A 57671-nucleotide genomic window follows, 5' to 3' on the forward strand; every position below is an offset into this window, starting at 1 on the left:
CCGGCCTGTCCGACCATTCCCGTTCGTCTGCCGCGCGACACCATGCACCCACTCTCGCCGCACCGGCCCCGGACCCGAGTACGCCCAGTACGCGGGCCTCGGGCCAGCACGCCGAGAGCACGCGCCTGACGCCGCGCGGCCGCCCTTCGGGCAACGACGCGAATGGTCGGACAGGCCCTGAGGCCCGCCGGGAGGCCGTCGGGTCACTGGCGGACAGCGGTTCCGGCAGGCGCCTGCTCGGGGGACTGGTCGGGGTGATTCCCGAACGATCAGACGCCGACAGGTGTCGGGGAGGGGTGCGTTCTGTCCTCTTCCGCGGTTGTGGCGGTGCTGGTGCGCTGGATCCGTTCGACGGCCTGGCCCCAGTACGTCCCGGCGACCATGAGCACAGCGCCTAGGGAGGCCCACGCGGTGAGCCGTTCGCCGTCGAGACCGACCCCGATCGCGACGGCCCAGACCGGTTCGGTGCCCAGCAGCAGGCTGGCCCGGCTGGCGGAGGTGCGCTGTACGGCCCAGGTCTGGGCGAGGAAGGCCAACACGCTGCAGAACAGGGCGAGATAGATCAGCTGCGACCAGGTGGTGACGCTGCTGTGGGCCAGGCCGGGCAGGTGATCGAGGGCGGGTGCCAGGAACAGCGCCGAGCCGACGACGGTCTGCACGGTCGTCAGGTGCAGCGGGTCCACAGGGCGGCGGGCGGTGAGCCGTCCGACGAGCGCGACGTGCCCGGCCCGTACGACCGCGGCGGCGAGCACCAGGGCATCACCGAGCCGTAGGGCGTGCAGTCCGGTACCGGAGGTGAGCAGCCCGACGGCGAGCACGCACAGGCCGGCGGCGGCGAAGAACGTCCAGGGCAGTCTGCGGCTTCTCGCGGTCCGGTCCAGCAGCGGCGTCAGCACGATGGTCAGACTGATGATCAACCCGGCGTTCGCGGCGCTGGTGTACGCGACCCCGTAGGTCTCCAGTACCAGAACGGCTGCCTGCGTGACCCCCAGCAGTGACCCCGCGCGGACCTCAGCGCGACTCCAGCCGGGCGCCCGGCGGCGGGAAGCGACCAGCACCCCGCACGCGAGAGCGGAGATCACGTACCGGGCGAACAGCACGGTGGTGACCGGGAGCGCCCCGGTCGCCGTCTTGGCCGCCAGGTAGCTGGAACCCCAGACCAGCGCGATCAGGAAAAGTACGGCATCGGTGCGGCGTTCGACAGGCATGGCCCCACGCTGCACCATCAGGATCTTGAAGACCATCACCAGCTTCTAAAACAAGGCTGTAGCACTCCTACACTGTCCGCATGGACGAGCGGCAGCTTCGCATCCTGCGGGAGCTGGGAGAGCTGGGCAGTGTCAGTGCCGTCGCACAGGCACTGCACGTGACGCCTTCCGCGATCTCCCAGCAGCTGCGCCTGTTGCAGCGCTCCGTTCCCGTCCCGCTCACCGAGCGTGCCGGGCGCCGGGTGGTGCTGACCGAAGCCGGGCAGACCCTGGCACGGGCGGCCATCGAGGTGGAGACGGCTCTGGCCCGGGCACGGCGCACCATCAACGACTTCACCGAGCAGCCCGACGGCGACATGTCGCTGGCGGCGTTCCACAGTGCGGCCTCCGCCTTCTTCCCCTTGCTGCTGCGCAGCCTGAGCGGACCGGGCCACCCACGGCTCGCTCTCGCCGACGAGGATGTCGCCCAGGACCGCTTCCCCGCCCTCACCCGTGACCACGACCTCGTTCTCGCCCACCGCCTCGACCACAGCCCGCCCTGGCCCCGCTCCGTCACCACCAGCACCCTGCTGCGGGAGCCGCTCGATGTCGCCGTGCCGACCGGCCACCCGCTGGCCTCCAAGACGGTGCTCCTGCCGCGCGACGTGGCCGACCAGCCCTGGATCACCGTCCACGACGGCTTCCCGCTCATGTCCACCGTCGAAGCCATCGCCGGTGTCGCCAACCGCCGCCTCCACATCGCCCACCGCATCAACGAATTCGCCGTGGCCGCCGAGGTCGTGGCCGCGGGCGGCGGCCTGGCGCTGATGCCACGATGGACGGCACGCGAGCACCCGGACATCGTCCTGCGACCGCTGGCCGAGGTCCACGCCCGACGCGACATCGACGTCCTCCACCGGCCGGAACACACCGCGCGACGGGCCGTCCGAACCATCCTCGCCGAGTTGCACCGCGCCGCCGCGGAGATCCGGAGCCAGGACAGCCAGGACACCTCTTCCCCGATGCCGGCACCTCGGCGACGGTACGGGCGGGGTCGGGACGGCCGTCGCGCGGGTGACGCGGAGAGCTTCCGAGAAGCGTGGGCTCGGACACGGCGCCGGCGTCAGCCGCGGTGCGGGGCGCCCGTCACCGCCTGGATCTGCCGTGCCGCATTGAAATGGCAGGACGCGCCCGACGGCCGGCCGCAGGATCCGGCCCACAGCAGGTGGGGTTCCCCCGAAGACATCGCGGCGCTCCACGGCCCGGGACGGTCCGCGTAGTACTGCTGCCGTCCGGAAAGGACCTCGGCCCGCGGCCCTTTCCGCGGTTTCCGGCGGCATCGGTCAGGTCGCCCTCCCGAGCCGTCTTCCGGTGCGGCCCGGCTCACACGGGCTCGGGTTGCGGTTCCGGCCTCAGTGCGGGCGCGGTGTCCGGCTCCCACACTCTGGTCGTGCGTATGTAGCCGTGGATCACCGAGGCCATCGTCAGCAGGAGAAGTGGCCCGAACGCCCACGGGTGTCCGGCCATCTCCATGGGCAGATAGCGATAGGTCACGAGGAGTACGGCGAAAACCAGTGCGCCGTGAGCGACCAGCAGGATTCCCGACCGGTCCCAGCCGCGTTCGAGCGAGCGCAGGGCCGCCTCGATGGTGAGCGCGAAGACCACGCCGGCGACGAGATCCGCGCCGTAGTGGTAACCGAATCCCAGCGTCGCGGCGAGCGTGGCGATCAGCCAGAACGTGCCCGCGAAACGCAGGATCCGCGGGCCCTTGCGGGAATGAACGAATATCGCCGTGGCCCACGCCGTGTGCAGGCTGGGCATGCAGTTGCGCGGGGTGATCTCGTCGAACGCCATCGGGTGCGGGGTGTGGACCGGCGGCGGAGTGTGGGGCCACAGGTCGGCCAGCGCCCAGTGCCCGCCGTCGGAGCCGTAGGCGAAGACCGGTCCGACCACCGGGAAGACCATGTAGACGGCCGGCCCCAGGAGACCGATGACCAGAAAGGTGCGCACCAGATGGTGGCGCGGGAAGCGGCGCTCGACTGCCACACGGCGCAGCTGGTACATCGCTACGACCGCCGCGGCCACGGCGAGCTGAATGTAGACGTAGTCGAGCACATGGGCGCCGATCGGGCCGGTGGCCGCGACGATCCGGCCGGCCGTCCAGGACGGGTTGCCGAGGGCGTGATCGACGGTTGCCACGTACTGGTCCAGCACCGTCGGGCGCGTCTTCGACGTGATGAGGAGCCAGGTGTCGCCGGCCTTGCGGCCGGTCACCAGCAGCAGGCCCAGCCCGACGCCCTTGAGCAGCAGGGCGCGTTCCACACCCGTGCGGCGCGTGACAGCGATGACCGCACAGCCCAGCATCACCCACAACGCGCCGTTGCCGAAGGGATGGCCGTCGGTGACGGTGAAGCCCACCGCCCGTCGCACCAGAAAGAAGACGACATCGACACCGATCGCGGCTCCGGCCGCGACGAATCGTTCCCGCCAGGTGAGCACCACCATCATCAACGCCATACTGGCGTACAACAGGAATCCCGACTTCGGAGGCAGTATCACCTCTTTCGCCTGGTTGGTGACCGGCCCCGGGAAGCCGTAGTGACGCGCGGCGATCTCCAGCGTGACGAGGAATCCGAGGGTCACCACGACTGCCGCGGCCCGCAGCATCACCCGTGGTCGACGCCACGCGGCGACCTGATTTCTGCCGTTCGTTCGCGACATCACGCGCGATGCTCTAGGTATCAATTGTCCGGCCGATGCGGTTAGGTGTTGTCCAAACAGGTCACCCCTTCACGCCGGTTCGCATGGATTTCCATGTGCCGGGCGAGCGATGAGGGCGCTGGTCATGAGTTCGATCATGTTACCGGAGCGGAACGGGTGGATTTCGCTGGCTGCGGTTTCCGGGCCGCCGGCGACCGAGGAGGCCGAACGGGGCCCGCAGGGAGACCGCGTGCACCGTCGGGAGTTCCGCGGGACGGGAGCGCTCGTCGAGCCCTGGAGTCCTTCGTACGGCATGAAGAGAACGCCCCTCGGGTGATGAGAACCCTCACACTCGTGCCGGCGTTCGCCCTCAGCGCTGTACCGGTCGCGTCGATCGGCTTCGGAGGGCCTGGATGGCCGGGACGCACCGGCGACCTGCCGCTCTGGCAGGCTTACGCACTTCGTTGTGTCCTGGCCGTCGTCCGCGCGGGCTTCTCGGAAGACGATGACCGACGGATGCCACAGCAGTTCAACCTGCACGTCTTCGAGCAGATCCGCGCGCCCATGCACGGAGTGCAACCGAAGGCGCTCCTCCTCATCGCGGGGCCGGTCCTCGCGTGGGCCCTCATGTTGGGCACGTACGCAGTGACACTGCTCGGGGCCGCCGGCGCTTCTCCTTGACGGTGGACACCGGGGCAGCTGAAGCCCGGGCGCGGGGCCGCTCCGCCGGATCCGCGACGGCGTCGGTCCGTTCAGGCGCGGAGGCGTCGGGTGGCGAGTGCCGCCGAGCCGGCCACGGCCGGCACCGCGCCGAGGGTGAGAGCGAGCCAACGCTGCTCGATCAGGTTCCACGCGTTCCAGCGGAGCACACCGGCCGCCTGCGCGTCGTCCGGGTTCGCGGGGTCGTAGACCACCGTGGTGCGGATGTGGCCCTCGGCGTCCCTCGGGCCGCTCGGTACGTAGAGGGAGTGGGCCAGGCGCGGCTCGATGGCGAACCGGGACAGCCCCTCGGCGTCGTGGAAGCTGAGCCACACCGCGCTCGCGGAGCACCCGGCGCCGCGACCGGACGAGCACGCGTGCTGGACGTAGGCGTCGCCGAGGACCCGGCGTCCATGTGCACGCAGCGCGGAAATCCGGTGATCTCCCTGAACCACGTCGACGATGTTCGCGGCCAGGATGCCCACCCCGAGCAGCGCCACCACCAGGGCGACGACGGGGCGAGTCCAAGTTCTCGTACGCGTGCTCAGCTCCACGTGGTCACGCTATCCGGCGGCAGCCGCAGGAGCCGCACCCGGCCTCCGCGGCTCCGCGGCGCGCGTCGGAACCGCCCGTGCACCGGAACCGCCCGTGTACGTCCGGGGCCGCTCCGGAAGGAGCGGCCCGGCCCAGGCGTCACCGGATGGCCCTCTCCTCCCAGGAGAACACTCCGCATGCGCGGACTCCTCGCCTGCCTGGGCGGCGGGCGCGCACAGGCTCCGCCCATGAGGAGCGAGGCGATCGACGCGCATGCCCAGGCACCGACCTGGAGCCTCCCCTCGAAGCGAGTGGCACATCGAGCAGCCGACAATCATTATTATCTTGACAGTTTTTTTTGTCGGTAGCAGGCTGTGGCTGAGCGAAACCGTCCCGATGTGACAGGAGCCACCATGCGTACTTTGATCAGCACCGCCTTCGTCTCGCTCGACGGAGTCGTCGAGGCCCCGGGCGGCGAGTCCGGCTACCGCAACGCGGGCTGGACGTTCAAGGACGTCGACTTCCTTCCCGAGGCCTACGAGATCAAGGGCCGGGAGCGGAAGGAAGCCGCCGCGATGCTGCTGGGACGGGTCAGCTACCAGGCGTTCAGTCCCGTATGGCCCGACCTGGAGGAATTCGCCGACTACAAGTCGATGCCCAAGTACGTCGTCTCCACCACCCTCACCGACGACGACCTGGTGCCGAACTGGGGCGAGACCACCCTCCTGCGCTCCCTCGAGGACGTGGCCGCGCTCAAGCGGACCGAGGGCGGCCCGATCATCGTCCACGGCAGCGCCTCCCTGAACCACGGCCTCTCCGACGCCGGTCTCGTGGACCGCTACCGCCTCCTCGTCTTCCCCCTCCTACTCGGCGCGGGCAAGCGCCTGTTCAGCGGCACCGACAAGGACGCCCAGAAGCTGAGGCTGACCGAACACGAGGTCTACGCCAACGGGCTGCAGAAGCAGGTTTTCGACGTGCTCCACTGACCGGGTCGTGGCCCCGCCCGCAGGGCGTACGCGCCGACGAGGTGGCCGCGAAAACCGGGTGCGCCCGGTCACGGCGCCTTGGGAACATGCCGGAATGGTCCACCCCCTGGAATCCCTGGTCGTCCGCCACACCCACCGCCTCCCCGCGCCCGTGGGCCCCGTCGGGCAAGGCGCCGTCGCTGCACGGCAGTTCGACGCCGCGTTGATGTCCATGGGATTCAAGCTCTCGGCCGAGCTGCTCGAGCATCTGTCGCGGCTGTCCGCGCCGGCGGTGACCGACACCGCCGTGGCGACGCTGGGCACCGTGCGGGAGCTGGTCGGCGACCATGTCCGGCACAACGTGTACTTCATCGACTTCCCGGCCAACGTGCCCGACACCTTCGACTTCTGGATGACCTGCATCGCCGGGGCCCTCGCCGACGACCGGACACGCGCGGGCACGCTGGAGCAGCTCAGCACCGGGCTGGTCGACCTGCTCACGCTCCCCTCGTACGGCACCTACCGGCACACCTACGCCGAGATGCTGGCCCGGCACGACGAGCTGATCGCCGCCGCCGGGGACCGCCTGACGGTCCTGCACCTCGTCGACAGCGTGGAGGTCGAACTCACCGAGCTGTACCTGGCGTTGGCGGGCAGCAGCACGCCGCTGGGCGAGGACGCCCTGCGGGATCTGCACGACCTCGCCGGTCACTGCGTGACCGGGCCGCAGCCCGACCGGATCCCGGTACGGGAGACGCGAGCCGTGCTCAACCGGGCCCGGCTCACGGCCGGTTCGGACCTGCTGCTGGACACCGTCACCGACGTGCTCCGGCTGGCCTGCGCACTCTCGGTCGGTGACGTCACCCTCCAGGAACCGACTCGGCTGCGGACCCTGTCCCGCCCGGTGCGCCGCACGCTGCTCGCGGGCCTGGACGCGGTCGTGGCCGCGGAGCCGGCCAAGCTCGCCGACGTGCACGCGCACCGCGAGATGTGGAAGCGGCTCGGCGAGCGGCTGCATCCCCACGAGTACCCGCAGTGGCCGCACGCCGCCGACGTGTTCGCCGTCGCCCGCGGCGAGAAGACGGCGCGCGCCCTGGACAGCCGCGTGGAGGAACTGCTCGGTGCGGGGGACACGACCGGCGCGGCCGAACTGCTCACGTCCGCCCCGGGCAAGCTGTTCCGTGCCCTGGACCGGCTGCTGCGCACCGCCCGCACCCAGGACGAGCGCGACGCCGTCGTGGCCGCCGCCGAGCATGCCGCGCCCGAGGTCGCCGGCCGGGTGCTGCTGTCGGTGCGCGAGCACCTGCACAACCGCGGTCGGGAGACCGGCGCGCGGCGGGTGTTCGTCAATCGCCTGGGCCGGGCCTGGGTCACCGACGACACCCGTCCGCCGGTGCCCGCGCCCGAGCGCGAGCGGCTGGTCGCCGTGCTCGACGCGGAGCTGCGCCGCCGACTTCCGGTGGTGGACCACATGGTGCTCGACCCGGACGTCCTGGACGTGGCACTGCCCCTGAGCGGCAAGGCCACCGCCGCCGGGCTCGGTGTGCTGCCGCGCGGCTCGGTGTCCCCCGTCGACGGTGAACTGCTGCGCTTCTTCGTCCACTGGAAGCAGACCGAGCGCAGCACCGACTTCGACCTGTCGGCACTGCTGCTCGACGCCGAGTACGCGACGGTCTCCTGGCTGTCGTACACCAACCTGCGGGACGTCGAGGGCGAGCACTCCGGCGACATCACCGACGCGCCCGAAGGGGCTTCGGAATTCATCGACCTGCGGCTGGGCGCGGTGCGGGGCGACTGCGTCGTGCCGCAGGTCGACATCTTCTCGGGGGAGGGCTTCGAGGAGGTCGAAGAGTCGTTCTTCGGGTTCATGCTGCGCGAGTCCGCGCAGCAGGGCCGGCCGTTCGAGCCGCGCACCGTGCGCATGAAGTCCGAGCTGCGCGGTCCGGGCCGGGTCGCGCTGCCGCTGGCGTTTCTGCGGGGGCCGGACGGCCGGTGGCGTGCCAGGTGGCTGCACCTGTATCTGAAGGGGATGCCGACGTCCAACCGGGTCGAGAGCAACCGGGTGACGGTCGCGACGCTGCTGCGCGCCGTCGTCGAGCGCGAACAGCTCACCGTCCGCCACCTGGTCGACCTGATGGCCGACGGGGGGACCACCGTCGCCGTGTGGGACGGGAAGACGCTCCCGGCAGGTCCGGTCACCTACCTCGGTCTGGACCGCCCCGAGGGGCTGCACCCGAAGTCCCGGGTCATCACGCCGGAAAATCTGCGCGACCTGATCCCCGCCTGACTGCTAACGTCGGTCGCGGCGAGGCCATGAAGGGGCTTCCTTCTCACCACTCCTTGAATCCAGCCTCTTCGCTCTCCTCGCCGCATGCTTGTGGCCTCCAGCGGTCCCGCACCAGCCGGGGCTGCCGGAGGTCGACAGCGCTCTCCCACGCCGGACCTCGGTGCGCCATCGCTGCCCGTGCCGCAGGGGCCGCCCCGCCCACAGGGCACACGGTGAGCGGAATCCCTCCGTCGGCGAGTCCGGCATAAGTAGGGTGAGCACATGAAGGCACTTTTGTTGTCTGGTGGGTCAGGTACCCGTTTGCGCCCCATAACCCATACCTCGGCGAAACAACTGGTACCGGTCGCGAACAAACCGGTGCTGTTCTACGGTCTCGAGGCGATCGCCGAGGCGGGCATCGCCGAGGTCGGGGTCATCGTGGGGGACACCGCCGAGGAGATCCGCGAGGCGGTCGGCGACGGCTCCCGGTTCGGCCTCGACGTCACCTACATTCCCCAGGAGGCACCGCTGGGGCTGGCCCACGCGGTGCTGATCGCCCGCGAGTACCTGAGTGAGGACGACTTCGTGATGTACCTCGGCGACAACTTCGTCGTCGGTGGCATCACGGAGCTGGTGGAGTCCTTCCGCGCCGAGCGGCCCGATGCACAGATCCTGCTCACGAAGGTGCCGAATCCCACCGAGTTCGGAGTGGCCGAGCTGGACGCGGCCGGTCAGGTGATCGCCCTGGAGGAGAAGCCCCGGCACCCCAAGAGCGAACTCGCGCTGGTCGGCGTGTACCTCTTCTCCCCCGCGGTGCACGAGGCCGTACGCGCCATCGAGCCGTCGGCACGCGGCGAGCTGGAGATCACCGACGCGATCCAGTGGCTGATCGACGCCGGACGCGATGTGCGCTCCACGACGATCTCCGGGTACTGGAAGGACACGGGCAACGTCACCGACATGCTCGAGGTCAACCGCTCGGTGCTGGAGACCCTGGAGCGCCGGATCGACGGGACGGTCGACGACGACAGCGAGATCATCGGCCGGGTGCGGATCGAGGCCGGGGCGAAGGTCACCGGCAGCCGGATCGTGGGTCCGGTGGTCGTCGGCGCGAACACCGTGGTCACCGACTCGTACGTCGGTCCCTTCACCTCGATAGCCGGTGGCTGCCGGATCGAGGACAGCGAGATCGAGTACTCGATCGTGCTGCGCGACTCCTCGGTGAGCGGCGTCCGGCGGGTGGAGGCCTCCCTCATCGGCCGTAACGTCGAGGTCACTCCCGCGCCCCGCAAACCCGCCGCCCACCGTCTCGTCCTCGGCGACCACAGCAAGGTGCAGATCGCGTCATGACGACCGCGTCCACCCGAATTCTGGTCACCGGCGGTGCCGGCTTCATCGGCTCGCACTACGTCCGCACGCTCCTCGGCCCCTGGGGCCCGGGCGATGTGGCGGTGACGGTGCTGGACAAGCTCACCTACGCGGGCAACCCGGCCAACCTCGAAGAGGCGCGCGACCATCCGGGGTTCGCCTTCGTCCAGGGTGACATCTGCGACGCCACCCTGGTCGACGAGCTGCTCGCCGAGCACGACCAGGTGGTCCACTTCGCCGCCGAGTCGCATGTGGACCGCTCGATCCTGGGCGCCGCCGAGTTCGTCCGCACCAACGTCCTGGGCACCCAGACCCTGCTGGACGCGGCTCTCCGGCACGGCACCGGCCCGTTCGTGCACATCTCCACCGACGAGGTGTACGGCTCCCTCGACTGCGGATCCTGGCCCGAGACGGACCCCCTGCGGCCCAACTCCCCGTACGCCGCCTCCAAGGCGTCGAGCGACCTGATCGCCCTCGCCCACCACCGGACCCACGGCCTCGACGTACGGGTGACCCGCTGCTCCAACAACTACGGGCACCACCACTTCCCCGAGAAGGTCGTCCCGCTGTTCATCACCCACCTGCTGGACGGCAGGAAGGTCCCGCTGTACGGCGACGGCGGAAACGTCCGCGACTGGCTGCACATCGACGACCACGTCCAGGGCATCGAACTGGTGCGTACCAAGGGCCGCGCCGGTGAGGTCTACAACATCGGCGGCGGCACCGAGCTGTCCAACAAGGAGCTGACCGCCCTGCTGCTTCGGGCGTGCGGGGCCGACTGGGACACCAGCGTCGAGTACGTCGCCGACCGCAAGGGCCACGACCGCCGTTACTCCGTGGACTGCACGAAGATCCGCGAGGAGCTGGGTTACGCACCCCGCAGGGACTTCGCCACCGGCCTTGCGGAGACGGTGCGTTGGTACCGGGAGCACCGCGCCTGGTGGGAGCCGCTGAAGGCACGCGCGGCGCTGTAGCGCAGCCCCCTTTCCGACGACGAACAGGGAACGGAATGCTCGGACAGGACGTCGTGGAGCGGCTCGGCAGGCACGGTGACACGGCCGTCGGCCTGGATCGCGGCGGTCTCGGCACCCTGGACGCGGCAGTCGTGCACGGCGCCCTCGCGGCGCACCGGCCGCGGATCGTGGTCGACTGCGCCGCGTGGAGGGCCGTGGACGGCGCCGAGGCGCGTGAGGCGCAGGCGCTGCCGGTCAACGGCGACGGGCCCCGCCACCTCGACGAGGCGTGTGCGCGCACGGACGTCGGGCTGATCCAGGTCTCGACGGACCACGTGCTCGCGGGTGACGGCACCCGTCCGTACCCCGAGGACGCCCCGGCCGCGCCGCGCGGTGCGCACGGACGGACCGAGCCGGTGGTGGCACAGGCGGTGCCGGCGACGCTGCCCGACGCCGGGTACGTCGTAGGCACGGCGTGGCTGTGCGGGGCGGGCGGCGGCAACTTCGCCGACGCGATGATCAGGCCGACGTCCGCCCGTGACGCCGTCGACGTGGTCGACGACCAGCGCGGGCGGCCCATCCGGACGGCGGACCTCGCGGACCGGCTGGTACGGGCCGCCCCAGGGGGTTCCGTTCGGATCGGCCGGGATTTGCGACGCCCGGCACGGCACCTCGCCGCGGTCTCGGTCCCCCCGAGGACGCCCGGTACGCGGGTGATCCTCCGCCGTGCGACGCACCGCATCGGACGCCGCGGCCCGGCCGACCTGATCCGAACGAAACCCCCTGGCCGGAACCGCGCCCGCCGGGGTCTGCCACGGCACCGGCGGCGGCAGGACGATCTGACTCGGCCTGGGCCGGGAGATCTGCTCGGCGCGGACCGGGGACGCGTCCGGCCGACCACCGGCTCCGCCTCGGCCCGGCCCGCTCCCCACCCCCCGTACAGCGTGCTGGGGCACGGCCGCCGGCGCCGGGCGGGGATCGCGCCGATCCGTCCCTGGCGCGAGGCACTGCGGACGGCGTTTCCGGCTCTGCTCGACGAGAAGAAGGGTTCAGCGCGGTGAACTTCAGGATCCAGCCGACCGCTCAGGTCGACGAGACGGCCACGATCGGTGCCGGCACGACGGTCTGGGACCTGGCCCAGATACGGGAGGACGCCCGGCTGGGCAGCGGATGCATCGTGGGCCGGGGAGCGTACGTCGGCCCGGGCGTGCGGATCGGCGACAACGTCAAGCTTCAGAACTACGCACTGGTGTACGAACCCGCCGTACTCGGTGACGGGGCCTTCGTCGGCCCGGCGGCGGTGCTCACCAACGACCACTTCCCCCGCTCGGTGGACCCGGAGGGAAGACTGAAGCGTGGGGGCGACTGGGAACCCGTCGCGGTGGTCGTGGGCGAGGGGGCGTCGCTGGGCGCCCGTTCGGTGTGCGTGGCTCCCGTACGGATCGGGCACTGGGCACTGGTCGCGGCGGGTGCGGTGGTGACCCGGGACGTGCCGGACTTCGGGCTCGTGGCGGGCGTCCCGGCGCGCCGGATCGGCTGGGTGGGCCGGGCCGGCGTACGGCTGGTCGAGCGGGAGGGAGAGCCGGGCCGTTGGGAGTGTCCGGAGACGGGGGCCCGGTACGACGAGAAGGACGGCGAGCTCGTCGAGCGCCCCTGAGCGCACAGCGCATGAGTACGACTTTCCGATTCTCCCAAAACACCGCGCCTCGAACACGTGCAGGCATAACATGTGTGCGAACTGTGCAGACCAGGCACAGTGAGCGCACAAAACCAGTGCCCAGGGGGGGTTTCCGGGTGAAGACACCTGTGTCCGAAGCGAGGAGTGACGACCGCTCGGACGGCTGACGGCTGACGTTCGACGTTCTCCCTCCGCCGCGTCGCCTTCCGCGACGCGGCGATCACAAGCCTGCGCAAAAAGAGGACCCACAGGGGGGTCGGTGTGTCCAGAAGATGACCATCACACGTCTGGCGGCGCTCGGTCGTGAGGAACCGCCGTTGCTCGCGCTCGCCCAACGCCTGCTCTCCGTCGCCGAGTCGGGGCTTCCGTCGATGCTGCTCCCCGGCTCGGAGACCTTCGCGTTCACCATGGCCGGGCGGCGGGCACCGGACGGGTCCTGGGTCCTGGAGCGGCGTGGCACCAGCACCCGGTACGCGGCCATCACCGTACTGGGGGCCCGGTTCCTGCCCGAGGACCGCCAGCGGGCGGTGCTCGGGGGCCGCACCGCCGAGGAGTTCACGGGTCTGCTGGTCGAGTCCCTGCCCGCGGTGACCAACCTCGGTGACGCGGCGCTGATCTCATGGGCCGCCGCCGAGACCGGGCACCCCAAACTGTCCGACGCCCTCGCCCGGGTCGATGCCCTGGACGAAGCGGGACGGCCCCAGTACACCGTCGAGGCCGCCTGGGTGCTGTCCGCGCTCGCGGCGGCTCGCGACACGGTCGACGTGGAGAGCCGCCTCACCGCGGCCCGTGACCGTCTGCTGCGGTGCCGGATCGGGGACAGCCCGCTGTTCCCGCACGCCACGGCCCCCGGACTGGTGCCCTGGTACCGGGCGCACGTGAGTTGCTTCGCCGACCAGACGTACCCGTTGCAGGCGCTGGCCCGCGCACACGCCGGCGCTGACGCGGGCGGCGATCCGCAGGCGCTGGCCGCGGCCGAGGCGTGTGCGGCGCGGATCTGCGCGGTGCAGGGCGAGGGCGGTCAGTGGTGGTGGCACTACGACGCGCGCACCGGCGGCGTGATCGAGGGCTACCCGGTCTACAGCGTCCACCAGCACGCGATGGCGCCGACCGCGCTGTTCGACCTCGCCGACGCCGGCGGCACCGACTTCGGCGCGGCGGTCCGCAAGGGCCTGCGCTGGATGACGGACGTGCCCGAACTCGCCGAACGCCCCGAGCACCACGAGCCGTTGATCCTCGACACGCTCGGCGTCACCTGGCGCAAGGTCCACCGGGGCGATCCCAGGAAGGCGGTGCGCGCCGCACGGGGGCTGGGCACCCGGGTCGCTCCCGGCCTGCGGCTGAAGACCCTCGACCGGATGTACCGGCCCCTGTCCGTGGACCACGAATGCCGGCCGTACGAGTTCGGCTGGATGCTCCACGCCTGGCAGGGGGGCCGCATATGAGGCGGCGTCAGACACTGTTCGGCATCCAGCTGGACCCGCTGACCATGGACGAGACGGTACAGCGGTGTCTGCAAGCGGTGCGGGAGGACCGGCAGTTGGAGATCGGGGTGGTCAACGCCGCGAAGCTGGTGAACATGCGGCGGGATCCCCGGCTCGCCCGTGCCGTGTCCGGCTGTGATCTCGTCCTCGCCGACGGGCAGGCCGTGGTCTGGGCCGGCCGGATACTGCGCGCCCCACTGCCGGAACGGGTGGCCGGTATCGATCTGTTCCTACGGCTGCTCGCCGAGGCGGAGTCGGCGGGCATGCCGGTGTACTTCCTCGGCGCCAGGCAGGAGGTGCTGGAGGAGATGCTGCGCCGGGTGGCCGAGCGCTTCCCCCGGCTGAGGGTGGCCGGCAGCCGGAACGGCTACTTCGAGGACTCCGAGCAGGAGGAGGTCGCGGACGCGGTCGCCCGCAGCGGGGCCCGGATGCTGTTCCTCGGCATGACCTCGCCGAAGAAGGAGATCTTCACCGCCGGCTACGGCGCGCGCACCGGGGCCCGCGTCGTCCACGGGGTCGGCGGCTCCTTCGACATCCTGGCCGGCGTCACCAGGCGCGCCCCCCGGTCCTGGCAGCGCTGGGGTCTGGAGTGGCTGTACCGCGCGCTGCAGGAGCCGCGCCGCCTGGGCCGGCGCTATCTCACCACCAACGCCGCCTTCGTCCTCATGACGGCGCGTGAGTTCATCCGGCTCACTCCGTCGCCCGCTCCAGCGAACAGGAGTCACTGATGCGCGTCGTCGTGGTCGGACAGGGATACGTCGGCCTGCCGCTGGCCATCCGCGCGGCCGAGGTCGGACACGAGGTGATCGGCTACGACGTCGACGCGCGGCGGGTCAAGAGCCTTGCCGCCGGTGAGTCGTTCGTCGAGGACGTGTCCTCCGAGCGGATCCGCGCGGCGCTGGACGCCGGCACCTACCGCGCGACCGACGCGGCCCGCGACTGCGGCGGTTTCGACGTCGCCGTCGTGACCGTGCCGACCCCGCTGCACGAGGGCACTCCCGACCTGCGGTACATCAAGGAATCGGCGGTCGCCCTGGCCCGCTATCTGCGGCCCGGCGCCACCGTCGTACTGGAGTCGACCACCTATCCCGGCACCACCCAGGAGCTGTTCGCGCCGATCCTCGAGGACGGCTCGGGGCTCACCGCCGGCACCGACTTCCACCTCGGCTACAGCCCCGAGCGGATCGACCCCGGAAACACCGTCTGGGGTTTCGAGAAGACCCCGAAGGTCGTCTCCGGCGTCGACGCGGCCTCGCTCAGCGCCGTTCAGGACTTCTACGCCGGACTCGTCGACACCACCGTGCCGGTGCGCTCGCCCAAGGAGGCGGAACTCGCCAAGCTGCTGGAGAACACCTTCCGCCATGTGAACATCGCGCTGGTCAACGAGATCGCGATGTTCGCCCACCACCTGGGCATCGACGTCTGGCAGGCCGTCGACGCCGCCTCCACCAAGCCCTTCGGCTTCATGAAGTTCACACCCGGCCCGGGAGTCGGCGGCCACTGCCTGCCGATCGACCCGTCGTACCTGTCCTGGCGGGTGCAGCGCGAACTGGGCCAGAGCTTCCGGTTCGTGGAGCTGGCCAACGACATCAACAACCACATGCCCGAGTACGTGGCCCGTCGCATCGGCGAGCTGTTCAACGCGCGACGCCGTTCCGTGAACGGCTCGCACGTCCTGCTGCTCGGCCTGGCGTACAAGAAGAACACCGGCGACGCCCGCGAGTCGCCCGCCCTGCGCATCTCCCAGTTGCTGCTCGACATGGGGGCGCAGGTCAAGGCGGCCGACCCGCATGTCGTGGAGAGCCTGCCGGTGGACACCCGGCTGGTGCGGGTCGACCCGACGCCCCAGGAGCTGGCGGCCGCCGACGTCGTGGTGCTGCTCACCGACCACGACAGCTTCGACTACGAACTCATCGCCGAGCACGCCCCGTTCGTCCTCGACTGCCGTCGGCGGCTGGCGTCCGGACCCACCATCGAGGTGCTCTGAAACCATGCCACGGATCATCTGTGTCGCAGGCGCGCGCCCCAACTACATGAAGATCAAACCGGTGATGGACGCCCTGGAGCGCCGGGGTGCCGAGGTGCTGCTCGTCCACACGGGCCAGCACTACGACCCGGCCATGAACGACATGTTCTTCGCCGACCTCGGCATCCGTCCCCCGGACCGCTTCCTCGGCGTCGGCTCCGGCACCCACGCCGAGCAGACCGGCCGGGTGATGACCGCGTTCGAGCCCCTGCTCGCCGAGGTGTCCCCGGACATCGTCGTCGTGGTCGGCGACATCAACTCCACCCTGGCCTGCGCCCTGGTCACGGCCAAGGCCGGGCCGTTGCTCGCCCATGTCGAGGCGGGCCTGCGCAGCCGCGACTGGAGCATGCCCGAGGAGGTCAACCGCGTGGCCACCGACCGCGTCAGCGACCATCTGCTGGCCCCTTCCCCCGACGCCGTGGAGAACCTGCGCGCCGAAGGTCACCGGGAGGACCAGATCCACCTCGTCGGCAACGTCATGATCGACACGCTGCTGGCCAACCTGGACCGGGCCAGGGCCTCCGGCATCCTCGACCGCTACGGCCTGACCAGGGGGGAGTACGGCCTGGTGACCCTGCACCGGCCCGCCAACGTGGACGATCCGGAGGTCCTCGCCGGGCTGCTGAAGGCCCTCGGCGAGATCGCCGGCCGCTGCCCGCTGTTGCTGCCGGTGCACCCGCGCGCGTCCCGGCGGCTGGCCGACATCGGCGTCCCCGCAGGTGTACGGCTCGTCCCGCCCGCCGGATACCTCGACTTCATCGCCCTGCAGGACTCCGCTCGTCTGGTGCTGACCGACTCGGGCGGCGTACAGGAGGAGACCACCGCGCTCGGCGTGCCGTGCGTGACCCTCCGGGACAACACCGAGCGGCCCGTCACCGTGGAGCAGGGCACCAACGTGCTGGCCGGCCGGGATCCCGCACGCGTCGTGGCCACGGTGAACCGGGTGCTGGACGATCCGCCCGCGCCGCGCCGGCCGGGCCTGTGGGACGGTCGGGCGAGCGACCGTATCGCCGGGGTGCTGCTGGAGGGAGGCACGGCGAGCACGCGTCCCAGGCCCACCGCCCAAACGCTCCCCATATGATCCGCTTGCAACATATGCTCGTCGAACGTCAGGTCGCTTGGGGGGGCCACCATGGATCTCGCTGAGATCTTCCGTGTCATGCGCAGGCGCTGGTACGTCCTGCTGCCCGCACTGCTGCTGGCCGCGGGACTGGTCGTCGGCGTGACGGTGACGGTTCCGGTCGCCTACCGGTCGCAGAGCACGGTGGTACTGCTGAACTCCCAGAAGGCCACCGTCGCCTACGACGGCAACCCCTTCCTCAGCACCCAGACCTCGCTCACCGGCATGGCCGACAGCCTGGCCCGCAACCTCAACTCCGACGACTCGATCCGGGACCTGAAGTCCCGTGGTGCCACGGGCACGTTCACGGCCAAGCTCGCCGACAACGCTCAGGGGCCGCTGCTCTGGCTCACCGTCACCGGCACCGACAAGGCGGCGGTCCTGGCCTCGGACAGGATTCTGACCGCCTATGCCAAGGAGCGGCTGGACCAGTTCCAGAAACAGCAGTCGGTCGCCCCGAAGGCCATGATCCGCATGACGACCGTCGTGCCCCCGCAGAACCCGGTGGCGCAGACCAAGACCCGGATCGAGTACCTCGTCATGGCCGGGTGCCTGGGTCTGGTGCTGAGCCTGGTCGCCGTGTTCTACGTGGAGGCGCGCCGACGGCCGCACAGGCCCGTTGCGGAGCAGGAGACGTCCGTCCCCGTCCCCTCGGCCGGGCAGTCGGCGGTGGACGAGACGCTCGCCATCCGGCGGCAGCCGAGCTGGTCCCGGTCCGCCGAGGACGGGCCGGCCGCCGCAGAGCCCCCTGCGCCCCGGCACGCCATGGCCGTGGCGTCCGCCGCCGAGCCGCTCGACGAGGAGTCGACTCATGGACACCGCCCGCGCACCGGAGAGCGAGACCGGTGAGACGAGCGGTGCCCCCGCTCCTCCCGCTCCCGCACCCGCCGCTCCCGACTCCCTCGGCAGGAAGGTCCGATCGGCGGCCCGGTGGAGCCTGATCAACACCGTCGTCCTGCGCCTGGGCAACTTCGCGACGGGCATCGTACTGGCCCGCTTCGCGCTGGGCCCCGCGGCCTGGGGCGTGTACGGCGTCGCCCAGACCGTGCTGCTGGTCCTGCTGTCCGCGAACGAGCTGGGCGTGGGCCTGGCCATCGTGCGCTGGGAGGGGGACGCGCGGCGGTTCGCGCCGACCGTCCTGACCCTCAGCACTCTCTCCAGCGGTCTGCTGTACGCGGCCCTGTTCGCGGCGGCGCCGGCGGTGGCCGGCCTGCTCGGCTCGCCGGACGCCTCGGGTGTGCTGCGGGTGATGTGCCTGTGCGTGGTGATCGACGGAGTGGCGCAGGTGCCCGGGGGCTTCCTCACCCGTGAGTTCGCCCAGGGCAGACGCGTGATCATCGACGGACTCAACTTCGCGCTCGGCACGGCGGTGACGCTGCTGCTGGCCTTCGAGGGCCGGGGCGCGATGAGCTTCGCCGTCGGAGCCGTGGTGGGCAACGTCGTCACGCTGATCGGCTGCTGTCTCGCGGCACCGGGCACCCTGCGATACGGCTGGGACTCCCGACAGGCCCGGGAACTGCTGAGGTTCGGGCTTCCGCTCGCGGGGGCGAGTCTGCTGGCCCTGGCGGTGGTCAACGTCGACACCATGGTGGTGGGCGCCACGCTGGGCAATGTGTCCCTGGGGTTCTATGTGCTCGCCTTCAACATCTCCGGCTGGCCGGTGCGGATCGTCTCCGAGGCGGCCCGCCGCGTCTCCTTCGCCGGGTTCTCCCGCCTGGCCGGCTCACCGCAGGCGCTCGCCCGGGGTTTCAGCCGTGCCCTGGGCGTGCTGATCACCGGCACCGTCCCGCTGTGCGTGCTGCCGGCCGCCCTGGCGGAGCCGGTCATCCGGCTGATCTACGGCAGCCAGTGGGCCCCCGCCGCCGCCGCGCTGCCCTGGCTGATGGCCCTCGGCCTGATCCGCATCGGCAGCGAACTCGCCTATGACTGCCTGGTCGCGGTCGGACAGCGTCGCGCGCTCTTCCTGGTGCAGGGTCTGTGGCTGGTGGCCCTGGTCCCGGCGCTGCTGGTCGCCGCCCGCCTGAACGGCATCGTCGGCGTCTCGCAGGGCCATGTGCTGGTCGCCGGCGGCCTGGTGGTGCCCGTGTTCCTGATCGCCCTCGGCCGGGGCGGCATCGGCCTCGGCCGGATCGCCAGGGCCTGCGCGTGGCCCTTCCTCGGCGGGGCCGTGATGACCGCGATCATCCTGGGTCTGGAGCGCCCGTTCGGCGACGGCCGGCTCGCGCTCCTCGCCCTCGGCACGCTCGCCCTGGCCGGCTACACGGTGTGCGTCCTGCCCAGCCGGGACTTCCTGCGCGGGACCGCCCGCGCCGACCGGCCCCACCGCGGCCGGCACCGGTCGTCCGCACCGGTCGCATCCCACGACAGGACATGAGGTGAGCCTGATGCCACGACGTACCAGCCGCAGCCCGATCGCGGGGCTGCTGCTCGCCGTCTTACTCGCGGTTCTCGGCGTGGCCTGCTCGGGAACGCACCCGAGCGCCCGTCCCTCGCCCGTGGACGGCAAGGCGTCGGCACGCCCGGCCGCATCGCCGTCCGCGCCGGGACAGCCCTCCGCGACGTCCGGCACGGACGGCGCCTCCCCAGGCGCCGCGGCCGGGACCGCATGCGCGTCTGCGGGCGCCTGCGGCTTCCCCGACGCCCGTACGACCGGTCCCCGCGTGCCTCTCAAGCCCCACAAGACCGGCTACCTGGCCGTCCGTACCGACGGGCTCGTCATCCGGGGCTGGGACATCACCGGCTCCCTCGACATCTACGCCAACGACGTCACCGTCATCGACTCGAGGATCACGTCGGACAACTGGTGGGGTGTCAACCTGCGCCCCGGCTACCACGGCCTGCGGGTGCTGCACTCCACCATCACCGCCGTGCCCGGCAAGGGGCCCGACAACGGCGGCGTGGACTACGCGGTGTCCAACATGGGAGGCAGTTCCATCGAGGTCGGCTGGTGCGACGTCTCGGTGTTCGGCGACGCCCTGTCCATGGGGCAGGGTCATCTGCACGACAACTACGTCCACGACATCGTCCCGTTCGTCAACCAGGGCGGTGAGTGGCAGCACACGAACGCCGTGATCAGCGGCGGCGGCAACACCGGGCAGCTGATCATCCGCCACAACACCCTGCTGAACCCGACCGGCCTCAAGCAGGGGGCCTCGGGAAGCATCGGGCTGTTCGCGGACACCGGGGTGGTCCGCAACGTCACCGTCGACCACAACTGGATCGCCGGCGGCGCCTACGCGCTCTACGGCGGCGACAAGGGCGCCACCGGGATCAAGGTCACCGGCAACATCTTCTCGGCGCAGTACCACCCCGCCTCCGGCGGCTACGGCGTGGTCGGCCACTGGAACGCGGGCGGCGCCGGAAACGTGTGGCGGAACAACCGGATGTCCGACGGCCGGCTCGTCGCCCCGGAGCCGGCCTCGTGAGCCGGGCCCTGACGCGCCGGGTCGCACGGGCGCCCTGGACGCTGCTCAAGGCGGCGTTCGGCTGGCTGGTGCTCTTCGAGGCCAGGAACAAGGTCCTGCTCGCGCCCTCCGCGGTGCGGCTGCGCCGCGTCGAGGACGCCGAGGCCCGACGGCTGGCCGCCGGCCTGCCGTCACCGCCCTCGGCGCTGGTCGCCACGGTGATCGCCACCCACCGGCGCCCCGAGGCGCTGCGCGCCGCGGTGCGCTCGGCGCTGGACCAGACGGTGCGCGACCAGGTCGTCATCGTGGTCGACGACGGCGCCGGGCTGCCCGAACTCCCGGACGATCCACGGCTGTTCGCCGTGTCCCTGGCGCGCAACACCGCTGTGGCGGGCGTCGTGCGCAACGTGGGGATCCGCCTCACCCGCTCGCGGTACGTGGCGTTCCTGGACGACGACAACCTCTGGGAGCCCGACCATCTGGAACGGGCACTGGCGGTCCTGGAGTCCCCCGGCGGTCCCGACGGCGTCTACACGGCGCTGCGCCGCGTCCTGCCCGACGGAAGCGAGAAGGACGTCCTGTCGGTGCCCTTCGACCGGCGCCGGGCCGGGCGCGAGGCCTTCCTGGACACCAACGCCTTCGTCGCCCGTCGCACCCGCTCCCTGCGCTTCAGCCGCCTGCGCCGGACACCCGAGGTGCTGCCCCGGGAGGACTGGGAGCTGATCCGACGCTACGGCCGCGGCCACCGGGTGCTGCACGTGCCGCACCCCACCGTCCGGTACCTGGTGAACCCGGCCAGTTTCTACACGGACTGGTGACAGCCCGTGCACTCCACATCTCTTCCGCTCCGACGTCAGGTGGTCGATCCCATGCCCCGCTCCCGCGCTCTCAGGAACAGATTCGTCGACGCACCCGGCTCACTGGGCGAACGACTCCGCATCGCCCGCTGGGAGCGGTTCCGACGCTGCTTCCCCGGCGTCGAGAGCATGCGCGTCGTGGACCTCGGCGGGACGGCCGACATGTGGCTGCGGGCACCGGTGCGCGCCAAGCACGTCCACCTGATCAACCTGGAGGAGCACCCCGGCGAGCTGCCCGACTGGATCACCGTGGAGGTCGCCGACGTCACCGATCCGGCGGTCGCCGCCGAACTGGGCGGTACCGGCGGCTACGACCTGGTGTTCTCCAACTCGACCATCGAGCACGTGGGCGGCCCCAGCCAGCGCCAAAGGTTCGTCGCGGCCGTCGAGCAACTGGCGCCGCTGCACTGGATCCAGACGCCGTACCGCTACTTCCCCGTCGAACCGCACTTCGTGGCACCCGGCTTCCAGTTCCTGCCCCTGGCCGCGAGGGCACGCCTGGTGCGGCACTGGCCGCTCGTCCACAGCCGCCCCGACAGCCCGGAGTCGGCGATGAACGCCGTGATCAACATCGAACTGCTCACCCGCGCCGAGATGCGCTACCTGTTCCCACGATCGGCGCTGCTCAGCGAGCGGGTGCTCGGCGCGACGAAGTCGCTCATCGCCGTGCGAAGGGGTCCGGGATGCTGAACAACCTGGTCAACAGGCATGACGCGGACCGACTGCTGCGCAAGGTGCGGAAGCTGGAAGTCGACCGTGTCCTGGCCAAGCTGCGGGTGCGCGGCGGGGCGCGCGTGGTCCAGCACTGGTCCCAGGTCGACCCCTCACTCACCGAGTGGTGGGCGATACCGGCGGTGATCAGGCGGTGGAACCTGCTGATGACCGGGGACGCGGACACGTCGTTCCCCGAGTACGTCGCCGCCGAGCACTTCGCGCCGCGTACCGGTCTGCGCGGCCTTTCGCTGGGGTGCGGCACCGGCGGGAACGAGCTGCTGTGGGCGAAGACCGGCGCGTTCTCCCTTCTTGAGGGCGTGGACGTGGCACAGCAGCGGATCGACTTCGCCACCCGCGCCGCCGCCGAGAACGGTCTCGCGGACGTCCTGCGCTTCCGGGTCACCGACGTCAACCGGATGACCGCCGACGGCGAGCGCTTCGACGTGCTGCTGGGCCTCCAGTCGCTGCACCACTTCGACCACCTCGGCGAGACCCTGCCGCGCCTGGCCGGACTGATCGAGCCGGACGGGCTGTTCGTGGTCGACGAGTTCGTCGGCCCCACCCGTTTCCAGTGGACCGACGCCCAACTGGACGCCGCGAACGCCCTGCTGGCCCAGCTCCCCGAAGAACGACGCCGGCTGCCCGACGGCCGGATCAAGCGCCGCGTCGTACGGCCCAGCAGGCTGTCGATGGTCCTGGACGACCCCTCGGAGGCGGTCGACGCGGCCTGCCTGCTGCCGGGTCTGCGACGCCATTTCGAGGTCGTCGAGGAACGGCCGTACGGCGGCACGGTGCTGCACATCGCGTTCTCCGGGATCGCGCACCACTTCCGTGACCAGGAACCGGAGACGCTGACGCTGCTGGAACGATGCTTCGCGGTGGAGGACGCCGCGTTGGCGGAGGTGGGGCACGACTTCGTTGCGATGGTGTGCCGACGCCGGAGCGCGAGCTGAAGACAAGCCCCGCCGCCTCTTGGGGGGCTTCACGGGCCCGGCGTCGCGTGCAGAGCGCCTGGCCTGAGGAGAGCGGTCGCTGCCGCCCGGCTCGCCGGCCGGCCCAGCGCTGCACGGGAGGCCTCCCTCAGCAGCACGGCTGCACGGAAGGCGGCTGTGGCCAGGGGGCCGTGGCGGCGACGGTAGAGGCGGACGCGGTTGAGGGTGAGCAGGGTCCACAGGCGGGGTGACACCTGGGAGTCCCCGCCCAGGTGAACGGCCTCGGCGCTCGGCTCCAGTTGTGTGGCATGGCCCAGGTCCCGCGCCCGCAGGCAGTACTCCGTCTCCTCGGAATAGAGGAAGAAGGACTCGTCCCACGGTCCGCACGCGGCCAGGCACTGGGCCGAGATGGCCATGAGCGCGCCGGTCGCCCAGTCCGCGCGGGTGGGACGCCGATACGCGGCGGGATCGGTGACCAGCTCGCTCAGGCGTGGGAAACGGCCGGCCCGGGTGTTGCCGATGACGGCCTCGCCGAGGGCACGCAGGACGCTCGACTCGCGCCGCAGGGAGTAGTGGGGCGTGTCCCGGCCTTCCTCGTAGAGAAGGGGTACGGCGATCCCCACACCGTCCCCCAGCCGGTCGACGAGACGTTTGGCGCAGCCCTGCCGCATGCGGATGTCCGGGTTGCAGACGAGAGCGGCGCCGTACTCACCGGCCGCGCGAAGCGCCGCGTTGACACCGGCCGCGTACCCGGCGTTGCGGCCGGTCTGGACGACCGTCGCTTCGGGGGCCAGTCTCCGGAGCACCTCGACGGTGTGATCGCGGGAGGCGTTGTCGGCGACGACGAGCCGCCAGTCGAGGCCGGCCATGCCGTCGGGCAGCGCGGCGAGGAACCCGGGGAGCACCAAGGCGCTGTTCCAGGTGACGACGAGGACGGCGACGGGGCTCATCGGGACTCCGCGAGGTGGGGGAGCTGGGCTTCGGATGCCTTGTGTAGTGCGGGTTCTGCGGCGGCGGCCGCCTCTCGGCGGATGAAGCCGAGGTAGCTGCCGCCCGCGCCGAGCGTCAGGAAGAACATGCCGGCGTACATGGGAAAGCTGAGAGCGTCGAAGGTGGCGCTGATGACCAGGGCGACCAGGGCCGATGCGAGAAAGGCCTGCCCGAGTTCCCGGTCGGACTCGGTGCGGGCCAGCCGGCGGACGGCGCCGCCGGTGTGGATCCCGGTGACGAACAGGACGAGCAGCGCGACCAGCCCCACGACGCCCGTCTCGGCCAGGGTCAGCATGTACTGGTTGTCCGTGAAGAAGTACAGGTCGGGCGTGAAGGTGCCGAAACCCCGTCCGAACCAGGGGCGTTCGCTGAGGTAGGGGACGATGGCGCTGTACTTCACGGTGCGCGCCTGCGTACTGCTGTCGGAGTTGGACAGGAAGCTGGCGAAGAGGTTGGTGATGGTTCCGATCAGACCCGGAATGATCACCTTGAAGCCGGCCACCGAGCCCAGGATCAGCCCGATCGCGGCCCAGCGGCGCTGCGGCCTCCAGCGGGGCACCATCACGAGGATCACGACGAAGACGCCGATGATGGACGTCCGGGACACCGTCAGCGGCAGCGCACCCGCCATGATCGCCACCGGGGCCCAGCGGCGCAGCGCGCCGGCGTGCCGCCGTACCGGGTCGAACGCCTGGTGGACGGCGAAGGGGACCAGGATGGCCAGCATTCCCCCGAACTCCAGCGGATGAGCGGTCGTGGAGCGCGGCCGGGTGAACGAGCCGCGGTCCATCGCGCTGATCCCGGCGGTGCTCGAGTGCAGTCCGGGGATGTGGATGGAGTCGGCGATGTTGGTCGCGGCGAAGAAGTCGTAGTAGCCGATCAGGGCGACCACCGTGCCCAGGACGACGAGCCGGCGCATCAGCGTCTCCAGCCGGCTGCGCTCCTGGATGCCGGCCGAGGCCAGCACCACCAGCGCCACCCACACTGCGAGCCCGATGAGTCCGCGGTCGGCTCCGAGGACCTCCTCGTGCGAGCTGTCGCGTGTGGCGTCCGCGAGGTACGACAGCAGCACCGCGGCGGCGAGCACGCACATCGCCACGCGCGGCAGCCTGGTGCCCGGCGCCGGGAGAATGCGGCCGCCGAGCCAGGTGGCGAGATACCAGAGGAGTCCCAGCAGGGCGAAGACGTTGGCCGGGGTGCCGACGCCGCCCAGTGCGGGCAGGGTGAGGTTCGAGGGCACGAAGAAGGCCAGCGCCAGATAGCCGGTGAGGATCGTCGTGGCGTCCAGCCTCCGCACCAGCAGGCCCGTGGGCCGTTCGGGCGACCGGGCACGGTACCGCCGGGCCACGTACGGGGGCCGGGGGCGTCCCCGGCGGCGGACCACCGCGACGCCCTCGGCCAGGATGGACAGCAGGAACGCGCTGACGACGCCGACGATGACGACCGCGGCGATGTCCTGGTACCGGCTCTTCGACTGTGACACCGGTGTCTGCGGCAGCACGACCGGCGCGGTCTGCACCAGGTACACCGCGGGCACCTTGGCGGCGGCCTGCAGGGCCTTCATCTGCTCCCCGGCGTAGCTGGTGAGGGTGGTGCTCTCCCGGAGCACCTTCGCCCGGTCGGTTCCGGTGACGCTCAGGGTCAGCAGCGGACTGTCGGCGTCCGGCGCGAAACCGACCGTGTACCGGTCCGTGACACCCCGGGAGTGCAGTTCCTTCGCCGAGTCGCCGGACTGGAGCGTCCTGATGAGCACGTCGGCGGTGACGACCAGTGAACCGCCGGCGTTGGACAGGGGGTTGCCGAAGGTCGGCGCGAGGTCGGCGACGGCCCGCGAGTCGAGCAGGGTGACGGAGCTCCGCGACTCGTACGACACCGGGATGGTCCGGTAGAAGTACCCGCCGGCGAGCAGGCTGAGCAGGGTGAGGGGCACCATGAAGTACCAGCGCCTGCGCATGATCGCCCAGATGTCGGCAAGGCTCATGAGAACTCCCCCCGGCCCGGTGCCACGAGAGGGGACGTCCGGGCCGGTGTCCGGCCCAGGCTGCGTGATCCGGTGGCGGCGGACCTGCGCGCCTGCGAGGATCGGTGGCGACGGAAGGACTCCCTGTGTCGCCTCGTGATGTCGCCGAAGCGCTGCTCCGCCGCTGGTACGTGCTGGTGCTGGCACTCCTCGTGACGGCCGCCGGAGCCTACCGGGTGGTGCACCCCGCCCCGCGGTACCTCGCCTCGGCGGTGGTCGTCCTGAAACCGCCGGTGACGGGGAACCAACCGAACCAGCTGACGAACCTTCAACCGCCGCTCGCCCTCCTCTCGTACGGGGTCATCCAGCAACTGGAGTCGCCATCCGGGCACCAGGAGCTGGACGCCGCCGGTGTGCACGGGCCGTACCAGTTGGTCCCGCGCAACAGCGGAACCAGCGCGACACCGCGCTATCTGATCCCCTCGGTGCAGGTGCAGGCGCAGCGCAGTGACGCCGTGGAGGCCGACACGGCGGTCCAGCGGGTCATCGAGGTCTACTCCCGGCATGTGGCGGATCTTCAGAAGGCCCAGGGGATCGCGCCCGCTGCGCGGATCAGCGCATTCGTCCTGGTGGCGCCGAGCGCCGCCCCGGTGCAGGGGACCAAGACCCGTGCGCTGGCCGGTACGGCACTGCTGGGCGCGACCGGCGGGATCCTGGGCGCGCTCTGGTGCGACCGGTACGCGCTGCGGCGCAGGGACGGGAAGCCGGGCTCCCCTCAGGCGCGCCGCCACGGCGACGGGGTTGCCCTCGCGGGCTGAGTTCCTCGTGTGCATCAGATACCACGGCGCTTCCACGACTCCCACCACAGCCACTCCCGCCCGCGGTCGGTCACGGCCGACCACACCAGCGGCTGCAGATACGGCATCGCCCTGGGGCCGATCCGCCGTCTGAGCCGCAGCGCGCGGTACTCGGGCAGTGCCCGGTACGCGGGCAGACACTGCTCCGCGAAGGCCACGCAGTCGTCGACCGGGACGACGTCCGTCCGCCCGCGGTCGTAGGCCCGGTAGGCCCGGCGCAGCGCGTGGCGGGCGAGCCGGGTGTGGACCTGCTCGGCGAGCCGGTCGGCCCGGGGCAGCCGGTCGGCACATTTGGCGAGCACCGAGTCGAAGGCCACCAGGCGCTGGCGCAGGTCGTCCAGTTGACCACCGAAGTCCGTGGTGGACATGTTCTTGCCGTGGACGCGGTAGAAGGCCTGGTCGGCCCCGCGGATGTAGCCGACGTCGGCGTGTGCGGCGAGCCGCATCCACATCTCGATGTCGCCGGCGTGGGGCAGTTTCGGGTCGTACCCGCCGACCGTGCGCTGGAGGCTGGTGCGGACGACGACCTCCGGTGAGGTGATGCAGCCGGTGCCCTCGCGGAAGCGGCGTTCCAGCCACCACTGTCCGGGGTAGACGACCGAACCGGTGCTGCGGGTGCGGGCCTTGGGCAGCGGGCCGCTGTGCCCGAAGCGCAGGGGGCGCCCGTAGGCGAACCCTGCCTCGGGATGGGCGTCGAGGAGCGTGGCGGCCCGGACCAGCGCGCCCGGAACCAGCCGGTCGTCGGCCGAGAGGAGGGCGACGTAGTCGCCGTCGGCCCACTCCAGCAGCCCCTCGTTGTAGGTGGCGATGTGGCCCTTGTTGGTCTCGTGGACCCGGACCTCGATCCTCGGGTCGGCGGCGGCCAGTTTGTGCGCGGTCTCCGCCGAGTCGTCGGGCGAGGCGTCGTCGACGATGAGCACCCGGACGTCGACGCCGTCCTGCTCGTCCAGGACGCTGCTGACGCAGTCGGCGAGGAAATGGCCGTACTTGTAGCAGGGGATCACAACACTGACGGTGCTCATCGGTGGCGAAGCCAATCCCCGGTGCCGGCCTTCGCGTTCGGCGAAGGCCGCCACCGGTGCGCTCTGGTCGGTCAGTTCTTCTTCTTGCGGACGGTCTTGCCGGTCAGCGTCCAGCTGTGGGACTTCAGCAGGTGCCGGTGCCTGTCCCGGGCCGCGACCGTGATCGTGAACCGGGTGCCGTCCGGCAGCGGGGCGGACAGGTGGACGGACACCTCGTGGGTGGCCCGGTCGTAGGAGACGACGGCCGTGACGTGGAGTCCCTTCGCGGCCTTCGAGCCGTTCAGGACGGTCACGGTCGCCCTGACGGACGACACCGCCGCCTTGTCCGGCAGGGCCATGACGAGGGCGCTCGCCGCGTCGGCGGTGTGCGTCACCGAGGACGCGGTCACCTCCGAGGCGGTGGCCGTCGACAGGGACGCGCTCGGGTTGTCGGCGGTGAAGACGGGGCCCACCCAGTAGTTGGCGGAGCCGTAGGAACCGGTGGGGAAGGACGAGTCGGTGCCGTACTTGTAGAGCCCGTCGTGGTGGGTGGTGGTGTCGGCCGTGGCGGTGAGCGGATAGGACTGGTGGGCCGCCGCGAAGTAGCCGCCGTCGACCGCGTAGTTGCCGTTCGGCGCGTGGTAGGAGACCACGTACGGGGTGCCGACGGTGACGGCCACCGGCGTGGCGAAGGTCAGCGTCTGCCAGCCGGAGGCCGTCTCGTTGGTGAAGGTGCCGCTGGCGAGCAGCGTGCCGTCGTCGGTCCACAGGCTTCCGGTGTGGGTGCCCGTGTTGCCGGTGCCCTTGTAGAAGGTGACGCCGGTGACCCAGCCGTCCGCCGAGGACGTGAACCGGGTGCCCAGCTCCACGGAGTTGGGGTCGTCGGTCATGTCGGTGGTCGCGGGTACCGTGCCGGAGTTCCACAGGGTGCAGGGGCAGGTCACCGCGGGCGGGGTGGAGCTGGTGGTGAAGGTCCACGTCACCGGGTCCGCCATGGCGTTGCCCCACAGGTCGGTGGCCTGGACGGAGGCGGTGTACGTGCTGTTCAGGTCCAGCTCCGTCGACGGCGTGAAGGTCGCCTTGTTCGACACCGGAAGCGTCGTGCTGCCCGGAACGGTGCTGCCGTCCGGGCCCTTCAGGGTGAACGTCAGGGTGTCGGCGTCGACGGCCGAGCTGAAGGTGGCCGACACCGGTGACGTGATCGACACGCCGGTCGCCCCGGACGTCGGTGAGGTCGAGGTGACGGTGGGCGGGGCCGTACTGGCCGTCGAGGTGTCGAGTACCACGTCGACCCAGTAGTTGCTGCCGGAGGACTGCGAGGAAGGGAAGGCGCTGGTGGAACCGTAGTGGTACACGCCGTTGCCGCCGTCGGTGCCGGACCTCAGGGCCGTGAGCGGGGCCAGGCCGGCGTCGCTGTCGGCGAAGTAGCCGCCGTCGTAGGAGTATCCGCCGTTGGGCGCGAAGTACGAGGCGACATAGGTGGTGTTGGCCTTCACGGGCACCGGCGAGGCGAAGTTCAGCTGCTGCCAGCCGGAGGAGGTCTCGTTGGTGAAGGTGCCCGTCGCCAGGCGGGTGCCGGAGGCGGTCCACAGGCTGCCGATGTGGGTGCCGGTGTTGGCGGGCGACTTGTAGAAGCGGACACCGGTGATCGAACCGGCGACCGTGGTACGGAACTTGACACCGAGTTCGACCGAGCCGCCGTCGCCCGCGTTGACGGTGCCGGGTACCGCGGAGGCCGGCCAGACGGTGCACGGGCAGGCCTGGGGGCCGACGGTCAACGGGACGGTGGTGACGGCACCGATGTTGACACTGTCGTCGACCGCGCGGACCTTGATCGATGCCGGGCCCGGCGTGGTCGGGGTCCAGCTGTAGCTCCAGGAGGTCAGGCCGGTGGCGGCCTTCCAGGTCGTTCCGCCGTCCGTGGACACCTCGACGCGGGCCACCACGCCGCCGCCGGAGTCGGTGGCGGTGCCCTTGACGGTGACCGGCTTCAGTGCCGGGACGGTCACCCCGGAGGCCGGGGCGGTCACGGTGACGGCCGGTCCTGCGGTGTCGGTGGAGGCGGTGGCGGCGACGAGGTTGCTCTGTCGGGTCACCGGCTGGATGCCCATGTCGGCGAGGATGTTCATCGTCGCCTGCTGCATCCGGGAGTCCTCGGTGACCACCGTGCCGGCGGGGTCGCTCGTGGGCACGTTGGTCAGGCCCCACGACCACTGCACGGTCCCCGACCCGAAGACCAGGGCCCCGGAGTCCTGGTCGCGGAACTCGACGAGGTTGTGGGTCGCCGTGCCGTTGCCGTAGACGTTGCCCCAGTCCATGCGGAGCTTGCCGTCGTTGATGTCCACGGTGGTGGACGACACGTCGATCGCCCCGGCGGGCCGGGTGCTGTTGTCGATGTCGCTGTCCCACTCGTAGCCGAGGGTGCCCGTCGGGAACGTGGCGGTCTGGCCCGCGGTGAGGCCGGCGATGGAGGTGTTGCGCCAGATCCGGTTCCTGCCGTACGAGCCGGGAACGGTGATGGCGTCGCTGCGGTAGCCGTTCACCTGGAACATCGAGCCGGTGAGGATGTTCGGCGGTTGGTAGGTCTGGCCGTACTGGGTGCTGGCCGGGTCCATCCAGGTACCGGTCCAGACGCCGCTGGGGTCGGCGATGCCGTTGTTCTGGGCCATCTTGGTCATCTTGTAGCAGACCAGGGTCCGGTCCGCCGTGTTCGTACCGTCGATGCTCGGGGCCAGCCGTGTCTTCCAGAACACCTCGTTGCCGCTGAAGAAGGCCTCCCGCACGCCGGCCTTCCGGGCCGCGAGGACGTTGGAGTACTGGCTCTGCGTCCAGTACTCGTCATGGCCGGAGGACATGTACACCTTGTGTCTCTCCAACAGGGCGGCGCCGTTCGTCGCGGACACGTCCACGCCGGACAGGTAGCTGACGTCGTAGCCGTTGCGTTCCAGCCAGGACAGCATCATGTACTCGGAGCCGTAGATGCCGTTGTCGCCACCGATGTCCAGGGGCCGGTTGTAGCTGACCTCGTAGGCGCGGCCGTCCGGTGCGGGGCCGCCGCCTCCGTACAGGTCCTGGCCGCCGTAGTCGTTGTAGGCCTGCCAGGTCTGGTCGCTGGTCTGCACGACCAGGTCGGAGGTGCTGGAGTCGTTGCGGACGACGAACGGGTACGGCATCACTCCGTCGTTGTCGTTCTGCGTCAGGTTGGCGATGTAGAGGCCGGACACGGCGTCGCTGGGCACCGTCCAGGTCGCGGTCACGGGCCAGTTGCCGCAGTCGACCAGCCCCGTGCTGCTCTTGACGCTGCAACTCGTGGCTTTGGTGGTGTAGTTGGCCGGGTAGGTGACCGCCGCCTGTGCAGCGGTCGAGATCTCGCGCGCGCCGTCACCGCCGTACCAGCCCAGCCGGTAGATCTCGATGTGGTACGCGACCGGCGACTGGACCTTGAACTGGACGGTGTCCCCGGCCTGGACGCTCTCCTTAGTCGAGAAGCCCTTGATGTCCCCGTAGGCGTTGGGAGCGAACCAGTCGGACATGGGGCTGCCCGGCTTGGAGTTCTCGCAGACGACGGGGTTCGAGCCCGCTCCGCACGGGTCGGAGGCCGCGTGGGCGGTCACGGCCTGCGGGAGCACCGCCCATACGAGTGCTGCCACGACGGCGAGGCGCAGGCCCCGGATCCGTCTGCTCCATCTGTTCATGTGTACCTCTCAGCGGTGCTGTGCAGGACCGGCCCGTGAGGCGCCGGATGAAGCGTGGAGAGCGGGGCCGGTCAGCCGGTGAGCGCGTCGGTGAGCGAGTCCACGACGTGCTGCTGCTGGTCGGGGGTGATCTGCGGGTACAGCGGCAGGGACAGGATCCGTCCGGCCGCCTTCTCGGCGTTCGGGAAGTCCCCCGGGCCGTACCCGAGACGGCGGTACGCGGGCGTGAGGTGGACCGGCGCGGGGTAGTGCACCCCCGCGCCGATGCCCTCCGCGTTGAGCTTGCCGACGACGTCGTCGCGGTCCGCACCGACGACCTGGACGACGTACAGGTGCCACACGTGGCGGTTGCCCGGCGCGGTCGACGGGAGAGTGACCCGGCTGGCCGCCGACAGCTCCGCGAGCAGTGCGTCGTAGCGGGCCGCCGCCGCGCGCCGGGCCCCGTTGCCGGCCGCGAGCCGTGCGAGCTTCGCCCGCAGGACGACGGCCTGCAGCCCGTCCAGACGGCTGTTGAAGCCGGGCACGTCGTGGCGGTACTTGGTGACGCCGCCGTGGTTGGCGATCGCGCGCACCAGGCCGGCCCGTTCCTCGTCGTCGGTCAGCACCGCGCCCGCGTCGCCATAGGCGCCCAGGTTCTTGCCCGGGTAGAAGCTGGTGGCCGCGATCCCTCCGCTGCCCGGTGTCCGGCCGTGGCGGGTGGCGCCCTGGCACTGGGCAGCGTCCTCCACGATCCTCACGTGACTGGGGAGTTGCGCGGTCAGTGCCGTGACGTCGGCCATCTGCCCGTAGAGATGGACGGGTACGACGGCTCGGGTGGCCGGACCGACCGCGTCCAGGGCGGCCTGCGGGTCGAGGAGACAGGTGTCGGGCAGGCAGTCCGCGAGAACCGGGCGGGCGCCGATCCTGGCCACCGCGCCGGCGGTGGCGATGAAGGTGTTGGCCGGCAGGACGACCTCGTCGCCGGGGCCCACCCCGCTCGCGCGCAGCGCGAGTTCGACGGCGTCGGTGCCGTTGGCGACGCCCACGCAGTGCGCGACGCCGCCGAAGTCCGCGTACTCGCGCTCGAACCGGCGGACCTCGTCGCCGCCGACGAACGCGGTGCCCGCCAGCACGCGTTCGAATCCGGCGCGTACCTCGTCGGCGACCTCCTCGTGGGCCGCCTTGAGGTCCACAAGCGGAATCTGGTTCATGTCAGCGGTCCCCCCACTGGTCGCGGCGCGAGTCCTGTACGGCTCGCGCATTCGTCGAGCGCGGGCGCGTCCGCCGCGCGCAGCCGCCGGGCCGGGCTCCCCACCCACACCTCGCCCGGCGGCACGTCATCGAGCACGCTGCTGCCCATCCCGATCAGCGACCAGGCGCCAACCGTCGTACCCTCCCGGATCAGGGCGCCGGAGCCGACGTAGGCGCCCTCCTCCAGGCGCACTCCCCCGCCCAGGCGGATGCCGGAGGCGAGCGTGGCGTAGTCCTCGACCACGTCGTCATGGGTGAGGACGACGTGCGGCATGACGGCGACATGGGCGCCCACCCGTACGGCGGCGGTCAGGGCGCAGTGCGCGAGCAGCACGGAGCCGGGCCCGATCTCGGAGCTCGCCGCCGGCACCGCCGCCGTCGGGTGGATCACGGTGGCATAGCGGTCCTCGGGCAGTCCGAGCCGACGGACCAGCCGGGCGCGCGCCGCGTAGTCCCGGGGGTTGCCCACGCAGACCACCACGTGGACGTCGGACAGTTCGTGGACCAGTTCGCTGCCGCCGAGGACGGGCACTCCGTCCACCTCGGTGCCGTGCAGGGCGGGATCGTCGTCGAGGTGTCCGAGCAGCTCGTACCCGCCCGCTTCGTCCACGGCCGCCGCGGTCTCCCGGGCGAACCCGCCCGCGCCGACGATCAGCAGCCCGCTCATCTTCCGGCCTGTTCGCGCAGTACGGCCACGACGCGGTCCTGCTGAACCTCGGTCATGGTGTGGAACAGCGGCAGGATCAGCGAGTCGCCGGTGAGCCGCTCGGTGACCGGGAGCGGAGCACAGGGACGGCCGGCGTAGGCGGGTTCGAGGTGCGCGGCCATGATGCCGCGCCGGGCGGAGACACCGGCCGCGGCGAGCGCGCCGAGCAGGTCGTCCCGGTTGACGGGGAAGTCCTCGTCCAGCAGCACCCAGTAGGACTGGAAGTTGCTCTGCCCGTGCGCGGGGTCCCGTACGGGGCTGAGGCCGGGGATGTCGTCCAGCAGCGTGGCGTAGCGGGCCGCGAGCTCGCGGCGGCGGGCGATCATCGTGTCGAGCTTGCCGAGCTGGACCAGACCGATCGCGGCCTGCACGTCCGTCATCCGGTAGTTGAAGCCGACCTCCAGGTATCTCTCCAGGACCGGCTTGTCGCTCGCGTGACGGTCCGCCGCCGAGGCGTTCATGCCGTGTTCGCGCAGCCGGCGCAGGCGGGCCGCCCACTCGGCGTCGTCGGTGGTGATCATGCCGCCCTCGCCCGTGGTGACGAGCTTGCGCGGGTGGAAGGACCAGGCGGCGAGCAGCGCGCCGTGGCCGACGGGCTTGCCGCCGACGGTCGAGCCGATGGCACAGGCCGCGTCCTCGACCAGGGGCAGGTCCCAGTCGGCGCAGGCGGCGCGCAGGGCGTGCACGTCGGCCGGTACGCCGCCCTGATGGACGGCGAGGACGGCCCTGGTGCGCGGGGTGCGGACGGTGTCCACGGTGGCGGTGGTCAGGTTGCCGGTGGCGAGGTCGACGTCCGCGAAGACGGGCTCGGCCCCGACGTACCGGACGGCATTGGCGGTGGCGACGAAGGACAGGGAGGGCACCACGACCTCGTCGCCTGGCCCGAGTCCCAGCGCGACCAGGGACAGGTGCAGGGCGGTGGTGCAGGAGCTGAGGGCGACGGCGTGCCCGGCGCCCACCCGCTCGGCGAAGGCCCGCTCGAAGGCTGCGACGCGGGGGCCCTGGGCCACCCACCCGGACAGCACGGCGTCGGAGGCGGCCTCGGCCTCCTCCTCGCCGAGCCAGGGGATCATCACCGGAACGCGGTCGGTGCTCACTTGGCCGCCTCCCGCTCCGCACGCCACCACTTCACCAGGTCCTCGAGCCCCGTACGCAGGTCGATCCGCGCCGTGAATCCGAGCCGTTCGGCGGCCTGGGTGGTGTCGGCGAGGCGCCGGGTCACCCCGTTCACCGCGCGGGCGGGCCCGTGCACCGGCTCCAGGCCCGTCGCGCCCATCGCCTCCAGCAGGCCCTCGGCGAGCTGCTTCAGCGACGTCTCGGTGCCGCTGGCGATGTTGAACACCTCGTCGGTGAGGTCCGACTCGGCCGCCAGCACATTGGCGCGGGCGATGTCCCGGACGTCGACGAAGTCCATGGTCTGCGTGCCGTCGCCGAGGATCAGCGGCGGCTCGCCCGCCTCGATGCGCTCCATCCAGCGGATGAGCACCTCGGTGTACAGCCCGTGGATGTCCATCCGGGGGCCGTAGACGTTGAAGTAGCGCAGCGCCACGTAGTCCAGGCCGTACATGGCGTGGAAGCTGCGCAGCATGCCCTCGTTGAAGGCCTTGGCCGCGCCGTAGAAGGTGTCGTTGTTGTAGGGGTGGTGCCGCTCGATCGTCGGGAAGGTCTCGGCCGTGCCGTAGACGGATGCCGAGGACGAGGCGATCACCTTGGCCACCCCGGCGTCGGCCGCCGCCTCCACGACGTTGAAGGTGCCGTCGACCAGGACCTCGTTGGCGAGCCGGGGTTCCTCCGCGCACTGGGTGATGCGGATCGCGGCGAGGTGGAACACCAGGTCGGCGCCCTCGGTGACCTTCCGCACGGTGGCGGCGTCCCGGACGTCGCCCTCGACGACCTCCACGACGCCGCTGGGCAGAGCCTGGGCGAGATTGGCCCGCCGACCGCGCACGAAGTTGTCGAGTACGACGATCTCGCGGGCGCCGCCCTCGGCCAGGAGGTCGACGAGGTTGGAGCCGATGGTGCCCGCTCCCCCGGTGACCAGGATCTTCTTACCTCGTACGCTGCTCAACTGACGTGCCCTCTCAGTGATGTGGGGTCGCTCAACGTCCGGCGCGCAGGCCCACGACCGCGCCCTTGAACTCGAGGCTGCGGGAGGCCGCTTCGAGGATGTCCAGTACGCGCAGGCCCGCCCGGCCGTCGGTGAGCGGCGCCCGGCCCGCCCTGACCGCGTCGCCGAACTCGTCGACCATGCTGCGCAGCGCTTCCTTCTCGCCGATCGCGGGCGCGATCATGTCGCCGGTGCGGTACGAGACGAGCATCTCCCGGCGCTCGTCGGCGCCGATCTCCTGCGGTGCCGCCATGTCGACGCCCCGGTCGTAGACGGCCACCCGCTGAAGGGGGTTGAGGTCGTCCCAGAGCAGGGTGCGTTTGGAGCCGCCCACCATGGTGGTGCGCACCTTGGTCGGGGAGAGCCAGTTGATGTGCACGTGGGCGATGGCGCCCGTGTTGAGCTGCAGCGTCAGATAGGCGACGCAGGCCTGTCCCGCGCCGATCGGGTCGGCCCCGTGGGCGGCGACGGCGACCGGCTCGACGCCCGCGGGGAGGATGAAGTCCAGGATCGACAGATCGTGCGGGGCGAGGTCCCACAGCACGTCGATGTCCTTCTGGACGAGACCGAGGTTGATGCGGACCGAGTCGACGAAGTGGATCTCGCCGAGTTCGCCGGAGCGGACCATCTCCCGGATACGGCCCGCCGCGGGCGTGTAGCAGTAGGTGTGGTCGCACATCAGGGTGAGCCCGCGTTCCTCCGCCTCGGCGACCAGGCGCATCCCGTCGGCGTAGGTCGCGGCGAGCGGCTTCTCCACGAGGACGTGCTTGCCGGCGCGCAGCGCGGCGAGGGCGATGTCGAGGTGGGTTCCGGCGGGCGTGGCCACGGCCACGGCGGTCACGGAGGGGTCGGCGAGGACGGCCGCGTAGTCGGCGGTGGCCTGGACCGTGGAGTAGCCGCCGAGGACCCGCCGGGCCCGGTCCACGTCGAGGTCGCACAGCCAGCGCAGCCGGAACCGCTCGCTGGCCTGGAAGTTGCGGACGAGGTTGGGACCCCAGTAGCCGGCCCCGACGACCGCGATCCCCAACGGCTCCGTGCGCTGCGTCACTTGCTTCCTCTTTCCTCGGTCCATCAGTACGCCCCCGTTCCTCGCACCACGGCGGACCCGGTGCGCAGCAGGATCGACAGGTCGAGGCCCATCGACCAGTTGTCCACGTACCCGAGATCGAGCCGGACCGCCTCGTCCCAGGGCAGGTCGGAGCGGCCGCTCACCTGCCACAGTCCGGTCAGGCCGGGCTTCACGAGCAGTCGGCGCCTGACGTCCGGCGGGTAGGCCTCCACCTCTTCGGGCAGCGGCGGTCGCGGACCGACGAGGGACATGTGGCCCCTGACGACGTTGAGGAGTTGCGGCAGTTCGTCGAGCGAGCTGCGGCGCAGGAACGAGCCGACCCGGGTGATCCGAGGATCCTTGCGCACCTTGAACAGCAGGCCGTCGCTGTTCTGGTTGAGATGCGCGAGGTCCGCCTTCAAGGCCTCCGAATCCGGCCGCATGGTGCGGAACTTCAGCATGGTGAAGTGATCGCCGTACCGGCCCACCCGCTGTTGTCTGAACAGTGCCGGTCCGGAACTGTCCAGCCGGACGATCAGGGCGATCAGCAGCATGGGCGGTGCGAGGAACAGCAGGAGTGCAGCGGCGAGCGCCCGGTCCAGCAGTTCCTTGGGCATCCGGGACAGCGGTGAGAGCTTCGGGGCCTGTATCCGCACCAGCGGCACCCCGTTGGTGGGCCGTACCGCGAGGCGGGAGGCGGACACGTCGGCGAGCACGGGAGCGAGCAGGAAGTCGACGCCCTGCGCGGCCGCCGTCCAGGACATCCGGCGCAGGACGGCGGCGTCGAACTCGGGCGCCGGCAACACCACCACGGTGCTGATGCCCAGGGCCCGGATGACGTCGTTCATGTCGTCGACGCCGCCCACCAGGGGCAGACCCAGTCTGCGGACCTCGGCCGCGTTCTGCGGATCGCTCAGGAACACTCCGGCGACGTGTAAGTCGGGGGCTCCGGCAGCGCGCCGCAGTACGGCGACCAACTCCACGATGCTGTGCGCCGGTCCGACCAGGAGGGTCGCGCTGCGGCCCCGGCCCCGGGCCCACCGCCGGTGCAGCCGGCGGCGGAGCGTGTAGCGCACGGGCAGGGCGATGGCGACGGCCGGAAACGCTGCCATGATCATGTCATGAAGGAGTCCGGAATCGTGCGTGAACAGCCAGTGCACGCACGCGGCCGGCGCCGGCAGCGCGACGGCGCCACGCAGGACGCGCACGTATTCCTCGGTTCCGAGACCGAGGGCACTGCGATCGTAGGAACGGTGGGCCAGCATGGCCAGGATCCACATCGGTGGCAGCACCAGGGCCACCGTCCAGCGGCCGTACACCCCGTGGATCACCAGGGCGGCGGCAACGGCCGTGAGGCCGTCCGCCATCAGCAGGATCGACCGGTACGTGCGTTCCCAGCGTCTTCGGCGAGCTTCTGGGCGTCTGTGTTCCACCACCAGTTGCTCATGCGTGACCTCAATGGTCATGGACCCCCCACCACATGCTCGGCCACACCCCTGACCGAGAAACCGGGCATGCGGCCATGTGGCCGCAGCCAGGGCTGAATCAGCGCCGATGTGTCTCCTCAGCACAGCGGCACCGTGAAACAAGGGTCTTCAGCGGTTCCCCAACCGCCTCATGTCCCCAGCTTGCTCGTCACTGCCCGTGTCGCATCCGGTTCACGGCGACGTCCGTTGACGTGCCGACAAGAGCGAGTCCCCCTCCCAAACCGGTCCGGCGGACCTCAATCTAGACCACTGGACGCAGTCACGGGAACAGTTGGACGAAACACGCAGCGCAACGGCGACTTCGAGGCCATACTGCCCGGGTGACGAGCATCGTGATCCCGGCCCACAACGAGGCACCCGTCATCGGCCGGCTCCTCGATTCGCTGTTGGACGGTCCCTGCGAGGACGAGACCGACATCGTCGTCGTGTGCAACGGCTGTACCGACGACACCGCGCGGATCGCGGCGGCCCGCGGCCCTCGCGTCCGGGTGATCGAGATCCCGGTCCCTTCCAAGCACGCCGCCCTGCGGGCGGGCGACGGCCACGCGCGCGGCTTCCCCCGTCTCTATGTGGACGCCGACGTCGTGATCACGGGCGCCGACGTACGGGCGCTGACCGAGCCCCTGCACGACGACGCCTCGGGCGTCCTCGCCACCGCTCCCGAACGGCACGTTCCGCTGGCCGGCTGCGTCTGGCGGGTACGGGCCTACTACCAGGTGTGGCAGCGGCTGCCCGCCGTACGCGAGGGGCTGTTCGGACGGGGCGTCATCGCGGTGTCCAGGGCCGGGCACGCCCGGATCGCCGCGCTGCCGCCGCTGATGGCGGACGATCTGGCCGCGTCCCTGGCGTTCACCCCGCGGGAGCGGCTCGTGGTCGGCTCGGCCCGGGTCGTGATCCAACCGCCGCGGACCTGGCCCGACTTGATCAAACGTCGGGTCCGGGCAGCGGTGTCCACCGCCCAGGTCGAACAGCATCAAAGCCCCAAAGAGGCTTCCGCCCGCACCCGCAGGGCGGATCTCACCGCCGTGCTCCGCGCCGAGCCGAGGCTCCTGCCCGGCATGGTGGTCTTCGTCGCCGCCGCGGTCGTCGGCCGGAGCAGGGCCCGAAAGGCCCTCCGGGCCCGGGACTTCGCCACCTGGCTGCGGGACGAGAGCAGCCGGGCGAACTGACCGCACCGCATCTGGAGCCCTGCCTTGTATCTCACCGACCGTTCCGCGCCGCCCGAGGCGGACTCCGCCCGGCGCCGAAGACGCGGCAGGACGCCGAGAGTCGCTCCGGTCGTGCTCGTACTGGGCACGGTAAGCCTGATCACGGACGTCTCCTCGGAGATGGTCACCGCCGTCCTGCCGCTCTATCTCGTCACCACCCTCGGTTTCAGCCCGCTCGGATTCGGCACCCTCGACGGCGTCTACAACGGCGTCAGTGCGCTGGTCCAGCTCACCGGCGGCCATCTCGCCGACCGGGTACGCAACCACAAGCTGCTGGCCGGGCTGGGCTACGGCCTGTCCGCTCTGTGCAAGCCGCTGCTGCTGATCGCCGCAAGCATCGGCACCCTCGGCACGGTCCTCGCTCTGGAGCGGACCGGGAAGGGGCTGCGGACCGCTCCGCGCGACGCGATGATCTCCCTGTCCACGGCGGCGGACAGCCAGGGCCGGGCCTTCGGCGTGCACCGGGCGATGGACACCACCGGCGCGATGCTCGGCCCGCTGTCCGCCTTCCTCATCCTTCGCGCGGCGACGGACGGTTACGACGCCGTGTTCGGTGTGAGCGCGTGCGTCGCCGCGCTCGGCGTGCTGGTACTCGTGCTGTTCGTGCCGGGCAGGCGGGACGGCACGGGGACGGGCGAGGCCGGTGCGGATGCCGACACCGGTGCCGAAGACCACGCTGTGAGCGGCGGGGCCGGCGTGCACGGCCACGTCGGTGTGCGGTCCGAAGCGTTGGTGAGCGGCGGTGGCAAGCCGCCCGTCCGCGTGCGCGAGGCGCTGGAGTTGCTGCGGCTGCCCCGTCTGCGGGCGCTCGCAGGCTGCGCCGCACTGCTCGGCCTGACCACCGTCAGCGACGCCTTCGTCTACCTGCTGCTCCAGCGTCGGACGGGGGTCGGCGAGCAGTGGTTCACGCTGCTGCCGCTGGGCACGGCGGTCGTGTTCCTGCTGCTGGCGGTGCCGGTCGGCGCGCTGGCGGACCGGGTCGGGCGGCGCACCGTGTTCCTCGCCGGGCACGCCGGGCTGCTCACCGCCTACGGCCTGCTGCTGTGGGCACCGCCCACACCGGTCGTCGCGCCGGTCGTCCTCGCGCTGCACGGCACGTTCTACGCGGCCACCGACGGTGTGCTTCCCGCCACTCTCGCCGGCGTCGTCCCCGAGCAGCTGCGCGCCACCGGCCTCGCCGTCGTCGGCACCAGCCAGGCGCTGGCGCGATTCTGCTGCTCGCTGGCCTTCGGCGCCGCATGGACGGTCTGGGGAGACGGCCCGGCGCTGGCCGGAGCGGCGATCGGACTGCTGTGCTGCGCCGCCGTGGCGGGCATGGTGCTGCGGCCGATCGGCAGGACCTCATGACCACTACAGCGACAAGGATCCGGATGACATCGCCGCGCCGCCGCCTGCTCATACTCCTTACGGCGGTACTGCTCCTCACGGGAGTCGGAACCGCCGTGGTGCTGCACGCCGTCGTCCGCGCGGACCGGGTCGCCCGGCCGGGGCCGGGCGACCCGGCCGTCGGCACAGGCAAGTTGACGCTCCGTCAGACAGGGCGGCTGGCATTCGTCAACGCGGCCGCCGGCCCGCACCGGGGTGCGGTCGCCTCGGTTCCGTCCGCCGATCCCGGTGGCGGACGAACCGCCTCGAACCTGAAGTGCGCGCGCTTCTACGCGGCGGCCGGCACGGGGATCTGCCTCCGGTCCGACCCCGGCGTCCTCGGACAGCGCAACCGCGCCCTGCTCCTCGACGCCGACCTGCGGACCCGGCGCAGCTTTCCGCTGGCGGGCACCCCCAGCCGGGCCCGGGTCTCGCCGAGCGGCCGCTTCGCCGCCTGGACGGTCTTCGTCTCCGGCGAGTCGTACTCGTCCGCATTCTTCTCCACGCGGACCTCGATCCTGGACACCCGCACCATGCGGCTGACACCCAGCCTGGAGACGTACTCCATCGTCAAGGACGGCACGCCCTACCACGCCTCGGACGTCAATTTCTGGGGCGTCACCTTCGCCTCCGACGACGACACTTTCTACGCCACCCTCAACACCGCCAACGTCACCTATCTGGTCCGGGGCTCCCTGTCCCGGCGTACGGTCACCGCACTGGTCCAGAACGTGGAGTGTCCCTCGCTCTCCCCCGACGGCACCCGCGTCGCCTTCAAGAAGCGGGTGCTGTCCCGCACCGCTCTCTGGCACGAGTACGTCCTCGACCTGCGGACCCTGCGTGAGACGGCGCTGACCGAACGCCACAGCGTGGACGACCAGGCCACCTGGCTCGACGACCACACCGTCGCCTATGCGCTGCCCACCGACGGCAAGGTCGGCAGCAGCGACCTGTGGAGCGTGCGGGCGGACGGTACGGGAACCGCCCGTCTGCTGATCGCGGGCGCCTCCTCCCCGGCGCCGCTGTAGGAGGAACGCCACGCAGAGCACCGGCCTCACGACAGCCGGTGGGCTATGACCTGGGCCACACTCCTGGGGGGCTTCCGTCACGTCCGGTGGAGGCGTAGGTTCCGTTTACCCCGTGAGAGCGTCGCTCCGACGCCGGTCCGCCAGTCCCGGGTCCGTGGACCAGCGGGGGCCAACTTGCACACATGCGGGCACCGTCGGCCGGGCCCTCGTCCGCCGGTGGCCCTGCCCCCCCGTCGGGCGGCTGAGGGGCCCGCCACAGACGTCGGCGGTGTCGATCAGGCCGATACCGGTGTCCAGCGTGGCATACGTCGTCTTGAAGCTCTCGGCCTCGTCCGTCACGTCCTCGACGTGCATGGTGCCCAGCGCGAGGCGGCCGCCTTCGGACCACTGTGTCGCACGGCGGGCACGCGTACCCGTGCCGCGCATGACCGGCGGGTCAGGAGGTGGCCGTCGTCCGCGCCGACGGGCCGACCGGCGGCGACGGCGTGGTGCACTGCCCCGGAGCAAAGGGCACCCCGAGGGCGTGGACGATCACGACGCACGCGGCGCCGCTGAGAGTGCCCTCGGCGGACGGCGCTGCCGGCGCCGCCGTCGTCTCCTCGTCGGTGGCGCTCCGGTGCCCCGGCGCTACGCCGAAGAACCGCACAGCGGTGCCGGCAAAGGCTTCAAGATCACCGGCTTCGGCAAGATGCTCCGCGCGCCGAGCGGGGCGGCAGGTCCCTCGAACGCGAAGCGGGCCATACCGAACAGTGAGGAGGTGGCACCGGCGATCTCGGGGTGATGCCCGCGGGGGAGCGAGAGTGGAGGGCGGCCACTCCCACCAGCGCGTAGAGACCCGCCGACGCAGCGGCAAAGGTCCCCCACGTCACCAGCGGCACGGCCAAGCGCCGGCGTCCCGCGCTCACATCCGCTCCCCCGGTGTCCGCGACACGGCGACCCGGCCGCGCGTGACACGGAACGGACAAGAAAGGAGACCGCCCCTGGTCGGTCGACCTCGCCCGACCGGTTCCGCTCCTGCCGACCCAGGACAAGGCTTGACGAGGCCGCACTCACGTTTCATCTCGGTCCATCAGGCAATCCGAACCGAAAAAGGGGCAGCTCGCAGTGGTCGGCCAGGTGGCTGAAAATGGAGGTGTCGGCCGCCGACGGGGTACCCGGTCACCGCCCGGGCGCGCCGTTCTCGGCGGGCCCGATCGGCGGACAGGGCACGGACGAGGAGGGTGAGTCCCGATGGCGCGTCCAGTCGGTATAGACCTGGGAACGACGAACTCCGTGGTCTCGGTCCTCGAGGGCGGTGAGCCCACCGTGGTCACCAACGCGGAAGGCGCCCGGACGACGCCTTCGGTGGTGGCGTTCGCGAAGAACGGCGAGGTCCTGGTCGGCGAGGTCGCCAAACGGCAGGCCGTGACCAACGTGGAGCGCACCGCGCGCTCGGTCAAGCGGTACATGGGCGATCACACCTGGCGGTTCCCCGATCACGGTGACATCGACGGCAAGCGGTACACCGCGCAGGAGATCTCCGCGCGCGTGCTGCAGAAGCTGAAGCGGGACGCGGAGGCGCACCTGGGCGAGGACGTCACCGACGCCGTGATCACGGTGCCCGCGTACTTCGACGACGCCCAGCGGCAGGCGACCAAGGAGGCCGGTGAGATCGCCGGCCTGAACGTGCTGCGGATCATCAACGAGCCGACGGCCGCGGCACTGGCGTACGGTCTCGACAAGGAGAACGACCAGACCGTCCTCGTCTTCGACCTGGGCGGCGGCACCTTCGACGTGTCGCTGCTGGAGATCGGCGAGGGTGTCATCGAGGTCAAGGCCACCAACGGCGACACGCACCTCGGCGGTGACGACTGGGACCAGCGCATCGTCGACCACCTGGTCAAAACCTTCAAGAACAACTACGGCATCGATCTCGCCCAGGACAAGATGGCCGTACAGCGGCTTCGGGAGGCGGCGGAGCGGGCCAAGGTCGAGCTGTCGAGCTCGACGGAGACGAACATCAACCTCCCCTACATCACGGCCTCCGCCGAGGGCCCGCTGCACCTGGACGAGAAGCTGACGCGTGCCCAGTTCCAGCAGCTCACGGCGGATCTGCTGGAGCGCTGCAAGGGCCCGTTCCACAACGCGATCAAGGACGCCGGAATCAAGGTGCCGGACATCGACCACGTCATCCTGGTGGGCGGTTCGACGCGCATGCCCGCGGTGACGGATCTGGTGCGGGAGCTGACCGGCAAGGATCCGCACAAGGGCGTCAACCCGGACGAGGTCGTGGCCGTGGGCGCCAGCCTGCAGGCCGGCGTCCTCAAGGGCGAGGTCAAGGACGTCCTGCTGCTCGACGTCACCCCGCTGTCCCTCGGCATCGAGACCAAGGGCGGCATCATGACCAAGCTGATCGAGCGCAACACCACGATCCCGACCCGCCGTTCGGAGATCTTCACCACCGCCGAGGACAACCAGCCCTCGGTGACCGTGCAGGTCTATCAGGGCGAGCGGGAGATCGCGGCGTACAACAAGAAGCTCGGCATGTTCGAGCTGAGCGGCATCGCGCCGGCGCCGCGCGGGGTGCCGCAGGTCGAGGTGGCCTTCGACATCGACGCCAACGGGATCATGCACGTCTCCGCCAAGGACCTCGGCACCGGCAAGGAACAGAAGATGACCGTCACCGGCGGCTCCGCGCTGCCCCGCGACGACATCGACCGCATGGTCCGCGAGGCCGAGCAGCACGCCGAGGAGGACCGCCGGCGCCGGGAGGCCGCCGAGACCCGCAACCAGGCCGAACAGCTGGTCTACTCCACCGAGAAGCTCATCAGGGACAACCCCGACAAGATCCCGGCGGACGCGAGGAACGAGACGGAGAGCGCCCTCGCCGAGCTGAAGGAGAAGCTGAAGGGAGCGGACACCACGGCGATCCGGCAGGCCATGGAGCGTGCGGCGGAGGCGGCGCAGAAGATCGGCACGGCGATGTACGAGCGGTCCGGCACGGAGAGCCAGGCGGCCTCCGGCGCGGCCGCGTCGTCCGAATCGGGCGCCTCCTCCGACGAGGACGTGGTGGACGCCGAGATCGTCGACGACGACAGGAAGGACAGGCCGGAGGCGGGCTGACGATGGACAAGGGCCGGCTGCAGAATCCGGACCTCGCACCACTGCAGCGTCTGCTCCAGGAACGCACCGCCGACCTGCAGCGGGTGAAGGCCGAGTACGACAACTACCGCAAGCGGGTGCGCCGGGACCGCATGGCCGTGCGCGAGATCGCCGTGGTCAACGTCCTGCGTGCCCTGCTGCCCGTCCTGGACGCCGTGGACCGCACCTGCGCGCACGAGCCGATGACACCGGGCCTGCAGGACATCGCGGACAGCCTGGCCACGCAGTTGGGGTCCCTGGGAGTCGAGGTGTTCGGGGAGGTGGGTGACCCGTTCGACCCGGCCTGGCACGAGGCGGTCACGCATCACCCCTGCACCGGCACCGACCGGCTGATCTGCACGAAGATCCTGCGCCCCGGCTACCGCCTCGGCCTCCAACTGCTCCGTCCGGCCCGTGTGGAGGTCACCGGTCCGCCGCCGCCCGCGAGGAATCCGCTCGGGCACGAGCGGAAGGAGTCCCCGCCCGGTACGGTACGAGAGCTGTGGGGCTGAGTGCCGCCCGGCTGCCCCTCCCTCACGCAGGCTCAGCCCCGTACGGCGAACGCCTCCGCGATGACGTCGCGCCCGGCACCCGCGGCCAGCAGGAGCCGGAGCAGGACCCGGGCCTTGAACGGGTCGAGGAAACCGCCGTCGATCAGCCCGCGGCGGCGCAGATCCGTCTCCGAGCCGGGCGCGTGGTAGGTGCGCCGCAACACCGAACCGCTCCCGGTGCGCGAGGTCAGCACGACCGGCATGCGCTCGGCCAGGGCGCCGAGCCGGGGCGCGAGCGCACCGGGTACGTGCCCGACGCCGAAACCGGCGACGACCAGGCCCCGGTGCGTGCTCTCAAGCCCCCGGAGCTGCGCTCCGTCGTCGTCCAGGGTGACCACGTGCAGCGCGACACGGGCGGCCTCGAGCCGCTCCCGGTCCCACTCCGCCGTCAGCGGCTCGTGCTGCGGCGCCACCAGCAGCATCCGTACCCGGCCCTCCACGACGTGACCGAGCGGGCCGGCGCTCGGCGAGCCGAAGGTCGCGGGGCTCGTGCTGTGCGTCTTGCGCACCCATCGCGCCGCGTGCACCTCGTCGTTGAGGACGACCAGCGCTCCCGCGCCGCGCGCCTCGCGCGCCGCCGCGACGCGTACGGCGGCGAGCACGTTCGCAGCCCCGTCCGCACCTGCCATGGCCGGCTGCCGCATCGCGCCGGTCAGCACGAACGGCGCCGGGTGCGGCCACACCAGGTCGGCCAGGAAGGCGGTCTCCTCCAGCGTGTCGGTGCCCTGGGTGACGACGACGCCGTCCGCGCCCTCCGCCACGGCCCGCGACGCGAGCTCGACGACGTCGAGGAGCTGCGCGAACGTGAGGCTTCCACTCGGTACGGCGTGCACGTCGCGCACGTCCAGAGCGACACCCGACTCCGCCAGGCCGGGTACGGCCGAGGCGATCTCGGCGCCGCTCAGCCGCGCTCCCCGCGCGCCGCCCGGCACCGAGATGGTCCCGCCGAGTGCCAACAGCACGACGGCCAACGCCCGCCCCCTCACCCCGCTGTGCGCCCGGCGGAGGTCCCCCCGGCGCCCTCAACCTACAAGGACGGCCCGCGACCTGTCGCCGCCTTTCCGTGAGCCCGGGCTGCCGTTGCCGTGCACCGGATGTGCCCGGGGCCGGTGCGACGAGGGTGAGGGCGGCGGTCAGGGCGGCGAGCTGTGCGGCCACCAGACGGTTGTAGGCACCCCCTCGCACCCGCACGATCACCGATGGTGCCGAGCCAGGCAGGCCGTGCGCTCGGCGTCCATCGGATTTCCCCGTTCCGCGTCAGCGTCGCTGGGCGGCGATCACCGCCTTGTACCAGTGGTAGCTGTCCTTCGGCGTGCGCCGCTGGGTGTCGTAGTCGACGCGGACGATCCCGAAGCGCTTGCCGTAGCCGTACGCCCACTCGAAGTTGTCCAGCAGGGACCACACGTAGTAGCCGCGGACGTCCACGCCGACGTCCAGCGCGGCCCGCAGTGCCGCGAGATGGTCGCGCAGGTAGGCCACCCGGTCGGCGTCGTGGACCGATCCGTCGGGGCTCACCTCGTCGTTCTCCGCCGAGCCGTTCTCGGTGATGTGCACGGGCGGCAGGGCGTCGCCGTAGCGCTCCTCGAGCCGCACGAGCAGATCGGTGAAGGTGGCGGGGGCGACCGGCCAGTCCATGGCTGTGTGTCGTACGCCGGGGAGCCGCACCTCCTCGTAGCGGTTGTCCGTGGCCACGCGCCGCGCGGGGTCGGACTCGCGGTGGGGCGCGTCGGCGACGACGATCGGGCGGTAGTAGTTGATGCCGAGGAAGTCCAGCGGCTGGGCGATCAGCTGGAGGTCGCCGTCCTGCCGGAAGTCCTGGCCGGTGATCAGTTCGCCCCAGGTCTCCTCCTCGGTTTCCGGGTAGCGGCCCGCCAGAATCGGTTCGGTCCACACCAGGTTGTGCCGGGTGTCCGCGCGGACGACGGCCGCCAGGTCGGCCGGCGAGTCGGTGGCCGGCAGGTTGTGGTCGAGATTGAGCGTGACGCCCACCTCGCGTGCTCCGGCCTCCCGCAGGGCCCGTACGGCCAGGCCGTGGCCGATCAGGAGATGGTGGGCGGCGGCCAGGGCTCCCCGGCCCTCCCGGGCGCCCGGGGCGTGCCGGCCGACGGAATAGCCGAGGAAGGCGCTGCACCAGGGTTCGTTGAGGGTGATCCAGCGCGGCACGCGGTCGGCGAGGTGCTCGGCGACGACGGCCGTGTACTCGGCGAACCGCTCCGCCGTCTCCCGCACCCGCCAGCCGCCGCGGTCCTCGAGGGCCTGCGGCAGATCCCAGTGGTACAGGGTGGCGGCGGGTTCGATGCCGGCCGCGAGCAGGCCGTCCACCAGACGCGAGTAGAAGTCGAGCCCCTTGGGGTTGACGGGGCCGGTGCCCTCCGGCAGCACGCGCGGCCAGGCGATCGAGAACCGGTACGAGCCCACGCCCAGCTCGCGCAGCAGCGTCACGTCCTGCGGATAGCGGTGGTAGTGGTCGCAGGCGACGTCACCGGTGTCACCGTCGGCCACGAGACCGGGGGTGTGGCTGTAGGTGTCCCAGATCGACGGCCCGCGGCCGTCCTCGCGGGCCGCGCCCTCGATCTGGTAGGAGGCGGTCGCGGCGCCGAACACGAAGCCGGGCGGGAACCGGGGGAAGTCACTCATGCACCGAGGTCCAATCCGAGGCGTGGAACGGGTCACTTGACGGAACCGCCGGTGATGCCGGCGGCGATGTACTTCTGGGCGAGGACGAGCAGGATCGCGGCCGGCACGGCGGACAGCACGGACGCGGCCATCACCGAGCCCCAGTCACCGACGTGCGCGCCGATGTACTGGTAGATGCCCAGCGTGACCGGCTTGACGTGGTCGGTGGTGTTCAGGGTGAGGGCGAACATGAAGTCGCTCCACGCGAACAGGAAGGCGAACAGGCCCGAGGTGATCAGGGAGTTGCGGCTCATCGGCAGCACCACCCGCAGGAACACCCGCACCGGTCCGGCACCGTCGAGCTGCGCCGCCTCGATCACCTCGGCGGGGATCGAGACCATGAAGGACCGCATGAGCACGATGGAGAAAGGGATGCCGAGCGAGGCGTCCGCCAGCATCAGACCGGCGTAGGAGTTGACCAGGCCCAGCGCGACGTAGGAGTTGTAGAGCGCGTTGGCGATGACGATGCCCGGCACCATCTGCGTGATCAGTGTCCCGAACACGAGCGTCCGTGCGCCCCGCAGCCCGAACCGGGCCAGCCCGTACGCCGCCGGGGCGGCGATCGCCAGGCAGACGACGACCGCGCCGAGCGCGACGACCAGCGAGGTCAGCAGATGACCGCCCTGGTCGCCGAGGGCCTTGGAGAAGCCGGACAGGTCCAGGCTGCCCGGCACCGGGTCGACCCGGAGCAGCCCGGCACCGGGCTGGAGGGCGGTGTTGAGCATCCAGTAGAGCGGGAACAGCATCACGCACAGGACGAGCACGCCGGCGAGGGTGGAGCCCCAGCGGCGCCGGGATGTCGTGGGTGTGGGAGAGGCCACGGACGTCACTTCCCCTCGGCGCGGTTGGCCCGCAGGTAGAACACCGCGAAGACCGCGGAGACAAGGATGAGTACGTTGCCGACGACCGCGCCGGCGCCGAAGTCCAGCTGTACGAAGGACTCCTGGTAGGTGAGCGTGCCCAGGGTCTGGGTGGCGTCGGCGGGGCCGCCGTCGGTGAGGGCGAGGACCAGGTCGAGGATCTTCACGGTCGACATGAAGCCGAGCACCAGGACGACCGTGATCACGGGCCTGAGCATGGGCAGGGTGACGGAGCGGAAGGTCCGCCAGGCGGAGGCGCCGTCGAGGGAGGCCGCCTCGTACAGCTCCTCGGGGATCTCCTGCAGGCCGCCGTAGAGGATGACCGTGTTGAAGGGGATGCCGATCCAGATGTTGACCAGGACCGCCGACAGCAGGGCCATGCCCGGGCTGGTCAGCCACGGGGTGTGGCCGCCGAGGCCCAGGGTGCCGAGGAACGAGTTCAGCACGCCGCTGTCCTGGTCGAGGATGCGCCGCCAGACGACGCCGGACACCACCATGGGCACCAGCCAGGGCAGCAGGATCAGCGAGCGCAGGACGCCGCCCAGGGGGAACCTCCGGTTGAAGAACACGGCGAGCGCGAGGCCGATGCAGAACTGCCCGAGCAGGGAGCCGGCGGTGAACAGCAGGGTGTGCCGCAGCGCCTTGCCGAACAGGGCGTCCTGGAAGACCTTCGACCAGTTGTCGACGCCGTTGAACGGGGCCTCTTTGGTGAAGAAGGTCTTCGGCGTGTAGTGCTGGAAGCTCATCACGACGTTGCGGACGAGCGGGTAGCCGAAGAACAGCAGCATGAAGACGACGGCGGGGGCGACGAACCCCCACTGCGCGAGGCGGCTGCGCAGCCGGACCCGGCCCCGATCCGGGGTGCCGGTCGGCGGCCGGGCCGTGGAGGGTGCCGGGACGGTGACGGTGGACGTGGTCATGTGCGCTTACCTCAGTTCCCGCTCGTGGCCCGCTGCTGGGCACGCGTCAGGGCGGCCTTGCTCGACTCGCCGGTCAGGGCCGACTGGAAGGCGCTCTGCAGGGCGAGCGACACGCTCGACCAGCCGGCGCCGAGTTCGGCCGTACGGGAGCGAGCCGCGGCCACCTGGTCGGCGAGCGCGTCCAGTTCGGGCACACGCTTGCGCCACACCGCTGCGGCCTTCTCGTCGGCGGGGACCATCCAGCTGTTGAGCGCGTAGGTCAGCTGCTCCTTCTCGCTCGACAGGCAGCCGACGATCCGCCCGGCCATCCGCTCCCGCGTCCGGTCCCCGGTGTTCGGCACCGTGAGCACGGCACCGCCCAGGGGGCCCACGGACTTGTCCCCGGCCTTCGGCACCGGGATCCGGGCGATGCCCCAGTGCAGGGACTTCTTGGTGTCGAGCGTCTCGACCTGCCAGGGACCGTTGATCATCATGGCGGCGTTGCCCGCCATGAACTGGTCGTTGACGTCCGCCTGCGTCCAGCTGACCGTCGACTTCGACAGCGAGCCGTCCTTCAGCAGGCTCTTCCAGAAGTCCAGGGCCTCGACGACGCGCGGTCCGTCGAGCCGCCTCTCGTCGCCGCCGTTGGACCACATGAACGGTGTGAACTGGAAGACACCGTCCTCCGCGCCGCCCGCGCTCAGCGCCAGACCGTACTGCCTGCCATGGGTCAACTGCCGTGCAGTACTGCGTAGTTCGTTCCAGGTGGCCGGAACCTTCAGGCCCGCCTTGGCAAGGATGTCCTTGTTGTAGAACAACGCGAGCGTGTTCACGGAGCGGGCGGCGCCGTAGTACGTCCCCTTGTACGAGCCGAAGGCGACGATGCCCTGGGGGATGTCGCGGGTGCTCAGCCCCAGGGTCCCGAGGTCGATGAGCCCGCCGGCGTCGGCGAACGTCGGCATCTCGGAGGCGTCGAACTGCACGATGTCCGGCAGCGACTTCGACGACGCCATGCGCAGTGCCTTCGTCATCACCTGCGCGGCGGGGACGCTCTGCTGCTCGATGGTGATGCCGAGCCGTGAGCCGCAGCGGGCCATCGCCTCGGCGTCCCAGCGGTGGTAGGTCTCGTCGGTCGAGGAGTTCAGCACGGTGAACACGTGGCTGTCGCGCTGCTGACCGCATCCGGTCAGGCCCGCCCCGGCGACCAGGACGGAGACGGCGGCGAGTGGTGCAAGTGCCCGGCGGGGGCGTCCGCGGGTCCGGCACCCGACGGTGCGGAGTCCGAGGATGAACCTCTCTTCGGGAGTTTTGTTGAAGCGCTTCAACATTGTGCGGCCCTTGCTGTCGACACGATCGGCACCCTCGGCCCGAGGATTTGTTTGTCGAGATGACTAATACGTCAATCCTCGATGCCGCGCTAGCCCCATCCGCATGTCCGTTTCTGCACGCCCCGCGGGCCCACCTCGTACCTAATTCAAAATCTGCACTGTTCAGAGCATATCTACGCGCAGTGATGAGCAAGGTGGCACTCCGTGTCCCGGGTACGATCGGGTCGCCGGGCGACAACCTCTTCCAGTCATCGCCGACCACCCCCGCTCCCTCGAGGAAGACCATGAAGTTCACCAACGGGTTCTGGCGCATCCGCGACGGCGTCCACATGGCGTATGCCACCGAGACGCGTGACCTGCGCGTAGAATCGAAGCGCTTCACCGCCTACGTCGCGGTGCAGAAAGTGACGCGCAGAGGGGACACGCTCAACGCGCCGCTGATCACCGTCGACTGCTTCTCGCCCGCCGAGGGGGTCATCGGTGTCCGCGTCGCCCATCACACCGGCAAGAGGCGCCCAGGACCGGACTTCGTGCTCGCGGCCGAATCCGAAGGGGCGGGCGAGGTCCGCCGGCAGGGCACCGTCACCGAGCTGGTCAGCGGCCCGCTCACCCTGCGCCTGGACCGTGCCGCTCCGTGGTCCCTGACCTTCCACGGTGCGGACGGACGCGAGCTGACCCGCGCGGACCGCAAGGGCACCGCCTTCGCCACCACGGACGACGGCGCACATCACGTCCTCGCCCAGCTAGGGCTCGGCGTCGGCGAGCAGATCTACGGGCTGGGCGAACGCTTCACGCCGTTCGTCAAGAACGGCCAGGTCGTCGACGTCTGGCAGGCGGACGGCGGCACCAGCAGCGAACAGGCCTACAAGAACGTGCCGTTCTACCTGTCGTCGCGCGGCTACGGTGTCTTCGTCAACCATCCCGGCAAGGTCTCCTTCGAGGTCGGCTCCGAGTCGGTCGGGCAGGTGCAGTTCAGCGTCGAGGACCAGACACTGGAGTACTACGTCGTCGCCGGGCCCACCCCGAAGGAGGTCCTCACCCGCTACACCGCTCTCACCGGCCGTCCGGCGCTCCCGCCGGCGTGGTCCTTCGGGCTGTGGCTGACCACGTCCTTCACCACGGACTACGACGAGGCGACGGTGATGTCGTTCGTGGACGGCATGGCCGAGCGCGGCATCCCGCTGTCCGTCTTCCACTTCGACTGCTTCTGGATGCGCGAGTACCAGTGGTGCGACTTCGAGTGGGACCCCGAGGTCTTCCCCGACCCCGAGGGGATGCTCGCCCGGTTGAAGGCCAAGGGGCTGCGCGTCAGCGCCTGGATCAACCCCTACATCGCGCAGAAATCCCCGCTGTTCGAGGAGGCCGCGGCGCTCGGTCACCTGGTGTGCCGGCCGAGCGGCGACGTGTGGCAGTGGGACCTGTGGCAGGCGGGCATGGGGCTGGTCGACTTCACCAGCCCCGACGCCCGCGCCTGGTTCCAGTCGAAGCTGCGGCCGCTGCTGGACCAGGGCGTGGACTGTTTCAAGACCGACTTCGGCGAGCGCATCCCGACCGACGTCGTCTGGCACGACGGCTCCGACCCGCAGCGGATGCACAACTACTACACCCACCTGTACAACCAGACCGTCTTCGAACTCCTCGAAAAGGAGCGCGGACAGGGCGAGGCCGTTCTCTTCGCCCGCTCCGCGACCGCGGGCGGCCAGCAGTACCCCGTGCACTGGGGCGGTGACTGCTGGTCGTCCTTCGAGGCCATGGCGGAGTCGCTCAGGGGCGGCCTGTCCCTGTCCCTGAGCGGCTTCGGCTTCTGGAGCCATGACATCGGCGGGTTCGAGGGCACACCCGAGGCGGCGGTCTTCAAGCGCTGGCTGGCCTTCGGCCTGCTGTCCTCCCACAGCCGGCTGCACGGTTCGTCGTCCTACCGGGTGCCGTGGGAGTTCGGCGAGGAAGCCGTCGCCGTGGCCCGGCGGTTCACCCGGCTCAAGCACCGTCTCATGCCGTACCTGTACGGCGTCGCCGTCGAGGCCCGCCACACCGGCATCCCGCTGATGCGGCCCATGCTCCTGGAGTTTCCGCATGACCCGGCCTGCCGCACGCTCGACCGCCAGTACATGCTCGGCCGCGACCTGCTGGTGGCTCCGGTGTTCAGCGAGGACGGCGAGGTGGAGGTCTACCTCCCCGAGGGCACCTGGACGCATCTCCTCTCCGGCGAGCAGGTCTCCGGCCCGGCGTGGCGGACCGAACGGCATGACTACGACAGCCTTCCGCTGTACGTCCGCGAGGGTGCCGTGCTGCCGCTGGCCGCGGACGACAGCCGGCCCGACGGCGACTGGCTGGACCGTCCCACGCTGCTCGTCCACCCGTCGGCCTCGGCCGGCCACACCGACCGTGTCACCGTGCCCGACCCGACGGGCGCGCCGGCCGCCGTGTTCCACGTCCACCGGGAGGGCAGCTTCCTGCACGTCACCGCGGACGGTACCGACCGGCCCTTCACCGTGCGCGTCGTGGGTGGGGCGAGCGCCGAGGGCACGAGCGAGGTCACCGTGCCGCTGGGATGACGGAACGGCCACGGCGGGGGCCGCGATGAGGGCAGCCGCCACGGACTGCCCGACCGGCAGGTGATGTCGCCTCTGTCCGAACTCGCCGTTCCACCTCGACGGCCTCGGGCGCGCGGTGAGCAGGGAGAGTCGCGGGGTCGCGGCGTGAGGCGCAGGGCCTGCCGGCCGGCCTCGGCGGCCTCCTCGTCGCGGCCGGGCGCGCGGGAGCGGGTCGCGGGTCGCGTGGAACAGGTGGTAGCCGTCCGGACGGTCCCCCGGGAGCGTCGACCCGGGCCGGGGTGGCGGCCGGACCGTCGTTGGGGCTGAGCACGACGGCCCGGTCGCGGCGCACCGCAGGTGAGGCTCCGACGGCGGGCAACAGATCGTACAGAGGCAGGAGTCGTGGCCGGTCGGTCTCCCTCCAGCCGGGTGCCTCGCAGTGCACGGCGGCGACAACGGCCTCGATCCGGGACGGGCCCGCCTGCCCTACCCGCCCGGCCGCCTGCTCCTGCAGAGCGGTGGCGCCGCGGATGCGCCGGCTGTCCCACCGGGTGCGGTGCTGCTCGACCGGCGGTGTCCTCGCCCGTCCCCGCCGTCTCCGCACCTTCCGGGCGACACCTGCCCGCCGCTGCCCGTCATCGGGGGATGCCTGCTCGTGAGGGCAGTCGGCGGACGGCCGCCTCGGGTGCGCGTTCGCGCAGCGCGCCGTAGGCGATGAAGTACGCGGGCAGCCGGCGCAGCCACCGTGACCCGGCGACCAGGCGCGCCAGGCGCTGGGCCCTGTCCGCACGGCCCAGCGCCGGCCGGCCCTGCAGGACGGGGGCGACGAAGCGGGCGTGCGCCACCCGCTGGAGGGTCTGCGTGGCGACCGTGGCGGGACGGCGGCGGCGCTGCAGACGGCGCAGGTCGCGTGGCCGGACCCGCCCCCGGTGCAGCGGTTCGACGAGGTAGCGGGCGGCGGCCACGGCGTCCTGGACCGCCAGGTTGATGCCGATCCCGAAGACCGGGGACATGGCGTGCGCGGCATCACCGATGCACAGCAGTCCGGGGCGGTACCAGCGGCGCAGGCGGTCCAGGCGTACGTCGAGGAGCTTGACCTCGTCCCACGAGCGCACGGTGTGCACACGGTCGGCGACAAAGGGCACCGCCGCCGCGAAGTCGGCCAGGAAGCGGTGGAGGCCGGCAGCACGCCGTCGGCTGTCGGTGCCCTTGGGGATGAGCCCGGCGCACTGCCAGTAGTCGCCGCGGTCGATCATCGCGGTCAGGAAGCCGTCGCCGACGCCGCCGTAGAGGCCCTGCGGGTCGCTGTCGCGGCGGGGCAGCCGGAACCACCAGGCGTCCATCGGACAGCCGAAGCGGCGCAGGCCGAGTTCCGGGCGGGATCGGGCCAGCGATCCGCGGCCGTCGCAGGCGACGGTCAGCAGGGCGCGCAGCTCGCCCGTGTGGCCGTCGGCGGTGCGGTAGCGCACGCCCGTCACGCGCCCGGACTCGACGAGGAGGCCGGTCGCCTCCGTGTTCATCCGCAGGTCGAAGGACGGCTCACGCCGGGCCTCGTCGGCGAGCAGGTCCAGCAGGTCCCACTGGGGCACCATCGCCACATAGTCGTAGGGGCCGCGCAGGACGGTGAGGTCGCCGACCGTGACGGTCGAGCCGTCGGCTCCGACGGGCAACTGGACGGTGCGCACCCGGCGCTGGGGCAGCCGGGCGAAGCGCTCGCCCAGGCCGAGATCGTCCAGCAGCGCCAGGGTGGAGGGGTGGACGGTGTCGCCGCGGAAGTCGCGCAGGAAGTCGCCGTGCTTCTCCAGCACGGTCACGGGGACACCGGTCCGGGCCAGCAGCAGGGCGAGCACCATGCCCGCGGGGCCGCCGCCCACGACGCAGCAGGTGGTCTTCTCCATGGCAGTTCCGCCCTTCGGGAGACCAGCAATTCATCGTTCGATGAATACTCTACCCCTGCGGAGTGCGGACGGACCGGCCATGGCGATCAGGGCAGGACCGCCGCGGCTCTCTTCCCCGCGGTTTCCGAGATGCCGCTGTGGCCGAGTTCGCAACCGAGTCCGAAGTAGTGCCGGAAGTTGTAGATCAGCGGGCTCCAGGCCGCCGGCTCGACGTGCTGGGTTCCGGGGACGACCAGGCGGGGCTCGGCGTGCACCTTCAGCACCCGGGCCTCGACGATCAGGAAGTCCCCGGCGGCGTCGGTCCCCACCCGCGCGGCCCGCGCCTCCAGCTGGATCGGGCATTCGGCCACCCGTGGCGGGCGGACGGTGTGCGAGGCCTGCGCGTGGAATCCGGCCGCGGCGAACTTGTCCGGCTCGTAACGGGCCCGGCGGGGTCCGCGCCCGGACGCCTCGGGCCGGCCGGTCAGCTCGCCCAGGCGCTCGACGGCCGCCCAGTGCCCGGGCTCGGGCAGACTGATGACCAGCTCCGGCCGTGCCGTCAGATTCGCGCCGGTCTGCCCCTGGCCGCCGAGCCCCAGCACCACCACCTGCCCGAGGGCCCAGGCCGAGGAGATCGGCGCCAGGTTGAAGGTGCCGTCGGCGTTCTCGGTGGTCAGCAGGACGACGGGGGTGCCGAAATAGAGGATGCTCGGAGTGATGGTGAGGTGGCCGGCGTTGCCGCCGGCCCGGCTCGCTGCGGTGTTCATGCGGTGACCGTAGGGCGCCGACCGTTCGGCGGGTGCCTGACGGTCCGCACTCGATCATGGAGTGCCCGACGGCTGTCCCCTCGCCGGGACCGAGCGCTCCGGCTGCCCCCTCTCCCGGGATCGCGCCGCTCACTCCTCGCGGTGCTGGCTCCGGATCCGGGCGGCCACCTCGTTCTGTTCGGTCTCCCACCAGGGCCGTACCCGTTCGGGAGCGGGCGCCCGGCCGTGCTGCGAGGCGGGCGGCGCGGCGGCGGCGAGTTCCGCGTCGAGGCGGCGGTCGAGGGCGGCGGTCTGCGCCCGCTCCGCGCGCGCCCACTGGTACAGCAGCGCGAGCAGGAAGGGCAGGGCGACCAGTTCGGCGATGCTCAGCATGGCGCCGCCGCCGATCTGCTGGTCGTGCTGGACGTCCGGGGACCAGGCCGGCGCGTGGTGCAGGTACCAGTCGCCCGCGATCAGCGTGCCGTGCGTCATCACCACCACCCCGGGCACCGCGTCGACGACGCCGTCCACGAACACCAGCGCCGCCCGCACCGGGTGGGTGCACCAGGCGGGCAGCGTCTTCTCGTGGGTCAGCACCGGCACGACGAACAGGGAGCCGGCCACGAGCAGGTGCAGATACATCAGCTCGTGCAGCCAGCCCACCCGCAGGGCGGTCTCGAAGTACGGCGTGAAGTACACCGTCAGCTCGGTGCCGAGCACCAGGGCCGTACTGACCAGGGGGAACGTCAGCACGCGGACCAGGCGTCCGGTCATGGCCCGGCGCACGCGCGCGCCGGCGCCCTCCGGCAGCGCCTCGACGGCGAGCCGCAGCGGGTCGCCGAGGGCCAGGCCCAGGGGTGCGACGAGGTCGAGGAGGATGTTCTGCACGGCGGCAGGCCAGAACAGCACGTGGTCGTAGACGGCCAGGGCGGACATCGTGGCCACCACCAGCGCGCCGAGTCCGAGCAGCGCGAACGCGATCACCCGGACCGGCGGCCAGGGCATGCCCCGCCGGCGCAGTCGCGCGACGCCCCAGCCGTAGAGCGCGCCGAGGGCGACGACCAGCAGCAGCGCGGGGACGTCCAGCTGCCACGTGGACAGCAGACGCCCCACGGTCAGCTCAGGGAGCCCGCCGGCCGACAGTCCGGTCATCGCGTGACCACCCATGCAGATCGTCCTCCTTCGACTCGAGACGGAAGAACCCGCTCGGATCCGTGCGGGGACGACGCTAGTCCCCGGCGCCCCGACGGCGGGCATCGGGGTGGCGCACGGCGGGGTGGAATCAGGGGGGCCGAGGGGGACGGGTGGACGTACGGCCGTGCCCACGCATCCGGTCCGGACATGGCCCGGGGCGCGCCGCCACGGCCCGTACGGATGGGCGCGGGCTCGCCCGAAGACGGCTCGCTGCGGGATGCCGGCCGCCGCGGAAGGTCCGGTGCGGGCGCCGGGGCCGGGCCCCTCCGGTGCGTGCGGCGGCTCCGGACAAGGGACAGCCCCGGCCGGCGAGGACG

46 protein-coding genes and 1 pseudogene are annotated in these 57671 nt (G+C 71.2%); 26 read left to right on the top strand and 21 right to left on the bottom strand.

Features of this window, described 5'->3' with window-relative positions:
- Nucleotides 1-269 precede the first annotated feature (269 nt).
- Complete coding sequence (locus AC5WRT_RS31090; protein ID WP_496100828.1) at nt 270-1208, bottom strand: DMT family transporter; 939 nt, start codon at nt 1206-1208, stop codon at nt 270-272.
- 80 nt (nt 1209-1288) lie between these two features.
- Between AC5WRT_RS31090 and AC5WRT_RS31095 the strand changes: the two are divergent.
- Nucleotides 1289-2188 (top strand): annotated as a pseudogene (locus AC5WRT_RS31095) (LysR family transcriptional regulator); the annotation flags it as partial.
- 382 nt (nt 2189-2570) lie between these two features.
- Here the strand turns inward: AC5WRT_RS31095 and AC5WRT_RS31100 are convergent.
- Nucleotides 2571-3854, bottom strand: coding sequence for a phosphatase PAP2 family protein (locus tag AC5WRT_RS31100; RefSeq protein WP_496097501.1), 1284 nt, complete (start codon nt 3852-3854; stop codon nt 2571-2573).
- A gap of 369 nt (nt 3855-4223) precedes the next feature.
- Between AC5WRT_RS31100 and AC5WRT_RS31105 the strand changes: the two genes are divergently transcribed.
- Nucleotides 4224-4568, top strand: a complete 345-nt coding sequence (locus tag AC5WRT_RS31105; protein ID WP_496097448.1) for a hypothetical protein — start codon at nt 4224-4226, stop codon at nt 4566-4568.
- A gap of 71 nt (nt 4569-4639) precedes the next feature.
- Here AC5WRT_RS31105 and AC5WRT_RS31110 read toward each other — a convergent pair whose 3' ends face one another.
- A complete protein-coding gene (locus AC5WRT_RS31110; RefSeq protein ID WP_496100812.1) occupies nt 4640-5089 on the bottom strand; it encodes a hypothetical protein in 450 nt (149 codons plus the stop codon).
- A 444-nt stretch (nt 5090-5533) separates the two neighbouring features.
- Between AC5WRT_RS31110 and AC5WRT_RS31115 the strand changes: the two genes are divergently transcribed.
- The 16 genes from AC5WRT_RS31115 (at nt 5534) to AC5WRT_RS31190 (ending at nt 22908) form a co-directional block, all read left to right on the top strand.
- Entirely contained in the window at nt 5534-6106 is a 573-nt protein-coding gene (locus tag AC5WRT_RS31115; protein WP_496100813.1) for a dihydrofolate reductase family protein, read from the top strand.
- A gap of 94 nt (nt 6107-6200) precedes the next feature.
- Nucleotides 6201-8372 (top strand): TerD family protein, encoded by a 2172-nt coding sequence (locus AC5WRT_RS31120; RefSeq protein WP_496100814.1) that lies wholly within the window; start codon nt 6201-6203, stop codon nt 8370-8372.
- Between the two features lie 261 nt (nt 8373-8633).
- Nucleotides 8634-9701: a glucose-1-phosphate thymidylyltransferase gene (locus AC5WRT_RS31125; RefSeq protein WP_496097452.1), complete on the top strand. Its 1068-nt coding sequence runs from the start codon at nt 8634-8636 to the stop codon at nt 9699-9701.
- Entirely contained in the window at nt 9698-10693 is a 996-nt protein-coding gene (gene rfbB / locus AC5WRT_RS31130) for a dTDP-glucose 4,6-dehydratase (RefSeq protein WP_496097453.1), read from the top strand. The genes AC5WRT_RS31125 and rfbB overlap by 4 nt, the downstream gene beginning before the upstream one ends.
- Before the next feature lie 35 nt (nt 10694-10728).
- Nucleotides 10729-11733, top strand: a complete 1005-nt coding sequence (locus AC5WRT_RS31135; RefSeq protein WP_496097454.1) for an SDR family oxidoreductase — start codon at nt 10729-10731, stop codon at nt 11731-11733.
- Nucleotides 11730-12329 (top strand): acyltransferase, encoded by a 600-nt coding sequence (locus tag AC5WRT_RS31140; protein ID WP_496097455.1) that lies wholly within the window; start codon nt 11730-11732, stop codon nt 12327-12329. The genes AC5WRT_RS31135 and AC5WRT_RS31140 overlap by 4 nt, the downstream gene beginning before the upstream one ends.
- Nucleotides 12330-12622: 293 nt before the next feature.
- A complete protein-coding gene (locus AC5WRT_RS31145) occupies nt 12623-13795 on the top strand; it encodes a hypothetical protein (RefSeq protein WP_496097456.1) in 1173 nt (390 codons plus the stop codon).
- On the top strand, nt 13792-14562 hold the full coding sequence (locus AC5WRT_RS31150) for a WecB/TagA/CpsF family glycosyltransferase (protein WP_496097457.1): 771 nt from the start codon (nt 13792-13794) through the stop codon (nt 14560-14562). Before AC5WRT_RS31145 ends, AC5WRT_RS31150 begins: the two co-directional genes overlap by 4 nt.
- The gene (locus AC5WRT_RS31155) at nt 14562-15821 is read left to right on the top strand and encodes a nucleotide sugar dehydrogenase (RefSeq protein WP_496097458.1); all 1260 of its coding nucleotides are present in this window, start codon (nt 14562-14564) and stop codon (nt 15819-15821) included. The genes AC5WRT_RS31150 and AC5WRT_RS31155 overlap by 1 nt, the downstream gene beginning before the upstream one ends.
- 4 nt (nt 15822-15825) lie before the next feature.
- Nucleotides 15826-16941: a non-hydrolyzing UDP-N-acetylglucosamine 2-epimerase gene (gene wecB, locus AC5WRT_RS31160; RefSeq protein ID WP_496100815.1), complete on the top strand. Its 1116-nt coding sequence runs from the start codon at nt 15826-15828 to the stop codon at nt 16939-16941.
- Between the two features lie 51 nt (nt 16942-16992).
- Nucleotides 16993-17829: a YveK family protein gene (locus AC5WRT_RS31165; RefSeq protein ID WP_496097460.1), complete on the top strand. Its 837-nt coding sequence runs from the start codon at nt 16993-16995 to the stop codon at nt 17827-17829.
- Nucleotides 17792-19354, top strand: coding sequence for an oligosaccharide flippase family protein (locus AC5WRT_RS31170; RefSeq protein ID WP_496097461.1), 1563 nt, complete (start codon nt 17792-17794; stop codon nt 19352-19354). Before AC5WRT_RS31165 ends, AC5WRT_RS31170 begins: the two co-directional genes overlap by 38 nt.
- A gap of 10 nt (nt 19355-19364) precedes the next feature.
- The gene (locus tag AC5WRT_RS31175; RefSeq protein WP_496097462.1) at nt 19365-20405 is read left to right on the top strand and encodes a right-handed parallel beta-helix repeat-containing protein; all 1041 of its coding nucleotides are present in this window, start codon (nt 19365-19367) and stop codon (nt 20403-20405) included.
- A complete protein-coding gene (locus tag AC5WRT_RS31180; protein ID WP_496097463.1) occupies nt 20402-21202 on the top strand; it encodes a glycosyltransferase family 2 protein in 801 nt (266 codons plus the stop codon). The genes AC5WRT_RS31175 and AC5WRT_RS31180 overlap by 4 nt, the downstream gene beginning before the upstream one ends.
- A 51-nt stretch (nt 21203-21253) precedes the next feature.
- Nucleotides 21254-21931: a class I SAM-dependent methyltransferase gene (locus AC5WRT_RS31185; RefSeq protein WP_496097464.1), complete on the top strand. Its 678-nt coding sequence runs from the start codon at nt 21254-21256 to the stop codon at nt 21929-21931.
- Complete coding sequence (locus tag AC5WRT_RS31190) at nt 21925-22908, top strand: SAM-dependent methyltransferase (protein ID WP_496097465.1); 984 nt, start codon at nt 21925-21927, stop codon at nt 22906-22908. Before AC5WRT_RS31185 ends, AC5WRT_RS31190 begins: the two co-directional genes overlap by 7 nt.
- Before the next feature lie 29 nt (nt 22909-22937).
- On the opposite strand, the gene AC5WRT_RS31195 is transcribed toward AC5WRT_RS31190, so the two are convergent.
- Nucleotides 22938-23837 (bottom strand): glycosyltransferase family 2 protein, encoded by a 900-nt coding sequence (locus AC5WRT_RS31195; RefSeq protein WP_496097466.1) that lies wholly within the window; start codon nt 23835-23837, stop codon nt 22938-22940.
- Nucleotides 23834-25858: an O-antigen ligase family protein gene (locus tag AC5WRT_RS31200; RefSeq protein WP_496100816.1), complete on the bottom strand. Its 2025-nt coding sequence runs from the start codon at nt 25856-25858 to the stop codon at nt 23834-23836. The genes AC5WRT_RS31195 and AC5WRT_RS31200 overlap by 4 nt, the downstream gene beginning before the upstream one ends.
- Before the next feature lie 125 nt (nt 25859-25983).
- Between AC5WRT_RS31200 and AC5WRT_RS31205 the strand changes: the two genes are divergently transcribed.
- Nucleotides 25984-26655, top strand: coding sequence for a YveK family protein (locus AC5WRT_RS31205; RefSeq protein WP_496100817.1), 672 nt, complete (start codon nt 25984-25986; stop codon nt 26653-26655).
- 14 nt (nt 26656-26669) lie between these two features.
- On the opposite strand, the gene AC5WRT_RS31210 is transcribed toward AC5WRT_RS31205, so the two are convergent.
- The 8 genes from AC5WRT_RS31210 to AC5WRT_RS31245 all read right to left on the bottom strand — a co-directional run bounded on the left by AC5WRT_RS31210 (nt 26670) and on the right by AC5WRT_RS31245 (nt 37947).
- Nucleotides 26670-27716 carry a glycosyltransferase family 2 protein gene (locus tag AC5WRT_RS31210; protein WP_496100818.1) on the bottom strand — a complete coding sequence of 349 codons (1047 nt, stop codon included), beginning with the start codon at nt 27714-27716 and terminating at the stop codon, nt 26670-26672.
- 71 nt (nt 27717-27787) lie between these two features.
- Nucleotides 27788-31390, bottom strand: coding sequence for a DUF4082 domain-containing protein (locus AC5WRT_RS31215; RefSeq protein ID WP_496097470.1), 3603 nt, complete (start codon nt 31388-31390; stop codon nt 27788-27790).
- A 71-nt stretch (nt 31391-31461) separates the two neighbouring features.
- The gene (locus tag AC5WRT_RS31220; protein ID WP_496100819.1) at nt 31462-32580 is read right to left on the bottom strand and encodes a DegT/DnrJ/EryC1/StrS family aminotransferase; all 1119 of its coding nucleotides are present in this window, start codon (nt 32578-32580) and stop codon (nt 31462-31464) included.
- Nucleotides 32577-33287 (bottom strand): acetyltransferase, encoded by a 711-nt coding sequence (locus AC5WRT_RS31225; RefSeq protein WP_496097472.1) that lies wholly within the window; start codon nt 33285-33287, stop codon nt 32577-32579. Before AC5WRT_RS31225 ends, AC5WRT_RS31220 begins: the two co-directional genes overlap by 4 nt.
- Nucleotides 33284-34423 (bottom strand): DegT/DnrJ/EryC1/StrS family aminotransferase, encoded by a 1140-nt coding sequence (locus tag AC5WRT_RS31230; RefSeq protein ID WP_496097473.1) that lies wholly within the window; start codon nt 34421-34423, stop codon nt 33284-33286. Before AC5WRT_RS31230 ends, AC5WRT_RS31225 begins: the two co-directional genes overlap by 4 nt.
- Nucleotides 34420-35394, bottom strand: coding sequence for an SDR family NAD(P)-dependent oxidoreductase (locus AC5WRT_RS31235; RefSeq protein ID WP_496097474.1), 975 nt, complete (start codon nt 35392-35394; stop codon nt 34420-34422). The genes AC5WRT_RS31230 and AC5WRT_RS31235 overlap by 4 nt, the downstream gene beginning before the upstream one ends.
- 31 nt (nt 35395-35425) lie before the next feature.
- A complete protein-coding gene (locus tag AC5WRT_RS31240; RefSeq protein ID WP_496097475.1) occupies nt 35426-36481 on the bottom strand; it encodes a Gfo/Idh/MocA family protein in 1056 nt (351 codons plus the stop codon).
- Between the two features lie 23 nt (nt 36482-36504).
- Nucleotides 36505-37947: a sugar transferase gene (locus tag AC5WRT_RS31245; protein ID WP_496097476.1), complete on the bottom strand. Its 1443-nt coding sequence runs from the start codon at nt 37945-37947 to the stop codon at nt 36505-36507.
- A gap of 341 nt (nt 37948-38288) precedes the next feature.
- Here AC5WRT_RS31245 and AC5WRT_RS31250 point away from each other — a divergent pair, with 341 nt between their 5' ends.
- The 6 genes from AC5WRT_RS31250 (at nt 38289) to grpE (ending at nt 45201) form a co-directional block, all read left to right on the top strand.
- On the top strand, nt 38289-39137 hold the full coding sequence (locus tag AC5WRT_RS31250; RefSeq protein ID WP_496097477.1) for a glycosyltransferase family 2 protein: 849 nt from the start codon (nt 38289-38291) through the stop codon (nt 39135-39137).
- 24 nt (nt 39138-39161) lie between these two features.
- Nucleotides 39162-40523: an MFS transporter gene (locus AC5WRT_RS31255; RefSeq protein WP_496097478.1), complete on the top strand. Its 1362-nt coding sequence runs from the start codon at nt 39162-39164 to the stop codon at nt 40521-40523.
- A gap of 23 nt (nt 40524-40546) precedes the next feature.
- On the top strand, nt 40547-41569 hold the full coding sequence (locus AC5WRT_RS31260) for a TolB family protein (protein ID WP_496100820.1): 1023 nt from the start codon (nt 40547-40549) through the stop codon (nt 41567-41569).
- 523 nt (nt 41570-42092) lie between these two features.
- Nucleotides 42093-42350 (top strand): hypothetical protein, encoded by a 258-nt coding sequence (locus AC5WRT_RS31265; protein WP_496100821.1) that lies wholly within the window; start codon nt 42093-42095, stop codon nt 42348-42350.
- Nucleotides 42351-42799: 449 nt separating this feature from the next.
- Nucleotides 42800-44671, top strand: coding sequence for a molecular chaperone DnaK (gene dnaK, locus AC5WRT_RS31270; RefSeq protein ID WP_496097481.1), 1872 nt, complete (start codon nt 42800-42802; stop codon nt 44669-44671).
- Between the two features lie 2 nt (nt 44672-44673).
- Nucleotides 44674-45201 carry a nucleotide exchange factor GrpE gene (gene grpE, locus AC5WRT_RS31275; RefSeq protein WP_496097482.1) on the top strand — a complete coding sequence of 176 codons (528 nt, stop codon included), beginning with the start codon at nt 44674-44676 and terminating at the stop codon, nt 45199-45201.
- Nucleotides 45202-45233: 32 nt separating this feature from the next.
- On the opposite strand, the gene AC5WRT_RS31280 is transcribed toward grpE, so the two are convergent.
- From AC5WRT_RS31280 to AC5WRT_RS31300, 5 genes are all read right to left on the bottom strand, one after another.
- Nucleotides 45234-46202, bottom strand: a complete 969-nt coding sequence (locus AC5WRT_RS31280) for an asparaginase domain-containing protein (RefSeq protein WP_496097502.1) — start codon at nt 46200-46202, stop codon at nt 45234-45236.
- Nucleotides 46203-46497: 295 nt separating this feature from the next.
- Nucleotides 46498-47877 (bottom strand): GH1 family beta-glucosidase, encoded by a 1380-nt coding sequence (locus tag AC5WRT_RS31285; protein WP_496097483.1) that lies wholly within the window; start codon nt 47875-47877, stop codon nt 46498-46500.
- Nucleotides 47878-47909: 32 nt separating this feature from the next.
- On the bottom strand, nt 47910-48737 hold the full coding sequence (locus AC5WRT_RS31290; protein ID WP_496097484.1) for a carbohydrate ABC transporter permease: 828 nt from the start codon (nt 48735-48737) through the stop codon (nt 47910-47912).
- Nucleotides 48738-48742: 5 nt separating this feature from the next.
- Nucleotides 48743-49696: a carbohydrate ABC transporter permease gene (locus tag AC5WRT_RS31295; protein ID WP_496100822.1), complete on the bottom strand. Its 954-nt coding sequence runs from the start codon at nt 49694-49696 to the stop codon at nt 48743-48745.
- An 11-nt stretch (nt 49697-49707) separates the two neighbouring features.
- Nucleotides 49708-51003, bottom strand: a complete 1296-nt coding sequence (locus tag AC5WRT_RS31300) for an ABC transporter substrate-binding protein (protein WP_496100823.1) — start codon at nt 51001-51003, stop codon at nt 49708-49710.
- Between the two features lie 284 nt (nt 51004-51287).
- Here AC5WRT_RS31300 and yicI point away from each other — a divergent pair, with 284 nt between their 5' ends.
- On the top strand, nt 51288-53558 hold the full coding sequence (yicI, locus tag AC5WRT_RS31305) for an alpha-xylosidase (protein WP_496100824.1): 2271 nt from the start codon (nt 51288-51290) through the stop codon (nt 53556-53558).
- Nucleotides 53559-54172: 614 nt separating this feature from the next.
- Here yicI and AC5WRT_RS31310 read toward each other — a convergent pair.
- The 3 genes from AC5WRT_RS31310 to AC5WRT_RS31320 form a co-directional block, all read right to left on the bottom strand.
- Nucleotides 54173-55435 carry an FAD-dependent oxidoreductase gene (locus AC5WRT_RS31310; protein WP_496097488.1) on the bottom strand — a complete coding sequence of 421 codons (1263 nt, stop codon included), beginning with the start codon at nt 55433-55435 and terminating at the stop codon, nt 54173-54175.
- An 86-nt stretch (nt 55436-55521) separates the two neighbouring features.
- A complete protein-coding gene (locus AC5WRT_RS31315; protein WP_496097489.1) occupies nt 55522-56181 on the bottom strand; it encodes a flavin reductase family protein in 660 nt (219 codons plus the stop codon).
- 129 nt (nt 56182-56310) lie between these two features.
- Nucleotides 56311-57327: a cytochrome c oxidase assembly protein gene (locus tag AC5WRT_RS31320; protein ID WP_496100825.1), complete on the bottom strand. Its 1017-nt coding sequence runs from the start codon at nt 57325-57327 to the stop codon at nt 56311-56313.
- Between the last annotated feature and the right edge of the window lie 344 nt (nt 57328-57671).

This window comes from Streptomyces sp. NTD91, from assembly GCF_059510455.1.

What these genes read in the sequence shown, in the direction of transcription:
- AC5WRT_RS31215 (WP_496097470.1), bottom strand. Translation starts at nt 31,390, where the DNA reads ATGAACAGATGGAGCAGACGGATCCGGGGCCTGCGCCTCGCCGTCGTG.
- grpE (WP_496097482.1), top strand. Translation starts at nt 44,674, where the DNA reads ATGGACAAGGGCCGGCTGCAGAATCCGGACCTCGCACCACTGCAGCGT.
- AC5WRT_RS31220 (WP_496100819.1), bottom strand. Translation starts at nt 32,580, where the DNA reads ATGAACCAGATTCCGCTTGTGGACCTCAAGGCGGCCCACGAGGAGGTC.
- AC5WRT_RS31285 (WP_496097483.1), bottom strand. Translation starts at nt 47,877, where the DNA reads ATGAGTGACTTCCCCCGGTTCCCGCCCGGCTTCGTGTTCGGCGCCGCG.
- AC5WRT_RS31170 (WP_496097461.1), top strand. Translation starts at nt 17,792, where the DNA reads ATGGACACCGCCCGCGCACCGGAGAGCGAGACCGGTGAGACGAGCGGT.
- AC5WRT_RS31120 (WP_496100814.1), top strand. Translation starts at nt 6,201, where the DNA reads ATGGTCCACCCCCTGGAATCCCTGGTCGTCCGCCACACCCACCGCCTC.
- rfbB (WP_496097453.1), top strand. Translation starts at nt 9,698, where the DNA reads ATGACGACCGCGTCCACCCGAATTCTGGTCACCGGCGGTGCCGGCTTC.
- AC5WRT_RS31300 (WP_496100823.1), bottom strand. Translation starts at nt 51,003, where the DNA reads ATGTTGAAGCGCTTCAACAAAACTCCCGAAGAGAGGTTCATCCTCGGA.
- AC5WRT_RS31260 (WP_496100820.1), top strand. Translation starts at nt 40,547, where the DNA reads ATGACATCGCCGCGCCGCCGCCTGCTCATACTCCTTACGGCGGTACTG.
- yicI (WP_496100824.1), top strand. Translation starts at nt 51,288, where the DNA reads ATGAAGTTCACCAACGGGTTCTGGCGCATCCGCGACGGCGTCCACATG.
- AC5WRT_RS31090 (WP_496100828.1), bottom strand. Translation starts at nt 1,208, where the DNA reads ATGCCTGTCGAACGCCGCACCGATGCCGTACTTTTCCTGATCGCGCTG.
- wecB (WP_496100815.1), top strand. Translation starts at nt 15,826, where the DNA reads ATGCCACGGATCATCTGTGTCGCAGGCGCGCGCCCCAACTACATGAAG.
- AC5WRT_RS31195 (WP_496097466.1), bottom strand. Translation starts at nt 23,837, where the DNA reads ATGAGCCCCGTCGCCGTCCTCGTCGTCACCTGGAACAGCGCCTTGGTG.
- AC5WRT_RS31100 (WP_496097501.1), bottom strand. Translation starts at nt 3,854, where the DNA reads ATGCTGCGGGCCGCGGCAGTCGTGGTGACCCTCGGATTCCTCGTCACG.
- AC5WRT_RS31150 (WP_496097457.1), top strand. Translation starts at nt 13,792, where the DNA reads ATGAGGCGGCGTCAGACACTGTTCGGCATCCAGCTGGACCCGCTGACC.
- AC5WRT_RS31145 (WP_496097456.1), top strand. Translation starts at nt 12,623, where the DNA reads ATGACCATCACACGTCTGGCGGCGCTCGGTCGTGAGGAACCGCCGTTG.
- AC5WRT_RS31185 (WP_496097464.1), top strand. Translation starts at nt 21,254, where the DNA reads ATGCCCCGCTCCCGCGCTCTCAGGAACAGATTCGTCGACGCACCCGGC.
- AC5WRT_RS31125 (WP_496097452.1), top strand. Translation starts at nt 8,634, where the DNA reads ATGAAGGCACTTTTGTTGTCTGGTGGGTCAGGTACCCGTTTGCGCCCC.
- AC5WRT_RS31105 (WP_496097448.1), top strand. Translation starts at nt 4,224, where the DNA reads ATGAGAACCCTCACACTCGTGCCGGCGTTCGCCCTCAGCGCTGTACCG.
- AC5WRT_RS31190 (WP_496097465.1), top strand. Translation starts at nt 21,925, where the DNA reads ATGCTGAACAACCTGGTCAACAGGCATGACGCGGACCGACTGCTGCGC.
- AC5WRT_RS31115 (WP_496100813.1), top strand. Translation starts at nt 5,534, where the DNA reads ATGCGTACTTTGATCAGCACCGCCTTCGTCTCGCTCGACGGAGTCGTC.
- AC5WRT_RS31295 (WP_496100822.1), bottom strand. Translation starts at nt 49,696, where the DNA reads ATGACCACGTCCACCGTCACCGTCCCGGCACCCTCCACGGCCCGGCCG.
- AC5WRT_RS31175 (WP_496097462.1), top strand. Translation starts at nt 19,365, where the DNA reads ATGCCACGACGTACCAGCCGCAGCCCGATCGCGGGGCTGCTGCTCGCC.
- AC5WRT_RS31225 (WP_496097472.1), bottom strand. Translation starts at nt 33,287, where the DNA reads ATGAGCGGGCTGCTGATCGTCGGCGCGGGCGGGTTCGCCCGGGAGACC.
- AC5WRT_RS31245 (WP_496097476.1), bottom strand. Translation starts at nt 37,947, where the DNA reads ATGACCATTGAGGTCACGCATGAGCAACTGGTGGTGGAACACAGACGC.
- AC5WRT_RS31315 (WP_496097489.1), bottom strand. Translation starts at nt 56,181, where the DNA reads ATGAACACCGCAGCGAGCCGGGCCGGCGGCAACGCCGGCCACCTCACC.
- AC5WRT_RS31210 (WP_496100818.1), bottom strand. Translation starts at nt 27,716, where the DNA reads ATGAGCACCGTCAGTGTTGTGATCCCCTGCTACAAGTACGGCCATTTC.
- AC5WRT_RS31320 (WP_496100825.1), bottom strand. Translation starts at nt 57,327, where the DNA reads ATGGGTGGTCACGCGATGACCGGACTGTCGGCCGGCGGGCTCCCTGAG.
- AC5WRT_RS31165 (WP_496097460.1), top strand. Translation starts at nt 16,993, where the DNA reads ATGGATCTCGCTGAGATCTTCCGTGTCATGCGCAGGCGCTGGTACGTC.
- dnaK (WP_496097481.1), top strand. Translation starts at nt 42,800, where the DNA reads ATGGCGCGTCCAGTCGGTATAGACCTGGGAACGACGAACTCCGTGGTC.
- AC5WRT_RS31200 (WP_496100816.1), bottom strand. Translation starts at nt 25,858, where the DNA reads ATGAGCCTTGCCGACATCTGGGCGATCATGCGCAGGCGCTGGTACTTC.
- AC5WRT_RS31135 (WP_496097454.1), top strand. Translation starts at nt 10,729, where the DNA reads ATGCTCGGACAGGACGTCGTGGAGCGGCTCGGCAGGCACGGTGACACG.
- AC5WRT_RS31155 (WP_496097458.1), top strand. Translation starts at nt 14,562, where the DNA reads ATGCGCGTCGTCGTGGTCGGACAGGGATACGTCGGCCTGCCGCTGGCC.
- AC5WRT_RS31310 (WP_496097488.1), bottom strand. Translation starts at nt 55,435, where the DNA reads ATGGAGAAGACCACCTGCTGCGTCGTGGGCGGCGGCCCCGCGGGCATG.